Origin of the sequence: Shewanella sp. CG12_big_fil_rev_8_21_14_0_65_47_15, assembly GCF_002783505.1 — a bacterium.
Lineage (GTDB): Bacteria > Pseudomonadota > Gammaproteobacteria > Enterobacterales > Shewanellaceae > Shewanella.
In genome coordinates this window covers 57,672-115,342 of record NZ_PFGL01000042.1, presented here as the reverse complement: position 1 = coordinate 115,342, position 57,671 = coordinate 57,672, and the positions used below count along the sequence as shown (strand labels likewise).

The following is a 57,671-nucleotide window of genomic DNA, read 5'->3' as shown; positions in this document are numbered from 1 at the left end:
CAGCGTCCAGAGTGATTTCGTTAACGGTTTCACCGAGTTCGAACTGCACACCGATCTCTCGGTTGAACCTAACCATATCAGTATCGAATCTGGCTCTATCCAGCTGATGAGCAGGAATGCCATGAAACCAGGTACGCCCCAGCTCACTCATATCCTCAACACTTAAATCTCTGTCTTTACTATCAAAATAGAATCGCAAGCCATGCTTATAAAGATGATTACTATCGAGGTAAAAGCCTAGTTTCAGATCTTTGGCAGCATAATCCCAAAATGACTCCAGCGTTGACTCACCCACCCAGGAATTAAACGTTTTCTTCCTCTCTAGCACTGTCACCGACAGATCAGGATGCGCTAGCTTCAACTGCCGTGCTAGGCACGCTCCTGCCATGGAGCCACCAATTATCACAACGTCGCTGTATTGACTTACCATACTTTCTCCTTATAGGTAGTACATCAATCTAACTTCAATAAAGTCATCATCCCGATACAGATAAAAAGGGTGATTTTCTGCCTGCTTCAAAAAGAGACGAGCTTCTATATCCAAACTCAGTTGATTACTCAGACGAGTCTCATACTCGGCCTTGATAGCCCAAGAATCCCCGTGATTATCGATCAGGGCTCCGGCCAAAAAACTGGTATCATCAATATCGTTCCAAGCTAGACGAGTCCCCACGAAAGAGGCATTGCGATATATCTGGTTACTGCGAGCCGTTGCATCCGTATCACGATGGAGTTCGACTAACAGGCTTAAATCCTTGGCACCTGCGAAAATACCGTAAAAATAATATTCCCCTCCAATGACATAGGCCCAACTTGTACCACCCAGCGCATGCTCCCTGTATACGCCTTCCCCCTTGCCCAACCAACGAGAGGCGGTGTATTGCACATCCAATGCCACTTGATCCAACTGACTATAGTTGGCTGTAAAGCCTTGCTCATCAGTGAGTTCAAACGCCGGGTTTCTATCCAGACCATGGAAAAAATAACTGCCAATATCCCAGTTATCCCAAACCCCGCTGTAACGCAGCACAAAAGATTCCCTGTCCTGTTTGGATTGTCCTACATAGTTTTCCCGTATGACCTCAAGCGGTAGCGACAGTCGCTCATCCGGCTCAGAGTAGTCCTGAGGACGAAAATAGGGCAGATAAAGTAGGGAGAGAGTGCCGTTTTCTATGTAGTAATCATATTGGAATATCAGCTCTCCCAGCTTTTGCTCACCATCGAGATTTCTAACCAACACCCGCTGGTTGACTATGTCCACCAAATGACGTGATTCAGCAACCCCCCAAAACAAGGTGTTAAATCCGACCCTGAGCTGAAAGTGCTCAAACTCCTTAGCTAAGTAAAACTCCCGCATATCAAAATCCGGAATAGCGCTGTTGTCCGCAGCAATCGTCACTACAGGTAAAATACCAGCACTGACACCCGTGCTTTGGTCTGCGTAATCCCACTCGAAAAAGACACTGGGATCGAGTTCGACATTGTCTTCTTGCTGTTCACGGGCAGCATCAGGATTGTATTGTCTGATCCCCAGTTCCACTCCGGGCGTAAAATTCCACTGCCCCCATGCCAATGGCGAGAAGCACAATAGCAGCACAAGAAAAGACTTCCTTGTCATACAACCTCCGTTACTTCAGGGACGACTTATCGAAGTCTCGCTCACTCAGCCCTACGCCAAACAGGTAATCATCGAATTCAAGAATCGTCGTTTTGCCCGTCTGAATATTCTGCATACTCATACGCTGTGGACGCCAATAAGCATTTTGATACTGTCGATAGTCACTCAATGCCAATGTTTTTAAGTGTGCATCCTTACGATCATAAAAATCGATTTGACGTACCTGATAGTGGCTCAAGTCTATCTGCGCTCGTTGACGGCTATAGCCAGAGTTTTCATATTTAGGAAATCTGTCAATAACCGCACATTGGAACTCGCCACAACTCTGCTCACCTACATATTGATAGTCGTATTTGTTGAGTTCCTGTGCGGTAAAGTCCTCAAATGCAAACTCGCTACCAACAAAGGGGCCGGACTTATTCGCCGAAGAGATACGCTTCACCCGTTTGAGGGCTGGCAGGTATAGCCATTGATCGTCCGAGTCCAGAATATGGGCGTGGGATAACAGTTTGGTATCCTGTACATCCGCCGGCGAGTTAAAGATGATAAGACTCTTATCTCCGCTCGCCTCATCGACCACTTCCTGCGTCATCATGGTCAGACTACGGCGAGTCTCTTGACCATTCTTATCTTGCAGACGCATGGTGACATTCGTCTGACTCACATTAAATCCGCGATCGGAACGATCACTCTGCGCGGCAATCAGATACCCCTTATTCTCGTCGGCCGAGACTTCAGACTCTGTCTGGGCGGCCACACCCAAGGTGACACAAACAGATGCGACAAGGGCGACGTTCTTGATCAGGTATGAGTGCTTACGAATGGAAAGTTTCATATTGGTTCACCTCTGGTTATTGCCACTGTTTGCGGCTGGTGTTTTCTGGCCACTAGCACCAAGAGTGCTGGTAATAATAGGAAGTCCACAATGAGCGCCATAACAATGGCCAATGCTGTCAGCATGCCCATCTGTGCGTTAATCATGAAGGTAGAATAAGCCAAGATAGCAAAGCCACCTGCGAGGATCAGCGTGGTGATCAGAATAGCCTCACCCACTGTTTTGAAGGCGTATTCGATAGCCTCTTCCGGGCTGAGACCTCGCTCACGTCGGGCACGCAAATACTTAGAAAGAAAGTGCACGGTGTTATCCACAATGATCCCTAGGGAAGTAGAGGTCACAGTGGCGGCTGCCACTCCTACCTGACCGACCAAAACGGCCCAGATACCAAAAGTCAGCAACATAGGAATAGTGTTTGGTAACAGACTCAACAAACCATACTTGAGGCTGCGAAGTGTCATCACCATGATGAGGCTGATCACAATAATGGCGATGGCGTTACCACTTAACATACTCTGGGCATTACGCTGGAATATATGAGAAAACATCACGGTAGCGCCGGTTGCCTTAGCATGCATCTCTATCGGGGCGTGAGTTACCAGCCAATTTTCGGCACGACTGATGAACTCTTGAATTTCCCCCGTCGATAGGTTATCCAACGTCAGACTCACACGGGAGGAGGCCTTATCCATACTGATGCGGTCGGTGAGATCTAGGCCAAAGGGCAGTGACATTTCATAGAGCAGCAAATATTGAGCGGCTAACTCACGATCTTCAGGTAATTGATACCAAGCCTGCTCATCACTGTGCATATTCTTATTCAGACGCTTGACTATGTCGCTGTAGCTATAGACATGGATCACTTCTGATTGAATCCTCAACCAGGCAGTAAAATCCCCTAACGTCTTCAAGTAATTTGGATTACTCACACCGCCTGACTCACCGCTTGGCACGTCAAATTCGACGACATAAATACCCGTTAAATTATCCATAGTGAAATCGGTATCACGGCGGAATTCGACTCGCTTATCGAAGTAATTAACGAATTCGTCGTTCAGATCTATCATGGGCAGCACATAAGCGCTGGCGGCACAAAAACCTGCAGTGGCGATGATGATCAGCAGATAATGATGTGCCACCCTGACACCAAACCGGCCGAGCCAGGCCGAGATTCTGCTCGGCTTTTGCTCATAGGTGCGCCTCTCCGGCAGCAAGGCTATCATGCTAGGAAGCAATACCAGAGAAAGCACCCAAGCGGCAGCAATGCCCAGCGCCGTAATATTGCCCAAATCGGCAAACGGTGGAGCATCGGACATATTTAACGTTAAAAAACCAACAATGGTGGTAATGCTCGTAATGGAAACGGGCACAAAGTTGACTCTAATACTTTCCCGGATCGCCTGATGTTTGTCTTTACCATCCCGTCGCGCCGCCTTGTAAGACAACAGGATATGGATACTGTCTGCTATTGCCAGCGTCAAAATGATCGTTGGAGCTGTAATTGAAATCGGCGTCAATTGAATACCTAACGAGCCACTGAGCCCCATAGCCACCATAGTCGCCAGTGCAACCACACTTACAGCGGCTATTGTCCCAGGAATACTGCGCAGACTCAGATACATGACCAAAACCAACGCCAGATACATGATAGGAGTGATCACCTGTGCATCCTGCTGCCCCGCCTCACTGAAGGCATTATTCAGCATAGAAATGCCTGTAAGCGCGAACTTCAGATCTGGATTTGCCTCCTGTACCTGAGCCACTATATTTCTCACATAGTTCACCGCCTCAGGCACTTCCGCCAAAGACTTACCCGGATATTGCACGGTAATATTGATCCCAGATGTGCGACCGGCATTGGCAATCAGTCTATGTGCCAACAAGGGCTCTTTCATGGCAATATCAGCCTTCTCCTGTAATTGCTCCGGAGTCAAGGCGGCACCCTCTTTAATCAAATCCTCAACAACCAGATCATCTTCTCTGGCGTAGGTGTGCTGAAAATTGCTAATCGAGTCAACCCGGCTTGCATAGGGCGTTTTCCAAGCTAGATTGGTCAATGCTTCTATTGCCTGCACATGTTGACGAGAGAGCCCATCGGCTCCAGCGTCATGAATCACTATCAAGATATTGTCATTCTTGCTGAACTTATCCTGAAAATTCTCAAATGCTAGCAATTCCGGATTTTCTGGACTGAAGAAAGCCCGGTAATCATTAGAAAACGTGAGATTTTTGGCACCAACGGCAGCCATCAGGCAAATGAAAATTGTCGCTATCAACAGTGGCCATCGGTAGTTGAGAACGAAGCTAGCCCAACGCCTCGCCAACCCCTCAATAACTTGGTTCATATTTACTCCCTTAAAACAGAACAATCATTCTGAAAATCTCAAAAAAATACCACAACCCAATATCAGGTTGGGTATGACATCAAATCAAATATAGTCCCCAGATAATGCTGTAAAGTGTCGCGATGAAAGTCGCTCCTAGCCATGACAGCAACTCCCTGTAAAACCCCAAGCAGGCAAATGCTCAGACTCAGAGGAACCAGCTCGGCACGGATCTGTTTCCTCGCCTGCGCTTTGATGACAAACTTCTCAAACTGTTCGATCAGCTTGGCATAGGCATCACGCACAATCTGATTCACTTCGGGATCTGTCTCGCCTATTTCGGTCGCAGTGTTACAGATCAAACAGCCATTCGCGCCATGCTGGGCGATATTTGCACTGTACATAGTGAAAAAACCGGAGAGATCTGCAAGCTCCCCTTCACTGGCTGCCAAACACGCTAGACCCGGACGTATCTTTCGCAGCGAATACTCTTCCAGACAACGCTTGAAGAGTTCCTTCTTGTTACCAAATTCCTGATAGAAGCCATAACGGCTGACACCTGTCGCCTGAACCAACTGCTCCATGGACGTATCACGATATCCCTGCTGCCAGAACACTATGGTTGCTCGCTCCAGAGCCTGTTCCACATCAAACTCTCTGGTTCTTGCCATATATCACCTCAGCCAAAACAAAGCAGAATATACATTCTGAAAATATACCAGTCAACTTCAAACTGAAAAAATGCTCAACCGTCAGGCTCGAGAGTACAAAGTCTCGCGTCCGACTCGTAACTGAATATCAACCTAAGATCTAGCGTATCGATAAACATGACTCACTATAGTCACATCCCCCCAGTCAGGATGGGTAGTTTCGGGGGATTTGGGATAGAATTAAAAAAACAATATAAAATCAAATATATAACAGAGCACCGTATACTTAAGACCATCCACGGCGCAAACATAGATAAGGTTACTGGGATTATCGTAGGCATCTTGACCACCATGATTTACTACTTGGCGACCCAGACCCAACACTTAGACGGCCCCATAACCCAAACGCAAACGATGTTACAAAGGGCCAAAAACAAACTCGATGCCATGACAGGCACACATAATTAAGACGCCCCCCCTGTCACCCTCTTTTCAGCAAAGATAATCTGCAGTTGACTTGCGATAAATTATGACTTCCATGAGTTAACTCTATGTTTTTCTTCATGGGTTTATGCCTTAACCATTGACCCCTCAAGCCATTCCGCCTAGCACTGTGAACGGTGTTTTACCAGAGACTAGCCTGACAATGATGCAACCAGTTTCAAACATTTTCGATCCTTTGTTGTGGGAACCCGTTCCCGAATTCGGTTTCACCGATATTACTTATCACAGAGCCAGAGAGCAGGACACGGTTCGCATCTCCATCAATAGACCCGAATGCCGTAACGCCTTCAGGCCCAAGACGGTAGATGAACTCTATGTTGCATTGGATCATGCCCGGCAATGGTCCGCTGTCGGTTGTGTGCTGCTTACCAGCAATGGCCCTTCGACGAAAGATGGTGGCTGGGCGGCAGGCGGCCATAGGTGTGCAACTTGACCTTGGCGTCCAAGGAGCATGCCATTTTCAAGCAAACGGATGCCGACGTTGCCAGCTTCGATTTGGGTTATGGCAGCGCTTACTTTGCCTTCCTCGAGAGGCGCGATCAAGATTTCTCCACCTTCCCTTGCATTACTAACTGTTAGAGCGGCTTTAATTTACAGTTAACAACCAAAAGCCCTCCAGAATGAGGGCTTTATATTTTTTACCGCTAATGAATAGATAAAAGCGTTTAAACTAATCTGAAAACACGGCTTTAATTTTTAATGAGAATTGTTATCATTTAAATATTCCCGCTGGGAGCCCATTTAGAGGACAAGCTCATGACCAAGACACTGACTTTTGCCGTATTACACTTTAGCGTCGCTTTCACCGTTACCTATTTATTAACTGGCAGTGTGATCGTCGGTGGTGCAGTAGCCTTAGTTGAACCCGCCATTAACACTGTGGTGTTTTACTTCCACGACAAAGTATGGAAACGCATTGAGACAAAAAAGCCGCACGGGCTAGAGGCCATTCCAGTATAGAAAACTGAGTCAACTCGACACTTTAATGACTAGCTGGTTAAACATCACTCTCATCATGGCTCTCCAATATAGAGTGAGGTGTTACCTCATTCCACTTGCAGAACCGTACATACCACGTATACAGCTTATGAAGTCTATTACCCCTTGCACCTAGACTAGGCAGACTCACGGTAGCGTCACGGCGTAACATGCCCGTGGCGAAATGTGGTAATGCATGTAGAACCACAGCCACCAGCGGTTCATCACCACAACACCATCCGTGCCATCTTATTGGCCAAGGCGGACCTCACCTTGGCGCTGAACGATCTTAAGCCCATGGTCTCCAGGCCATGGGCGAAGGAGAACTCAGCCGAAAAGCAGTGGGGAGATCTCAGGTTCTCGCAAACACGATATTTTCATGCGTACCCTCAGGGGCTGGTTTTGCCGAGAACTGCTGCTAATCTAAGGCTATGATTAAAATAGCGATGGCGGTTCAACATGAAAGAAATTATTCACGCATCCCCAGATTTACTGGCCGCATTGGGATCTATGAGTGATTTTAAAGTGGCGGCGGCCTTCGGTGTTCGCCCTTATCAAGTGCGGGATCTGCGGCTGCTACATCATATCCCAAATGTGCATGCGGCTATTAGCCGTAGTAACTTTGAATGGACGCCGGAAGCGGATGCCCTGCTGGGCACTATGCCGGATACTCAGTTGGCCAGCTTGCTGGGTACGAGCCGTGCCATAGTTAACTCTCGTCGAACTCTGTTGAAAATTCTTGCTTTTGTGCCACCCACATTTGAGTTATTGCGAAAAAGCAGTCAACGCCACCCGTGGTCGCCAGAAGAAGATCTACTCTTAGGGACTGATTTTGATAATATTATCGCGGATAAACTCAATCTTAATCATTTGCAGGTCACCCATAGACGCTATCAATTAGGCGTAGATCCGTTTCGACGCAGCGCCACCATCCAATGGACAGAGCAGATGTTGGATAATTTAGGTGAAATTTCGGATAAAGATTTTGCCGAATATTTTGAGATCTGCGTGGCCTCTGTCTATTTGAAACGTCTGTTGCTGTCCATTCCAGCATTAAATGCCATCGACCCGCCATCGCCACCCAGTATTCCGACAGCCGTCATTGACTTATTGGGTATCAAGGCAGATGTCGAACTGGCAAAGATGTTTGAAATCAGTCGCTGGTCGATAAGAGTCAATAGGTTATTGCGTGGCTTAGCACCGGCACCACAACTCCCCAGAGCCAATCAAATAAAGTGGACTGCAGAGCAGGAAGCCATGTTAGGCACCATGAGCGATCGTAATCTCGGCAACATGATTGGAGTGAGCAGTTCAAGTGTGAAGCTCCGTCGGGAATTGCTGCAGATCAAGCCATATATCCCTATACAAGAGCCTAAGTGGAATGCGTTAACATTAGGAGCTCTGGGGCGCAGTGAAGATAGAGCCTTAGCTCAGATATGGCATTGTGAAGTCGCAGCCGTGAAACACCAACGTGAGTCACTCCAGATCGCCGAGCATCATGGGCCCAGACGCTGGCTGGCAAGTGAATTGGCATTGCTGGGGACATTATCCGATCCCCAGACGGGTAAATTAATCGGCATCAGCCCGGCGGCCGTTCGCAACAAACGCATTGAAATGAAGATCAAGCCGTTGTTAAGCGGCAAGAAGTTTCGCTGGACTAAAAAACGTCTCGCCCTGCTAGGTACCATGGCAGATGAACGCCTGGCCTATCGCCTGAAAGTGACGCCCAATGTGATATCAAAACAACGCATACAGCTCAATATCCCGGTCTGGACCGGTCACAGAGGCTCCTGGGCTAATCCCGAGGCAGTGGCCAAATTAGGCACAATGCCGGATCCCGCTTTAGCCAAATTGTTAGGCATTACGGCCTCAGCAGTGTTTTATAAACGTAAGATGATGGGGATCCCCCCATGTCTCACAACAAGAGTATCAATTGAAACTTAGATCCTAAGTACCAGCGATAATGAAAAAGCCGGCAACTAGGCCGGCTTAAATTTATTGTAGGATGACAAAATAGTTCTTATCCTTGGGGTGACTTGTTCACCCCTTTATTCCTCTTCCACACAACTGTGTGATGACAAAATAGATCTAAAATAAAACTACTATAACCGCCTATTTTTGATTACCACAACCATGAAAATGACAAAATAGTTCTAAATTAGAAAAATCATTAGGAGAACCATCACCATTTAAAGTAACAAAAAAGTTCTAAAATAAAATGTAACCTACTGAAATAAATAATTAACCATCGATTAAATAAAACAAAAACCACTGACATCTGTATTATTCACCAAATGACGATGGTTTTTAGACAAGCTTAGAAGCTTATTTGCGATGAACTAAGCTTTTCCGAAAGTTCAATCTAAACGATAGTATTAAAACTTTCTTTTTGAGTTATGTTTCCAGCTCTTTGCCACAGCATAGACATGTGTAGGATAGTCATCCCAAGGATTTGCTAGCTGCTTCCCACGAGCAGCACGGAGTTTAACTGGATACCCCTTGCATTCAATCAAATGCATAAAGTAAAAGCTTTTTTCTTGTTTAGTACTAAAACGCTTATGAATGCCACTTCGAATACAGGGGTAGAAATTCCACAAATACTGCGAATACTTCTGTTCAACTCTATGTTTATAATGTTGTTTTAGCTTTTTCATATACCCTCCAGGTTTACGTTACCTAGAAGGGGTCCTCTTCAAAATAGTTCATACATTCGCTCTCACTTATATAACGTATTAATCAGACCTAATCCCAATCACAGTCTGGACTACCGAATTCCAAACCGACTGGACCACCTAAAGTACCTTGCAATTTTCTCTTTTTACACCATGCTATCGCAATTTTATCAAACACCTCTGCAGGAATTTCAGCGTCCAGCCTTCCGAAAAATTTTCCTTCAGCATTCGACTCATAAATTATTTTGAAATCAATAGGATTGGTTATCTCAATAACAGCAGGATTGTCATTATCCTTGTTGAAAGTGATTTCTTGATAAAGCCCAAACAGCTCATGATCTTGATAAACCCACTCTTTGGTACTCATATCCATTCTCCAACTTATCAAACACAACTGGCTAATAATCAACAAAAACTTAACCATCTAAAAATATATGTTTAATGGTCTCTGTTTGAGTTTAGAAAATCGGAGTAAATTCTATGTATTTCACTCACTAAAACATCATCCATTTCCGGTGCAACCTCGCGTTGCCTCTCTAATTCAGCAATTCGATGCAACATCCAGCGACCTAGGATATCAACGCTGTTGTGGAGTCCTTCACCCCGCACCAAATTTTTACCAAGACTTCGCTTTTCTCTTTCAATTCTTGTCACATCTCCATTTACATCAACCACATAGATTAACCACTTGGTTCTGTCTGCATCGAATTCTTCATTCTTTAATTGCCGAGAAATCTCCACTTGAAGGATTAAACTTCTGTCTGCCCGTTTTAACAATTCGGAAAGGACGCCTCGATTGACCGTGGCACGCCAGCCATTACCATTAACTGTATCTTCGCTTCCCCATTGTGCAATCTTGAGGATCTCTCCGTGGCGCCGCGACAGCCATGAAGCTTGATCAACATCGAATGTCAGTTCTTCGGCAACAGCTGCAGCAAGCGGCACTACTGGAATTCCGGTGACAGTCCCTCTCCGAACATCGAATTTATCTACTTTAGGATCATGCTCATTTGTTTGTAACCAAGCTTCAAGTTTGAATTCTTGCGAATCAATATCTTGATGATATCTCCCATCAGGGAGCGCAAAATCCATACGATTACGCACATTAGCCAATGCTTGGCCAAGCGCATTAGCCGTAGATGAAGAAACTAGTGCCGAATGAACATACACATCTTGAGTTGCACGGCCCCAGCGAAGTCTAAAATCAGCAGCGACAACAATTCCCTCTGCCGCGTTTATCTCAGCGTCAAAATCTGAAGGTGAAAGTGTTTGGCTCCATGCATGGGCTAGCGCGTCATCATCAACGGAACTATCGGTTTCTGGTATGTCGACAGGTGGAATACCCCAAAAACGGGATTCAAGGGGAGCAAAAGTTCTGAAATCGCTTAACCAATGCGGGCTAAGAGTAACAAGACTGCGTTCCAACCAATCCCTAAAAGCACACTCATTATCGTCGGAAGATACAACAAGAGGTTGCTCTCCAATCAGTTCCCCCACAACGCACATCATTGCCTGCCATTCCAAATAATAGCTCAATCGCTCGATAGTTGGACGAGCTCCATGCCGTCTGGATGCCAAATCGTGCGTACCATTGAGCCGCTCAAGACGTGGTTCTTTATCCCAATTTGTTGTAGTTACATCACAGCCCCATTGGTCACATAGCATGTATTCAAGTCTGCTAAGAAAATCATCCATACTGATATCAAACAATCTTGTTACTGACTTAAACCAATAGGGTACGGCATCAATGCTGTCGAAGTGGTATTTTCTCTGAGTACTTATCTCGGAGTCCAAAAGACGCCTATTTTGCTTGCTACGAGCCACAGGTAAGAGCTGGCTACGATTAATGTGATCAACGAAAGAACTCTCTTCTGCAGTTGGCAACCAGTCTTTGGAAGACTCAAGCGCTTTAAGCACAGAACGTCCTAACTCACGAATTATCAAATGAGGTTCGCGATTAATAGTATCAAGAATAAGAGATGCATAAGGCGCTACCGATTTTGTGTTTTCTGTTGTTGCACGCAACATTACTAAGCACAGTTGTTCTCTTGCTGCGTAGTGATAAAAATGATTGCCGACAAACACAGGTTCTTCTGTTTGTGTTAAACACTTAACCAGCTTATCCCAAGCAGGATCTTGGCCTCTCATCAGAATCAGTGCTGCATGACTGGCGCGCCACCGAACCCGACGATCCATATCTCCCATGGCAGAAAACAAGAAACGAGCCACACTTTCGGCATTATCTTCTGGTGGCATGATGTCAGTAAGACAAACGAGTGACTGATGGGTGGTACGTGTTTCTACTCTAAGCAATAAAGCATCTAGTAAGCTAGAGCGCTTTTCTATGGGAGTTCGTGCAGCAATAAGCCCGATCAGAGTATAAAGAAGGTCGGCCGAGATTCGCCCCTCTTGCCGCTCGATACCTTCAAGGAGAAGGCTAGCTTGTTCAACAAGAGTGAGTCCCGTTGCAGCCAGTGCGGCCTCTATGATATCTGTTTTATCATAGCGCCATTGAAAAAGATGACTTAGCGCTCCAACAATATAGGAAGGAAAACGTTCACGCATCCAAGTAACAACAGGCGGGTAGTTTGACCAATGCTCAAGTATTTGAGGTATAGCCTCACCAAACTCTCCATGTTGCCCACCAATTTCCAGCGCAATTTCGAGAAAAGGGACTCGTAGCTTGAAACTATTCACTCGCTTTGCTACATCACAGAATTGATAGGTGCTAGGCCCATATTTTCCTGCACCTACTTGCAAAGCGGCCTTTATATCCTCAGGCGTAGCAAGAGGAGGCTCTGGTTTTGGCTCAAGTTTATCCTCTAGTTTTTTATCAAACCTCTTTGAAGCGTCCTCAATGCTTTTTTGCCACTCAACGAAAGTGTCGTTAAAAGTCTTAGCAGCAAGAATAGCTGCCTGCGCATCAGGAGCACCCACTCCCTGAAGCATACGGAACAAGGAGGAAAAGGCTTCAGGATCGCCTGAGTTAAGTTGCGCTGCCAACGTAGATTCCACCATCCATTTGGGGAGCTTAGAGCAGCCATCGATCGCTGTGTGTAGCTCAATTGGACCATCAGTTGCCACGGTCGCTAGAGCTACGCGCTGCGGAAACGACAATTCTCGGCCATTCGCAATTACGTTATGCAGAGTTTGATCGATAGCCGCGATTCCTCTGTCATGCCAACGAGCCGCAGTTACTAAACCCATTGGCAGATTGCACGCAGTAATCCACCCCTCGGCCTCACCCCAATCAAAATCGCTATCGAGCCCTAAAGATTCAACAACGGCACCAACAGCATCTGCCAATCTTGCAGCAAACGCAGCTTGTACAGTCCAATTATCTCCAATCCCAGCCTTCACTAAAACACCAACGGCCTGTAGAGCACTATGCGCATCGTAATCAATAGTAGAAGTTGCTTCAGCTGCCTTACCAAAGAGCAACTTCGCAAAATCCATATCCAGTGGAAGTGCAATTCGCGCGCCCTTAACAAATAATTTAACTCGTTCAGATGCAGGCAAAGGTGAAGTTGTAAGTCTATCAACAAGTTCACTCAATAGTGTTAGTGCCGCATCGTGAGCACGGGGCTGCAAGACTAACTCTTTTGATAACTCCAGCATGTTTGTGATGTTATCTGATGACCAACTCTCTAAGACGTTGTGTACAGAAGGGATAATCGATATTACGTCACCACCAGTAATACCTGTATGCATCAAGTGGTTGCGAATGAGCAGTACTGCTTGATCGGAATCTCGGAGAAATGGCCGATTATAGACATTCGAAATACTAAGTACATTAGCTAGCTCTGGCCAACTTTTGAGGGGATTAACGGCTATTGAGCTCAATGTTACACGTGCAGCTTTGACAAATTTAGAGAAAGTCAGCATGGTTTCTGTCAGTGACTTGTTCCAATATTCCTCTGGGGACTCTTCATGCTGCCTTGTAGATCGACTATTAGTTCTTTGAGGCACTTTACGTGGTAATGGCAACCAGTCTTCTACTGAAATAATTGATCCTGAAATCCATTCACGCATAACATAAACGCGCGCATGGCGTGCTGCCCCTGAACGCAACCGATACAAATGATGAGTCTCGGAAAGTTCTGGTTTCGGCAGTGCATGATCGAGAATTTGCACAACCAATGCCCTTAGATCTTCATGAATAACCGATCGCTCGCAAATTAAGAGCACAGATTCATGCCAAGCTAAAACTGGCGAATTAATCACGCTGCTTTCAATTGATGCCGACCATCTAGTCCGCTTGGCCCGTGCCAATCGTGTAAGGCCTTTAAGCATTGCAGGCTCTTTAATATCTGCCCCTGCAAGTAAAGCTGCAGCCATAAGTGGTGCGAGCCCAAGCGGTGGCCAATCGCGTGAACCTATTGTTTCAAGTAATACTTTGCGATTACCTCCTGCCGCGTTTGTAGCTAGAAGCCTGAACACTGGCAGTAAAACCGATTGAGGTCGCCAATTGAGCAGACGTTTGAAGGCAATTTCGTGACCATGCAGTGCGGCATAGGATTGGTATTCAGCTGCGATATCTGCGTACGTCACCTTGACTTTGTTGGGGCTCTCCGTCTCATGCAACTCTCTAAGATATGCGTGCCACCATCTAAGATGTAGTTTGGCAGCTTCAGGATTTGGGTGTGATAACTGATGAGCAAGCTCGATCCTCAGTCTGGCTCGCTTGGCTCTATGTATCTGTCCAACCATAACAAGTCGATTCGCTTCATCGGCAGCAAACCTAACGGATAGATCAAGATTGTCTACCGTCATTTCTTCCAGTAGTTTTGTCCGCCTAATTGCATCCGCTGAGGTAATGAGCAGACTACATGCACTGGTGATGTCGGATAATGTCCTGCTGCAACGTATCGCCAGGCTGAGATTTCTAGACTGTACAAATTGTGCTTCAAGTGGCGTAAGGACTTTAGAGGTTTCTTTCTCATCGGCAACCAGTTTGTACAGATCTTCGAAACGATTGGCGGCCACTAACACTTCTGCAATACTGGTCACAGAGTAACGATCTGTAAGTTTTGTATTAAGGAGCAATTCTGCAGCACGATCGAGTACCGCTTTCCCATCACTCTCAACACGCTCTATAACGAACGCCTCAAAATCTTCATCGTGAAAGGACCACCCCTCTTCACGTTCAATAATTCCGCCAACATCTGCTGCTATATCGATAAGATCTGGTGGGGTAAGCTCTGTTAAAATCGCTAACATGTGTCCAGGGACAGGGCGAGGAAGACGGGATAAGGCATCAAGAACCCGCCAAACTTTGTTGGGGTCACCAAGATGAGTCCCAGCTTCAAGCACCCTCTGCTCAAACAAAGGGTTAATACCCTCAGCTTTAGGCATCAGCCGAGCAATTGCCTGTTTCTCACCGTCGCTTGGCAACCCTTTAATAGCGTAAACAAGACGCCTAGGGTTGCCACCTGTCAGGTTTTCAAATGTTGTCGCTAGCTCCTTACGCCACTCAGGCTGCCATAGGGCTACAAGTTCACGAACTTCATCAACGTCGAAAGGAGAAATCTCGAAATCTTCGAATAAATGCTTTTCACCTAAATTTGTAAGCCTAGCAGTACGACAACTAACCACTATTCGGACATTATCAGGCCAAACGGACGCCTGGCACAAAGTATCGAGGAAACATGGCTCATGCCAATGTCGAGCTCCCGTCTTTGCATTATCAGCGGCATCAAAACATAATACTAACAGAGCGTCTGGATTTCGTAGTTTCAAAAGTTCAGCTGCTAACGCAATGCGGTTCCGTAATGCCTCAAACACGTCAATACTACCCTGGCGACGCATTACTAAGGGCGTTTTTAAACGTACTGCAAGTTCATTTCCAATTTGCGTGAAAGCAGTCTCGGGAAGATGGCGCTTCTGATCAGACGCTAGAAATAGGCCCCCGCCATAGCAATCGTAGATGAAGACTTCCGACCCAGCTGGGAGCATTGAAGGAAGATCATAGATTAAACTTGTTTTGCCGCATCCTCCTCCTGCATGAATGCGCATTGGTTTCAAAGATCGAGCAAGACCCTCACCGAGCCTTCTACAAATGGCTCGTCGCAAATACGGTTGTGCTGGTTTAATATGCGAAGGAGCAGGAAACAACATTCCTTTACTACCAATCCCCAACCAAACTAATAATTGCTCGCGAGTAACCGCTGTATCGTTGCAACTCTCGGGAAGCATTAGTGTAGCGACACGCTTCTGTAAGAGATTGGCGTCGTCACGAGCATCAGCATCAGACAACCTGGCAATACGCTGAATGACTTCACTTTCCATACTAAGTCGTGATGTTGATGAGAAGCCTGTCAGGTCCCAAGCTTCCAGAAACTTTATGACTTGTTTGGCGGTTAACCCTAACCCCTTGGAAATTTTCTTTAGGAGCTCAGCATCATCTGGTACAGGCTTATAACCATTTTTAATTAACCGCCTGATGTCCTCAGCCACTACATGAGACAAAGGCTGATTTGTAACAATAGAGTAGTTACCTTTAAACCCAACAGCTTTAAGTAATTGAGCAAGCTTACCTAATACACTACTTAATGGTTTAGTTTTTGCCCGGGGGGTAAGCAACCGAGACCAGTTCCAACTGTTGTTCGGGTTTGAGGCGGAGTGCTTAAGCTGTAAATAGGTGTACGAAGTTCCATCTGCAGAATCTCTCAACAAAGTAACGTCAACTGCCTGACCGTGCTCGCCTATATCGCTATGCACTTCATCACGAGGAGGACCTTCGACTTTTACACCCGAAACATCGTCATCCATGTCCAAGAGTTTCAACATCTGGCGCGCAGCCCAAAGAATGTGAAAGTCATCGCCAGCATTTGATGCAACGGCACCTAAAAAGTCAGAATTATTTTCCAAATGCAGCACCACTTCATGATTGCGTTAACTGATTTAGATTTAAGAATCTAGATTGTTTTTGTTCGCCAATTAAAATGGCTGTTCTGCTTCAATAACTTGTCTTTGCAATGGTGCTACAGGACCAGCCATCCTCACGGCAACAACATCAAGCTCAGCATCCGTCAACCTGCGCTCAGACCATCCTGCAGCAAACTTAATATTCTCAGACCGTGGAAGCTTCGATTTCGGAAGATCTCTGATTTTAATTCGGCAAGGCATTGCGGCACCTTCACCAACAAATATGGCTTCCTGCTGAACTAAATTCGGTAAAATCTTAGTCATGCCTGACAGACCGTCTGGCAAAAACTTTGAGACTTGCTGCTGATCAGAGGCGTTTGTTAACCTTAACACCACCCATGTACCGCATTGAGAGATCACTGTACCTTCAATATCCGCAGGTCTTTGACTGACTAGCATCAGACTCACCCCGTATTTCCGACCTTCCCGTGCGATGCGTTTTATTGAGTTTTGTGCGGAAGCGTACTCAGCTTCGCCTTTATTGGGCACATATCTATGCGCCTCTTCACAGACAAGAACAACAGGATCTCTCTTGCGCTCATCTTGTGTCTGATAGACCTTATAATTGAACAGTAGCCTCGCCACCATGGATGTCAGCGGACCCGCAACTTCATTCGGCAGACCAGAAATATCAATAATACGAATATCTTGAACCGTTCCATCTTCATGAGTTTTTTGACCTACAAACTGGCTCAAAACTTGTTGCAAAGTAGTCGGCGTCTCTCGCCAATTACTCATCATAAATCGAATTCTAGGGTCTAGTCTAAGTACAGAAAGTTTGTCTAGTACCGATTTAAAGCTTTTGGAAAATTCTGTTGCAGTAATTGGCTGAAGAAGTCCATTTTGAACTCGAGAAGCCTGAACATAAAAAATATGGTTATAAAGCTCGTTCAAACAGAAAGGTCTGGGTTTATCCCTGTCAAACCTGAGGACATCTTCTATCGAAAACCCCTCTAATATTCCTGGCTTTTCATGATCCTCAAGGTCACTCGGAGGAACACCATGTCGATTTGGTGCAGGTGCAACCAGGCCAGCAGCAACCATCCTTGAGTGAGTCAATGCTTTATATATGATGTTGTTTTGGGCAGTTGCTTCGCTTTCCGTCTTTCCTATGACCAGCGTTCTGAATTCATCAGCAGATAACAGCCAATAAGGTAATGAGATGGTCTCTGAAGTATCGTTATCGTTACCTATAGGATCATAAGCTTTGTAGACAACAGCCTTATTGTTGAACGCACTACCGTATTCACCATGTGGGTCAATAATAACGATTCGTGGAGATGAATTCGTATCTTGTTTGGGTTTATGCTCCAGCATGCTGTGTAATAGGGCAGCAACAGCCCCAGATTTGCCCGAGCCTGTTGATCCTAAAACCGCACAATGCAAACCAAACATCTTATCGATATTTGCATGGCATGTAGTGCCTTCAGCCCCAACATAAGAACCAAAAGCGACCATTGGAGAAAAATCGTCCTCGCTATAACTTCCCTCTGCGGCTGTAAAAATAAGTCCTGTTTCTTCTTTAGTTAGCAAATGTACGGTCTGCAAAGGTAAGGGATAGGTTGTGATGCCTCGCGTGAGTTCAAGCTTATTGAACTTTCCATTCCAAATTCCTTCTGCAAAAAGTTCAACTTCCATAAGTCTCTGGTCCGCATCAACAGGGATCGGTTTACCCTGCTCAACATATTCTTCGGATCTCATCCTCAACAAAGTGACAAAACCGAAAATCAGCCGTCTTCCAAAATGGACTTTTACAATGCTGCCAATTTGCCCTACCGAATAAACTCTTCCATCATAGTTCTTCGTGAGTTCACCAACATCTCCGGATAACTCCACTTTTATCGAAGTGCCCGCGACTTCAACTACATGGCCAATCTTGAGCTCTGGGAGTAACATGAAATGGTTCATACTAATTGAGCCTCCGCACCTTCTTTTAACGTCGCAATCAGCCCTTGAAAGGTCCACCAACTTAAAAAATTGCCCTGGTTTGGTTCAACTAACTTGCTATTGCCACGGTAAAGTCCAGACTCACAGACTACATATAACCTGTTGCTCCAAAATGAATTTTGCCATCGACGAAGTGAATCGTTTGGTTCTTTAACAAAAGCGACCAGAGTGCTGCGGCAATCCGGATTCTCGAACGATAACTCGATCTCCTGATTAATATGCTCATCACCGAAGCTGTAGCCACAAGTAATAAACACATGGTCTTTTGTGAAAGTTAAAGCTCTTCTGAGCAATTCAAACTGACTTGCAAAAGGATCTCTTTGCGTTGCGATGTATTTAGTCGATTGAGGATAAATCAAAACTCTTGATTCTTTTTGAGGGTAAAGGTCGCGATCTCTGACTCGCCAAATTTTCCCCTCAGGCCCCGAATACCAATCTATCGATCCGTGCAGTTTGACTAGATGTGCTTGGTATCCTTCAGCAGGCTCTGAATCACCATATTTGAACTGTTTGAAAGCAACAGCACCACCTGAAAACCCATCCCAATAAGGAATACAGTTCAACGCAAGGGCATCTTCAAGCAGGGTATCGTAATTTGTAGTAAACAAACGTAAGGCTCGTCGCCGGTTTGCAACACCTTGCGACGATAAAAATAAGGCATTAATAAAATCGAGGTGTTTGCTGACGTCAACGATTGGACTCTCCAAGCTTCCAATCTCATCTTCCCCGGGGTTAACGCCTTTTTTATAACCATACCTGACAGTATCCGCAATTAGCCTTAGCACTTCCGTATGTGCCTGCTTCATGTCTTCCAATGATACTTGCTCTGCACCAAAAGCTAATCGGCTGTCAGCTTTGCGTTCAGCAAGAGCTATGTAATCCCCTAAGTGACTGAGATAATGCTCAATGTGAGCATCTGGCGAGAGCTCTTCTTTGACATGAGATAATAATGCCTTTAAACAATCAGAGCCTGACTGTTCCGCTAGAGATAACACTCTTTCAGTTAACGGATACATTAGAGGAATATTGGCATCGAAACTGATCCCAGCCCCAAACAACCAAGACTGATTGCTGGCGGCAAGAAGGCTATCAAGTTGCTGCAATGCATCTTTTGCGTCATGTGAACTCATTTACTTCGAGCCATAAAGTTTTACTATCCCTAAAATACAAACTTAAGGAAAATATGTCGATATGCTAGGAGGCATATTTAACCCTCGATACTTTGATAAGTGGACGCATTTCTCTATACCTCCTAGGGTGCAAGCACTTCACCCGCTAGCTCTTCAATTTGGATCTCCGTAACTAACTCTTGATCTGCAGCCCATTCACTGCAATAGCTGAGCATTTTAATGGTATCAGGCCGAGTGGCTTTAAACATTACCTGCCCAGACTTCCCGACTGCTGATACGTAAGGATGTCGATGATCATGTTCTAATACCGCTTTAATAGCTGGTTCATACAGTGCGGAAAGCTTTATATTTGGAAGACTTTTAGCAATTCGTTCGTAAATCGCCATTCCTGCGATATCCAAGTCGCCCCAGAAGGTGATATTCGAATGAGTGAGAAGCTCTCTTGCTGATGTGTTACCTGATGACCCTTCACGAGTCAACGTTACAGCTCTTGAGAAACGCTCTTCGACCATACCAGCAAGCTGATTACCAAAGTCTTCAGATGATTTGTTTAATCCAAAGCCAAAAGTAGAAATAAACGCACAATGCTCAATTGCCTTAGTTGTTACAGCTAGTTCAAAAGCTGCAGGGTTTTCAACAAGCACCACTGTCTCTGGATTTGCAGATCCAGCCGTAACCACATATTGCGGATGGTCAGTAAAATGCAAAAGATTGATGCCAAACGCCTTAATGGCACGAGCACCCAATTTGCCCAAAATTTTTGACGAACCTCTCAGATACCTCGCACTCACAAGGAAAGCTGGACTGCCTATGAGCTCAGATTGCTCCTTTCGCAAGCGGACTAGGCCATCTAATATTTTAGGAAACTCTGACGCATCCATGTCGGACAAGTTGGATCCACATTCGTACAACGTTTCCCGATCAGCTTCAGACAGTTGTTCGCTAGCTGCTAATGCTCGTTTCCAACCATCGGCCCATAATGGAGGAGGTAACGGAGGCAAGCTCACCTTAACGCGTCCCACCGGATTGCCAGTTCCCGACCATGAACTAGCTTCTACCCACCCACGAGCTCTCATCTCTTTGAAACAGTTTCTAATCGTCGCAGCATCCAGCTCCGTTTTGCGTGCAATTCTTTCAATCAGAGCACTTCCCTGCAAAACATTGCTATTCCGAGTTTGCAGCCTCAGCTCGCTCACGACCTTTTCAATACAATCGACGACCATACAAACACCTATTGTGTGAAATGTGAGCCAAAAATGCCTAGTGAACCTGGCTGCTCTTCGTTCGATTCAACAGTAAGCCATGAATGTTTACCGCCCTTAGCATGATATGGTCTACCGACAAAATATGATGGAAAGATCTTCGGATTGTTTATATACCTCGGATGATGAATCATTCCTATTAGCTGGAAATGACCAGCAGAGAGGCGAAGCGACTCCATTGCAGAATCAATCATCGTGTCGTGACTAAGGTTGGAAAAGAGCCCGTCCAGAATCACGAAATAGCGTTCTTTGCGCAAAGCAGCACGATTGTTCTGACGTCTCATTCCACCGGCTAGGTCAATAGCCTGTCGTAGACGGAATTCAGCCAGCTTCGCGATCCACATCAAGCTGATGGCTGTCCGCATGCCCTCGCTTAAGCTTTTAGAGGATAGTTTATGTTGCCCTCCTTCCCAAATTGAAGGATGACGGAATTCTACGCTCACATCAGTGAACAAAGATCGATAGATCTCGCCACGCAACTCGTTAATTACTCGTGTTTTCTGGCGCTTTTCTGTTATGAACGAATTATTAGTATCGCGTCGCATCTGCGCTTCGATATCGTAATAGAGTCGACTCAAAAGGTTGTCAATCTTGTCATCTGTGATGACACTAGCCCTAACATAGAAACGCGCAGAAGGAGTAGTCGCCATCGCGTCATCCAAAATCGACAACGCGCGATCTGCGTCCTTCGCCAGTATTGTCAACATATCTGTGGTTTTGTCACGAGCAAACTCTAGACTTGTGGTAGCTTGGAGTAATAGCGTTTTGTTACTCGCAATACTCACCTCAATCTGGGATTTCAGATCAGCTGGTGCATCAAAGCGCTCTTGGCTTTGCAACCATTCGCTGTTAAGCACTGAGAGTCCTTTTCTATAACCATTGGTTATATCATTGCAAAAGCGGTCCTTGCGTTCCTTATATTCACGAACAACCCGCTCGGCATTGCGTCGCACTTGAGCAATATCTTTAGACTGCTCTGCTAGTCCCAACTCACCGGATAATCGGCCAAGCTTGCGAATATTATCGATTAAGAATGGATCACAGTCTGAATGTTTGAGCCGTTCTCGAATTAACTCAGCATGAAGGAACAGGGCAGAATTATTGAATTGAATATCCTTTATATTCCCTGAGTCTCGAATGTCTTCGAGATCTTTTGCAACGGATCGGAACTCTGCGAGTAGCCGACACGCTGCCTCATGAAGAACATCCCGAAGGCTCTTGATAGTAACTAGCCTCTGATTCTTCTCATCCACTGCATGGGTATCCTTTTCCTGCAGGAGCCTTGCTTTTGCAGTCTTTATCGCTAAATCCGCTTTGTGTTTTAGCAAGTCCTGTTCGCTAGTCTGACCATCTCTGCTTTCATCTATATAACGTTGAGCGTGTGGAAACTGGCTTTCATAACCTTTACGGGTCTCAGCCTTACGCTTGTCAAACTCCAGAGATTGACGTGAACTCTCGTGGGTCTCCATGAACAACAAACCCTCACCTTCTGAAAAGTCAGCTAGGTCAAGTAAATTCTGATAGTTCTGGTGATATGCCTCTACCGCGCTTGATTCAGCATTTTGGGCTGTAGTGTGATGCGCTTCATACTGAGCAACAGCTTGCATCATCTCATCTATCTTTTTTGTCAGAGCTTTCAGTTCCGCCATGCAAGTTTCAGAAATACCTTGCCGCTTGGCAAGCTCAGCCTCGCCCCCTTCCAACAAGTATCTGCGCATAGCGGTGATTGCAGTATGGATGTCTTCTCGATCCCGTTCCTCAAACCACTCACGTGAGCGCTGTAAGTCACTGCCTTGATCTCTTATTAGTTCCAGCTCTGCCTGTATATTTTGAAGTACATCAACTCCATGCTTTGATATCAAAACCTGATAACGACGCATATCCAGGATAACCTGACGTACTGCGTCGGAGTTACGCTCCTCGTACCATTCCCTCTTCTGACGCCAGAACTCGATCTGCTCTACAATTTGGCGAAGTTCCTCAACCACCTTTTCGCCAATGTTATCGCCATGCTCCTTGGTCAATTCGAGGTATTCTCGCATCTTTTGAATGCTGTCGAGCGCTTCTGGGGAGCTTTGTAACAAAATGTCTGGCAACTGCTTGCGTAATTTTGTCAGTTGTTGAGAAGTCGCTAACAATTCAGCTTCTGCGTTAGAACTCTCCGCTCGCTCAGCATCGCGAGCTAGTTGCGTAGGAATCGATCTCTCTGAGAGTTTATTAAGCTCCTCTTCTTTTTGTAATAGCACCTCTTTGAGCAAAGCCAACCGTTTATGTGCCAAAGATCTCTCTTCTTTAACCGCTTCTGGATTTAGAAGGCAATGCACCATACGTGTCTTTATACCGGCTAGCCATGTATATGCACACTCCTCTTCCAAAACCAGCATCGGTGTGCCACTCTCCATCATAGCCTTTAACGGGCTTGCAATTAGCACCGGCATCGTTGTTTGTTCGTTATAGAGCAAACGGGAAGCCTTGGCCGCTTCCCCAATAGTTTCAACAACTGGAGCAAACAGCAATGATGAGAAGTGCGTCAGCCAATGTTGTTTCACATCAGATGGACAATTGTTCTCTATAAAAATGTGCAGAGGAACAAATGTAATTGTTCCTCTGAGCAGGTCATGCATACACGCTACGTCTTCTGGCCGGGCTACAGGATCGGACATCAACTCGGCAAGCTGACGCTGGGCAGTAATAACTTTCTGATTCTGTTGAGCGAATTCTTGAGTTAGCGCCATTCGCCGTGATTCAAGTTCAGCAAGCCATGCAGTCGGGCTCCAACCAGGGTTCGTCTCCCGGAACAGATTGAGTCTAGAAACTTGAGTATCTAACGATTTACAGCTCGTTTCGGCCTGAATAATGGCCTGCTGCAATTCTGCACGCTCCTTGCTAGGATTCAACATTAGCGGATTGATATCACCGAAAATTCGATGATATGCTCCAACAAATGGCTGTAAATTTTGAATACGGACATACAGCGCATCCGCAACTATCCGCGATTTCTCGAGCGCTTTCTCTTGAATCGCTATGTGTTGGAGCTCACTAGAAATATTGATTCTATCGGCATCTCTCTCATCGAACAATTCACGGAAACGTGATACTGAGGGCAACAACGCAGTAATACTCTCTTGTAGCTCTTCACACTCCTTGCGTCGATGAGCGAGCTCTTTCTCGTCATAATCAATTTGCCTAAGATTACCCCGAATATCGATAGTTTCAGGCGATGTTTCACCAAACCATTCCGCGTAAAGTGGATGATGAGATTGCAACTCTTGCAGAGTCTCAAGCTGCTGTTGGTTCTTTTTGTGCAAATCTTCTTGATCTAACTTCAGAGTTTTTAGTCGGATTACTTCATCATTTGAATTATGAAGGTTTTGTTTAGCGACTTGCAGAGCTTCCTTCGCGCTGTCCATACGCACTGACAGTGTATCCAAGCAGTTTCGCACCGATTGGCCGCGATTATTCTGACAGAATGTCAAGTAACGAGTGAACAGTTGCTCGAGACTACCTACACGAATATCATGCTCCCTCAACGCACAATCAGAGGCATGAAGCTCATCGGCCACTATGCTCGCGAGCAATATTGGGGTTTCGAGTTCTTTAGCAGAAAAATCCCCGCTTCCAATTAAATCCTCGAAGGCCCCTTTCGCTTGGTCATACTTAGAGATTCGATCCCCGAGTTCGTTAACTTCGAACTCCCACTGAGCTATCTCAACCATTCGCCGTTTGATATCTTCTTGGTGTTTGTCTATTTCCACTAAAAGCTGCCGAGCTGCTTTTCGGTAGCTGTTGGTGTCAGCTTTGTTTTCGACCCAGCAAAATACTTGCTGTAGCATATCAGCAGCTCCAGCTAGTTTTGCAGTACCGATGTCTCGAAGTTGTGCGAGAAGTTGTATCGCGGCATCTAGGGCGTAAGCTTTTCGAGTGTACCCTCCACCACGATTACCAGACTTGAAATTTACAAGATTCCAACTAATATCAACAACTTGAAATTCATCTACTTCTTGCCGCGCAATCTTTGAGCGTTCGGCAGATCTATTTAGAATTCCGGTCTCGACACTGGTAAGTTTTTCCAGTCCTGCATCCAAAATCATTAGACCGTGGATCTTGTCTATTACTACGTATGGTACAATTTCACCAACTCGGCCAGACGGCAAATAACGCGCATCCAGCAATCCTGGAAATGGATCTGTGCGCACAAGGTGTTGGATTAAAGCGCCGTCGTGAGCAATATTCCCAAGCATCAGACGATACTTGTCGCTTTCTTCCTGGGCTTTCGAGCCAGTGGCTGCTAGGCCGTCAAGATCACGCACAACATCTTCTTGCTCTTTAATCAGCTTTTGCTCCTGCTCCGCTTTTATAGTCGCTGAAGCCATCTTGCTAAAGTGGGCATAAAGTAGTTCTTCGAAGTTTTCGCGTGGGTCTTCAGGGTCCTCCTCTAACTCACTATTCGATGCAAGTAGCTCTGGAGCAATGACCATTCGGAAAAATGCCTGATCGAAGCTCTCGTCGTTTTCTGTCTCGACCTGATGAAGTTGAGCTGATTTGTCACCGCCACCATCAAGATGAAACTTTACTTGTTGCGCCAGTACTCGACTAGGAATGTGGCTGGTAATAAGAGAGCGCCATTCATGAACAGATGAGATGTTCCAAGTCCCACCCACAGCCCTCACAGCTTGTTGGACTGCTGTTTCTTGACTATACAAATAACCCTTATCGGTACGTTCGAATACAGGACAATCCTCTAACACCCCCCTATAGTAGTAAAACTTTGGTTCCTCTCCTTGATAGGCACACAAGCCAAAAACATAGTGATCATTATTGTTAGGCAGATCTCTGGGATCCAATAAACCATCTTCAAGACCTAAGTCGGTTTGCATCAGATCATCTTGTAGATCCCATAATTGAACTCGGATGTGTGAAGGTGTTCCACATCTGCGTGGCGTGAACAGAGGCAGAGCTTGCAGCCTCAGTTTTCTGTCTCGGCTAATAAGGTAAAGCAGGGCTGAGATCATGTTAGTTTTGCCATGACCGTTCGGGATATTGATAGCTGTAGAATATTTGAGCGGAGAAAACTCTACGACCCGTAGAGCAGGCTTTCTATCTCTGCTTTCTGGGTGACTGTAGGTAAGGAAATTAACATACTGAATCCTTGCAATCAGCGACATACAGCCTCTCTGTTAATATCTGTTGTGTAATCCGTTCCAGTAAGAATCGACGTCGCAAGCCTATATTTCTTTGCGTTGGAGTCCTCTACGAACTGCTGTAAACCCAGTTCGTAATTCCTTTTGATCTCGTATGCAGAGAGCAGTGTTTGCTGATACACATCCTTCGCAATAGTCGTTAGAAGACCTGCGTTAATCATTAGATTGACGAAACGCCGACATCGACGCTCTACTTCTGTATGGCTTGCTTTCTCGAACGTTTTGAACACAGCATCGGCCGGAACTTCATTCCGATCCAAACCCTGCCGTAAATCCTCAAAATGATTACGGACTAGTGTCAAGAAGACATCAAAGTCGAACATTCCCTTTGGATATGTTTGTAATTGAGATGGTGACCGGCCTTGGTTTGTATAGATCAGGTCTAGGTGGACCAACCAAAGATGCACGAACCATGCTGCAGCCTCGCTCTTGGATTCATTACCTTTCTCCCGCATCGCGTCTAAAATAACTTCTGGGGCAAGGACAGCCGAAGGTTCACCCTTTCCAATATCACGAGCCAATAGATATACTCGTCCACCTTTGGGTAAGGCTGGGATGACATGCCAGTCAAAATCGACAAATATAAGGCGCATACCAGCAAATATTTTGTCCAGCGAACGTCGTTCTTCAGTATTCATTGAAAATAACAGTTTCCCCACGATCCTTGCCTCATCTGTGTTGCGTCCATTGGCAGGATGTGTTTCAACTATCCGATGTCGAAGCAGATGCGCAACGATCAGCCCCATATCCTCCATATCCATTATTTGCTCTCCAAGACCATTACTAATTCATCGAACGACAGTCGTCCGACTCCTTCAGCTGCATAAGTGGCTCGACCATCTCCAAAACGAACGACTATATTCAAGTCCTCCCCAAGCATTGTCGGATCACAATAGGTTCCGACCAACTCACTGAGATTGCTAGTGTCTGTTTCGAGGCCAATCCACTCGCGCTCTAACGCATCGGTAAGAGTAAGAGGACCTTTACGAAGCTCTGCGAGAATAGCTGAGCCGTGCTCCGCGATGAAACCGATACCCTTAATGCCTGTATCTTCGATCCCTTCACTGTCCTCGTCTTCTTCACGGTTATCTATACCTCGTTGCGGTTCGACTACTCCAAAAAAGTCAAAGGGGCAAGGCATGATTTGCCTCAGTCGGGTAGGGCCAAAGGAGCTAATCAGTGAAAAATAGAAACTATCTTGGAATGATTTGGCGGCCAACGAAGCTGACAGGTCAATGAAAGAAACCGGACTCAGTGCACTTTCGTCCATGGTAAGACTCTCGTTTACCAGTTGTGTAAATGATTCAAGTAGCTTAAGCGTTTGCCCGGTGACGTTCTTCAAATGCTCTTTAGCATAACCGTGGCCGAAAGACGGTTTACCAGCCCGATCCATAGCAGCTATCCAGATTTGGAATTCTGCACGAGTTGATTGAAGAGAAAGGAACTCGTTCGCTTCGACAAGAATCTTGGCCGCATCTTCGATTTGCTCCTTAATCACATCACCACGCTCCTTGAAAAATCCTTGAATACCAGCCTTCTGACTACCCTCCCTATGTGATTCAATCTCTAACCTGAATGTCCGTAGAACATCAATTATCGCTGCTGCTAGTTCGGTTATCTTCCAAAAATCACGCGCTTTAATCGCGGTAAGTAGATTCTTTGCAGACCCAGCAATATAAGCGATGTCACGCACATTGGCGGCAAGCCCAGCTGCGGTTCGACCGGTAGAAGCAAGTCGATAGGCGTCCGCAGTGCGGGAGCGCTCAATTAGATTGGTTTCCTTGGTTGAGTTAATAGGTCTGGTTCCATTATCCATCCTCTCTACAAACCATATTTCTGCGGGTGTGGTTAACGCTGATAGAACAAATTTCACATCTTCGTCGGATAGATTAGTAATACGTTTTTGTAAACTTTCCCGAACCTCGGTGCCAGAAACAAATCCACCTACGACTTCGCTCTCACGTTCTCGTAGATATTCGATCACTGTCAGTGCAACATCCAACCAAAGTCCATCGTGATTTCCCCCTCGGGCCTCACGGTAAAGGTCATACTGGCTAGTTGAACGTCCACTTTCTCGATGACTATCGTGAAGATCAATCAAGCGAGCAGTCGAGGCAATTAAAGGAATCCAGTCCATCGTATTTCCTTCATGGTCATACTGAGCACCAATCAATTTGGGTTGCATAACACTACATATCGACAAAACTAACACATCGTGTAAGACTATGCAAACTACACATCTAACATGAGCCTCATCATATTCATATGTCGAAAACTGATTTGTTGAAATCTTTGCCCCATCTTTCATTTACAGTCCAACAACGAATGGAACACATTGAGCGATGTTTGTTTTGGAAAGGCGAACTTCAACGTGCTGATCTTGTGGACCAATTCGGTGTCAATCCTACTCAGGCAGCTACCGATTTCAGCACGTATATGGCTATTGCACCTGGAAACATGAGCTATAACAAATCCCGCAAGCGGTACTTACCTAATTCAGGCTTCATCCCACTCTTTATGAACCCCCGCGGGCTTGATGAATTCGTCAATATGGTCCCCTCTCAAGTACCTGTGGAGGCTTGGCCTCTGCCTAAGCGCCAGGCAACCTCAGAAACTCTGTTTGCAATAGTAAAGGCAATTCAAAAACGTGAAGCATTGGAAGTTTGTTATCAATCTATGACTGACCCAAATTCGTCTTGGCGTTGGCTATCACCCCATGCTTTCGCTTCTGACGGTGAACGCTGGCATGTAAGAGCGTATTGTCACAAGCGTGACGAGTTTCGTGATTTTGTTCTTGGCCGCGTTATCGCAACTAGAAGTACGAAACCAACAGATATGAGTGCAGAGCAAGATGTAGATTGGCAAACCTTCGTAACAGTTATTGTGAAGCCAAACCCTGATCTGTCTGCAGAACAACGTTTAGCTATTGCCAATGAGTACAATATGCCCGATAACCAAGAAATTCAGTTGAGACTAAGGCGCTCAATGCTCTTCTACTTGGAAACACAATACAACTCTAAACAGGTGTCGATGCCTGCAGCACATCAATTGATCGTTTCAGTGAGAAAGTTGGAGAGTTAATTTCATATAGATTTTGCCTTTGTCACTAATGTTGTCGGCTTGTAATTAGCGACAACAGCCCCTTGGCTCCAAATTTGATTAGATAGCAGATAAGAACCTCAGAGCCCAGCTCTCCAGTGACTCCCGGGGAATATTCCCAGCCTCAGCGCCCTGATGTTTTGGGTGATTAATACCTCTGTGTCCATGTTCGCCGTAAAGTGTGTCGAGTAATTCGTTTGGCCAGGACAAGGACTTAGACACAACTCCTTTCCGAATCTGCAGATACTGCTCATCCCATTTGGTTGGGTCGGCGTTGAAAAGTATTTTGGTTGATAACATTTTGATGCCATCAGAGGTATCAATCTCCAGTAACACAACTTGCTGACCACCATGTCTAAGCCACACCGACTTAATCACCCGCGGAGTTCCGTTCTCCAACATTTGTTGCTGGCTACGACCAACTTTCGGCAACGCCAAGGTGTCCTGATGCAAAATAGTACAGCCATGTACGAATTTTAAAATTTTAAGCATATGGTCGAAGCTGATAAAACGACCTGCGTAGTAACGCTCTCTGTCTGTAAGATCATGCTTTCCACCTACATCAGCCGAAGGAAGCTTACCGGCTTGATTTGGTTCATCAGTGCTGACCTGTTTTCCGCCTTCCCGCTCCGACTCCTCATCAATAATCAGCTTATGACTTGGCGTGAATTGTTCTTGCTTAACAACAGAACAAGGTCTTTTAAAACGAACAAAAGACGCACCACCATCAATAACTGTGGTTTGATTCTGATCGGATGCTGATTCTTCATCATCAATTTCATACTCTTCTTCCTGGTCCCGCCAGTCAACAGACCCAGAACCATGACGGACAGAGCCATCTTTATTTTCCTTTTTGACAAAATCAGGGTGAATAAAAGCAACCAGTACAGGCATTTCGGCATCGATATCAATACCTATGATTTCCTCAACCAGGTAGCTCGATTTGTCGTCGCTAAAACGTCCACGGACATGAAGGGTCCAATTGTCCATTGGTGGGGGATCAAAGCTGAAACACCACGACTCCCATATTCCTTTGAATTGTCGGTCTCGTATATAGTGCGAATAAATGCTCTGAAAAGAGTTCATGGCATCGCTGTTTGTCAGCAGCCAAGCCAGAATCATGGTGGTGCCACTTTGATCAAATGCACTGAGGGGAAAGGTAGTGGTCTTTAAAACATGAATATCGACATGCTTGTGGAAGTAAGGCCGTTGAACGTCAAATTCGAGTTGTAATGTTGTGCTAGATAAACAAGCGCGGCATAGATAAGAGTTGATTAAAAAGATGGCTCTGGCCAGTTCAAGCTGTGGTATGACGTACTTAACGGTTCTTCCGGGCTTTTTCTCAGTGTAGATGAAAGCATTCTGCCGGCTTTCTGCTTTTCTGACTGAATCGAAATTACTTAAGTCAGGAAAATCGGCCAGTTTTGCCGGAAACAATTGATACCGCGAAGGAAGTTCGATCACCCTGTCAGCAGAGTTTTCTCCACGCTTACTACTGTTGATGCGCTTGCTGCGACTCAATAAAGCTAGGTTGGATATCCGGGTCGACTTTTTATCCTGTAAAGGGCGACACCAGACATTGATATACCAGTCTCGCTTGCTACGAGCTCTGAACAATTCACCTATATGTACAATTTGAACATCGTCATCAAAACCGGCAATCCTTGGCATCCCATCTCCTTTACAACATCCGCAGTATTGCAGCGGCCTGTGGAGTAATACGTTCTTTACTCAAACCTGACATACGAAGAACGAGCCACATTTTAGGAGGTATGTGTTCATCCCTTAATCGCGTAAAGATGCAACAAATACGACGCAGCTGGTACTCCGTGATTGACTCAGCATATCTTTGTAGCACTTTGTTAACCAGAGGTAATTTGCGAATATTTTTTGAAATGGATGCTTTGTTGGGTAACTGCTGAAGTAACCAGTTAGCGGATAACCTGGGCAGGTCTAGCCGTAAGTCGGACTGATAAATCAGCCGCAATAGATGACGACTAGCTGTCATATCACGCTTATGCCAGTCGACTTTAAGACCCGGCAAATCTCTTGGCTGTTTATGTTGCTTGTTAAACTCCATGAGCCAGATTCTATCATTCCGGTATAGCCAAGCGTACAAGGCTCCACCGGATTCGACCTTTCGGGCTGCTTTAGCGCCATGAACTAGAACCAATCTCTGCCATGCTTCACGTTTTTGCGTATCGACAACTGTTGGGTTCGCAAGGGCACCTGTAAGCTCTGATTCGGGCCACACCTTGCCACCCAATTTCCGCACTTGGTTAAGAATTTCAGCAGGCGTCATTCCTGGTAACAGGACTGCCCATACAATTAAATGCTCCAGATAACTAAAGGCCTTACGGTGCTTCCGAAACATCGATCTCAGCCAAAAGCTTTCACTAATAGGTCCGTGCAGATGCAGTTCAGACAAGGTCCGAACAGAGAACTTTTGCCTGATATGGTCGTAGACCTGATCGTGCAAAACTTGTTTCCCTCTTGAGAAACCGAAATCAACAGCCAGACCATGATAAAACTCTGTCCACTGTTCAAATGATGGTGATGCCCCCGGGGACAACTGCATTAACTCACGAGCTAAACATGCAAGTGCCATCTGCTCAGAACTTACGTCGGTACAGCTTTGTGTTTTACCAATAGCTTGTTGCAAGGGTAAAAATAAATGCCGATGGTCGCCTATGTTTTCAGATAGCAAAGTTAATGAAGCATGCTCAGGACAGACTCCAAGACCAGGAAAATACCACTCACGCAACCAGAAGCACTCCCCATGCGCCTTTAGTTGCTGCTGTACACAAGCAGCACAATAGCGGAACCCATGTACTGATTTAACTCGGGAAGCAGCAACACCAAGCATTAAGTGAACAGCACCCTGAGAGCTTGCGGCCATCATCTTCAGAGCCCTAAGCCTGTGTTCTTCAGAAACAAAAGGGGCATACAGCGGGAACAGAGTGTGCTGATAAACCAGCTCAACAACAGAATACCGGCCTGTTCTTTTCAGCTGGTTAGAAATAGCCTGCAGATGACAAGGCAAATCCATGGTGGCAATTACCTTGCGGTCACCATACACCTCATCCAGTAGCTGTTTGGCGCTAGAAATGCCGAGATAAGTACCAGTACGAGCTACCGCACTGTAAATAAGTTCATTTTGATAGGGTATAGGGAAGTTGAGCATGGTCGTTAACTGATCAAGCGAATGTAAGTTTTTAAATATAAGTGCCGTTAATCGGATTGAACTCAACTTGCTCAAACAATCCTGGGTAAAATAGCCTAAACATTATACTTCACAACTGTTTGCAAGTAGTGTGTTGTAGAGTAATGCCGTGTGAAACCACATAAACTACCCAGCACACAATTGGCTTGTTGAAGCATCTTGAAAACGGTTACCGCAGGTTTAAAACCTGCGGCCTTAACAATTATTCTCACATTTTAAAGGTTGGTCGAGGCGGCTCTGGACGATAGTTTTTTATAAACTCTTCCGCATCCCCGATAGAACTAAATTCTCCCAATACATTTCCGTTTGCATCGCATACTTCGTAGCTAACTCGGATTACGTCACCATTTCCATCCAAGTGATCAACTTGAACTAAAGATAACCCATTTTTGGAACTCAAGGCTTTTCTATTCTTCATTACAACTCCAGTCTGATTGGTGAAATAAAGCAAAACTCGATTGCGGAAAAATGCTGTAGTAGCCGGCCGCGATTGATGAACTCAGTTAAATTTATTGCGTAGATAAAGGACGATTTTTTATATAAGCCCAACCTTCTCTCCCATCCGAAAGGGCAAGACCTCTCGCGCCAATTTCTATTAGGAGTCTACGACCCCCTTCAGGTTGAGAGCCAGTAACCGTAGACAAAGTATCTAAGGACCTTCCCTCTTCAAATCTTGTATCGCTTAGCATTTTGCTTAGCAGTTCTTTTCTCGCAGTATCAATATTTTTTTGCTGCTTATTCTGCATTTTGAAAATGATAATATTACCAATGATCGCAATTACAGCACCTAAAGTGACTCCACCCAATCCAATAAGGGCAGTCCAGAAGCTAACGTCACTGACAACCTTTCCAGCAATTATGGAAACCGTCTGTTCATCCATTCACAAATGCCTCTAACCTAATTTTTCCTACCGTTTGTTCTAATTCAGCAACAAATAACTAAGTCATATCTGCTTGCAAACATGCACTTAACCCTATGAAAAATAAATAGCACCTTTACACCATCAAGATACTTAAAATGCCATAAACCTCGTAAAAGTACTCTGTCGTAAATCTCAGAACAACGAGCACGATCTCCGTATCTGCCTACAAAAATAGACAGCCTTTCCTACCGAAAATTGATTTAGAGCTAATGCGACCAATCACCCGCCACTAACACACTTATTTAAATCATATAATATGCCTTTGGCTCTCAAAGCCGAGTGCATAGCTGCTGCGGATTGTTGCTGAGAGCTGATGTAGCGCAAATCATCCCAATCCAAAGTATCCCATTGATCAGGTTTGGCATTCTTAGCACGTATTTTCGATTGTTCTGGTTTCACTAGATTGTCACCATCTGACAGCCAATTCAAAATTACTGGTAACAGTTGAGGGCGAGTCAGCTTAGGATTCTCAGCGAATGCTTTGCGCACCGTTGCGACAAGCAGGCTTGAGTCATAATCGTCTTTGAGCATTAGGTAGATTCTGCGTTCGTCGTCTGTTGCCAGCTGTTTTAGCGCTAATTCCTCTGGGGTTTCGACTTTCATGCCAGCAATATCCCTTTGCAGCTGAATAAGCCTCTTGTCCATTTCCGGCAGCATCAAATCAGAATACTGCGCAATTTTTTCCGGAACGCCAGATCGAAGAGCCTCCAGCATAGGATGAACAGGTTTTAGCTCGTCTTTATAAACCTGCCGCATTAAGCCTTGAGTGATACGCTCTTTACCCAAAGCCAAGGCTCGTAACTGAGACAACACAAAGAGCTTAACGACTATATCCATAACGCCCTGACTCAGGTCATACCAAAGGTCCCGTAACTCGTCGGTTAACACCAGATCCTTGCTCTGCAATAACTGCAGCTTCCAGAGGTTGTCGGTAAAGGCAACCCACTCAGGGTTACGCTTACCATTGGGTTCTTGTTTCATCGGTTCCCAAAAAATCGCACCTAAACCTGAGCCACGTCGGGCTGACCTGAGATCAATTTCAAAAATTTCCTTGGCTTTAGGCGTTCCAATCAGCATGACTGGCACACCAATGGTGTTCACCATAGTCACGAAAAAATTCAGCATCGCTTCTGGGCCACCTGATTTCGTACGGCTTAAATGCTGGATCTCATCAATAACGAGCAAACCTACCGCATGGGCGTTGGCTATCTGAGCCATCAGTGCCAACATGGTCTCAATACCATTACGTTTGAGGCCATATTTTTTCTCATAATTCGAGCCCAACGCTTTATCCAGCGCCCGGAAAAAGTTCAGGCAGATTTCTTTAAGCGAGCCATTGTGTGAACAGTCCACTTTCAGATAAACCACTTGCTCAAAATTCATAGTCGGGTGATAAATGACTTGAGGATAGGTGTCAAGGATGCGTGCTAAAGACGTTGTTTTTCCACTACCTGAGCAACCAATCAGCAACATACTTTGAGCAGTAGATTTCGCCTCTTCAAATCTGAAGCTAGACAAATCACCACTTTGAACTCTTTCGTAGCCATTTTGTAAGTGCCGCTGCAGGTCGCCTGTTTTAGGATTACGGCCAACATAGCCACCACGAATCATTAGCGAAACTCGCTCACTCAGGAGCATGTGAGAGCCCAGCGGCTGGAAAAATTCATTGGTGATACGGCAAATACTGTGGGCACGAACAACTCTTGGTTTCTGCAGATCTGACGCATCGAAAAGTGATGTTGAACGAAGAGCTGCAGCACTGTTTACAGATTCCTGCAGTGGCGGCAAAGCTTCGATAAACGGATTGCCTTTGTAAGCTGTGACATCGGCGTCTCGATAAACGGCATCAATTTTTGTTGCGCTCATTCAGGTTCTCCATCTTGGTCACCAAACAAGTCCGGAACATAGCTGGGCAAACTGTAATCCTCTTCGGCTTCTCGCAGAGGAATGACTGGTGCAAGCACTTTGTCTTTTACTTCATTTGCAGGCCTGACTCGCTGTAATTGTTCAGCTTCACGGGCCTCTTTTTTATTACCCCTGATCTGTGCAATACGCTTTTGGCCTGACTCTTTAATGGCTGGAGTTGCGCGGATAGCACTGGTAGTTTTTTCTTTTATAAAAGCATCCAGTTCTCGCCGTTTCGCATCTTCATCCAACCTGGCATTTGCCATATTATGTTTCTGCTGGGCCTGCAGCTCCCAAGCTTGCCAGAATGTAAGTCCTCTAAATTGGCGACTGCGATCAGTAAGAGTACAAGTCCAGTAGGTCCGGCTACCTGGTTGTGGAAACAGATAAATGGTATCTGCAGATCCCGGGTTGTAAGCAGCCTCCAGTTTCTGAGAACGCTGAATATCAGGGCTTCGCAGTAGCCATCCTTCTCTAAGAAATTCTGGACAGCTGTAGTAGGTACCCCACATATTTGCGCCGTATTGAGAAATACTGACCTTTTGCCGTGGCAACAAAGCAATCCTTAACTGCTCAGAATCAACCTGCCTTAAATTACCAACCCTGTGCTGCATGCCCCAGTTCCATACATGAATTGGAATTGAAGGGATATCAGCTGGCAGGTCTGCATCACGATCGTACTTATCCATCACATGGTAGTTGTTTCGAAAAAGAATAGTCTTCAGCATTATTTGGGCAAAGTCAGTGATCGTCATTACAGCATCAAGACGATAATCCCGCTCTCCGTGTTTTTTCACTCTGTTACCAGTAACAACACCAGGCACATAGGGTTTAAATTCAGCCTGAAGAGTACGGAAGCAACTTTCAACAATCCCCTTGGCGTCACCACGTCTCGGTGGTGCACTTTCGATCCGAAGATTAAACCCCTTAATCAGCGCGTCCACCTGATGGCTCATCATTTCACCGCGGTCAGCCAGAATGGCATCAGGTAAACCAACACATGGCCATTCGTCCGGAGTGATATCTATACCAAGAGACTTACAGGAAGTGACCTTCTCAGTACAGGCAATTGCCACAGCCTGCATAGCCACCACATAGGAAGGGTTGTCAAAACCAATATAAAAGCCAGCTATCATTCGGCTGAACACATCAATCACTATGTAAAGGGTAGGCCTGCCGATAATTTTACTGCGGTCGTCATCTGCAACCAGGTAGATATCAGCAATAGTTGCATCAATCTCATATCGGCTGCCAGGGCCCAGCACATGTGCAGTTGCAGTGCTGGTTAAAGGGCGAATATCCTTTTTGTAGATGCCGGGATTCGTGCTTTCAAGTAACCGCTGTGGCTTCTTATACTCCCGGTTATAGAAATACCGGAACTGCCGTAACGTGGGGAAATCTTCAGGCAAGACTTCAGGGTGGTACTGTGCAAACAAATCCCTGAAACGACGATACGCGACCGTTGTTTGAAGCTTTTTCTGAGTTAATAAGTGCTTTTCTATACTGACCCGAAATATTCGTTCAACATCGACGGTGACTTTAATACCTGAACCATCGCCGTATAACCGGCTACGGCCAACTTTTGTTGTGCCTGATGCCGCTCTGGATTTCCCCGGGGCTCCACTGTTCTTGAAGTCAGGCAATAACGCATTGGGCTTCTGGCCTCGCTGCCAAAACCTGCGAAGTAGCTTATAAATAGTCGCTTTGGTTGCTATACCACCCATCTCAACTTCAGTAACCCGTCGCGCTCTGGCTTTAGTTTCAAAACACAGTTCGTCAACAATAATGGGCTGAATAATGGCCAGTGCTTTTTCACGTCGATTAAATGCAACAGACCCAACTTCTGGCTCTTCATTATGCAGAAATGCGTAAGGGTCAGTGCTTCTGAGCAACCGGCCTTCATCCAAGTAGGAAATAAGCTTCAGTTCCAGGATAAATTCGGGTAATCCCTTATCGCTGTCGATTTGGATCCAGACGAGCTCTCCCGGATGCACAGCTAAGATACGATAGGGCTGTTCGTCAAATCGCAGAACCTCATTGATTTGCCACATGCAGCAAGGCCTCCATATCTTCAAACTGACAGAACCTGAGCTCTGATGCCTTAACAGAACGAAACACCTTATTGATATTAAATTTAATAAAGCCATTGGCTACCAAAGTCCGAACATCTCGTAAGCTGTGGCCAAGATCAAGCTCATAAGCGGTATCAAGGTGTTTACAAATATCAATGACCTTCGAGTCCTGAGCTTTGCTAAATGCCTTAGATAAAAAAGGCAGCTGAGCTAACAAAGCCGGATCAACAGCAGCATCACTTTTTGTTGGATATAACCATTCGATGTTCTGTTTTATCACCAGATCAATTTCTTCTTCGGTGACCAGAAACCATGGGATTTGCTTTAAATGCCAGTAGCGCCTTTCCAGCTCAAGCTTCTCGATGATCTCTGGCTTGGCTAACTCAGTCACTGGTTTCACCTGAATAGCGAACTGTCTGTCAGGACCAGTAGTAGCATCTATAAGGAAATCTGACGACATCACCTGGTCAACACCACGGACAGAAGGATGTCTCAGTTGATGCTTAGCAGCGAGAGCCCGGGTTTCATCTCGCTTTAAAGGGAATTGCTCCCTGATATCTGTAATGTCTGACGACCATTCAAGCACAAGAAAAACTGCTAATTCCAGATCGGAAAGCAGATGATGAACCCGCCGCGTTTTATGAGAGTAAATACGATGAGAACGCCCATCTGATGGGACATCCTGAACATGAAACCAGGGCTTATAACATTGTCCATGACCCTGGCCGCGCCCATCCTTGATGTGACGGGCAATTTCAGTTTCTGAAAGCGATTGCTGCGCTCTAGCCATAAAAAAAGTCCAGTATGTTTTTTAAACAGCATAACTGGACTTTAATGGTTTACAACTATTTTGTTTTGTTTAGTTCTTTACCGTCACGCTTTAAGACTATTTTGTTTTGTTTAGAACTATTATGTCAGACCACAAAACGGTTTTCATTTAAATATCTATTTATTCTACTGTTACAGATTTTGCTAGGTTGCGTGGTTGATCCACGTCGGTACCTTTGATCAACGCAACATGGTACGACAATAGCTGTAGCGGAATAGTGTAAATCAGCGGCGCCATAAAGATGTCGCAGTGTGGCACAGGGATCACTTTCATCGTGTCATCCGACTCGAACTCGGCATCCACATCGGCAAACACATACATTAATCCACCACGGGCACGCACTTCTTCGACGTTCGATTTGAGTTTTTCGAGCAATTCATTGTTTGGCGCCACCACGATCACTGGCATATCGGCATCGATAAGTGCCAGTGGGCCGTGTTTTAATTCACCAGAGGCATAGGCTTCAGCATGAATATAAGAAATCTCTTTCAGCTTTAATGCACCTTCCATCGCAATCGGATATTGATCGCCACGGCCAAGGAATAAGGCATGATGTTTGTCGGCAAAATCTTCGGCCAGTTCGGCAATCGCAGCATCTAGCCCTAAAGCTTGTTCCACTTTGGCAGGCATAGATTGTAGGCTTTGAGTGATTTGGGCCTGCATTTGCTCAGACATACCATTGTGGCGACCGATCACCGCAGTCAACATTAATAAGCCCGCAAGCTGTACTGTGAAGGCTTTAGTCGATGCCACGCCAATCTCGGCGCCCGCTTTCATCATATAAGCCATGTCAGACTCGCGAACCAGTGATGAACCTGGCGCATTACAAATCGTCAATGTGGCTTTGTAACCCATTTCTTTCGCTAAGCGCATGGCCGCTAAGGTATCGGCGGTTTCACCAGATTGTGAAATCGTTACCAACAGGCTATTTGGGAATAAGTGCGACTTGCGATAACGGAATTCGGAGGCAATTTCGACGTTACAAGACACGCCTGCCCAATCTTCTAACCAATAACGCGCTGCCATGCCCGCATGGTAACTAGTGCCGCAGGCGATGATTTGTACGTGTTTGATATCTTTTAAGAACTCAGCAGCTTTTTCACCAAAGGCTGTATCTAATACTTGCTTGTTGGCGATACGGCCTTCGATGGTGCGCGTCAGCGCCAATGGCTGCTCGTAAATCTCTTTCAGCATATAGTGGCGATACTCACCCTTATCTCCGGCATCGTGGGTGATTTCTGATTCTTTAATTTCACGCTCAACGGGATTGCCGTTTAAATCGAAAATGCTGACGCTGCGGCGAGTCACTTCGGCTACATCACCTTCTTCTAAGAAGGCGAATGAGCGAGTCACAGGTAAGAGTGCCAGCTGATCCGAGGCGACAAAGTTTTCACCTAGACCAAAACCAATCACTAAGGGACTACCAGAGCGAGCCACCACCATACGCTCGCTATCACGACGGTCGATAACGACTGTGCCATAGGCGCCTTCGAGTTGTTTCACAGTGGCTTGCACGGCAGAAAGTAAAGTGCTGTTAGTTTTCAGCTCATGGTGTACTAAGTGGCAAATCACTTCGGTGTCAGTATCAGAATTAAACTGATAGCCCAAACCTTTAAGCATCTCGCGCAATTTATTGTGGTTTTCAATAATGCCGTTGTGCACCACGGCAATATCACCTTCCGATAAATGCGGGTGAGCATTACGCTCACTCGGTTCACCGTGTGTCGCCCAGCGAGTGTGCGCGATACCGGTTCCGCCCGCTAATGGATCGGTTTCAAGCGCAGTAGACAGCTCTTGTACTTTACCAACGCGGCGCGTGCGACTCAGTTCACCATTGTGAATAACGGCAACGCCTGCAGAGTCATATCCGCGATATTCTAAGCGGCGTAAGCCTTCTACTAGAATTTCAGCCACATCCCTTTGCGCCACGGCGCCTACGATTCCACACATAGTCTTTACCTATAAATTAAAAATGAAGTTATTAAGCTATTTTGCACTCACTATTGAGCGTAGGGCGCTAGCATGACTCGCACACCCTGATCTGAAATTTGTTTTAGCGCACTCTCGTCGATACGGGAGTCGGTGACCAACACACTGACTTTGGCCCACGGCAACTCTAAGTTAGGGATCCGCTTGCCGATTTTGTCTGAATCCACCATCACAATCACTTCGCGGGACACTTCGGCCATCACTTTGCTTAGGCCAGTTAACTCGTTAAAGGTGGTAGTGCCGCGTTCAAGATCGATACCATCGGCACCGATAAACAGTTGGTCGAAATTATATGAGCGCAACACTTGCTCGGCGACTTGACCTTGAAAGGATTCAGAATGCGGATCCCAAGTGCCACCGGTCATCAATAGGGTTGGCTCGTTTTCAAGCTCATGGATAGCATTGGCAAGGTGCAGCGCATTCGTCATCACCACCAGCCCACGCTTATCGTTCAGTTGTTCAATCAAACCAGAAGTTGTAGTGCCGCTATCGATGATGATGCGATTGTGATCTTTAATCAGCTGCGCCGCGGTTTTCGCAATAGACAGCTTATTAGGCGCGATTTTGGCAGAAAACTGCTGGGTCACTTCATCGGGAATCGCCACGGCGCCACCGTAACGGCGCAATAATAAACCCGTTTTCTCAAGCGCGGCGAGATCTTTGCGAATCGTCACTTCTGAGGTTTCAAAACGTAACGACAGTTCATCAACACTCACTTCACCCTGTTCGTTCAATATGGTGATTATGCTGTGGCGACGCTGCTGTGTGTTTCGTTTGTTCATAAAACCTTTCACATAAGTTTCGATTCGAAAGCAGTATTATAATGAAACGAAACTTTTTTGCTAGTATTCGAAACACGCTTTCGCATGATCCTGCGTAATTTTTTATCCTTCTGTAATAGTGATTTTATAAATCAGCTAATAAAAAAAGCAGCTTACCCCTAGGGATAAACTGCTTTATTAAAGATAAAACTTGAGGAAATATTAGAACTTAGCTTCGACAGCAACACTAAAGTTACGGTCTTGGCCAATAGTGACCATATTGTACTGACCACCATCGATATAATCGGTATCGAAGAGGTTTCTCACGTTGGCGCGAAGGCTCACATCTTTACCCATGATAGCCATAGTGTAGGCCGCGCCTATATCGAAACGCACATAACCATCTTTAGTGATAGTGTTATCGAGATCGGCAAAACGCTCACCCACATAGATAGCACCGAAGTTCATCGCAAAGTTGTCAGTCACTTCATAACGAGTCCAGATATTCGCCGACCATTCAGGCGCATCGACAGGTGTTTTACCATCTAAGATTTTCCCATCGATCTTGCCAGCACCCGTTTTATATTCAGCATCTAAATACATCATAGAAGAAGTCACAAACCAGCTATCACCTAACTGACCTTGGGCACCCACTTCAAAACCGCGGTGATGCTGCTCGCCACCTTGAGTAGTAATAGTTTTCTTGCCATCACTCGTTTCGGGAATATCTTGCTCTATGGTGACATTAGAAACCGTAATATCAAAAAGTGCTGCTGTTAACAGTAGGCTGTCATCAAACAACTCCCACTTAGTCCCTAGTTCATATTGAGTACCGTATTCAGGTTTCAGGTTATCTCCATGATTGACATCTTCAGGACTGGTTACAGAGCCTTGAGGGGTAAAACTCTTTGAATAGTTAACATAAATACTGCCATTGGCCATTGGCGAATAGATCACCCCAAACTTAGGCGATACGGCATAACTGTTTCCACCTACACTATCTTTCTTCTGTTCGTCGTAACGCACACCAGCGAGTAATTTCCATTGCTCGTTTAAGGTCATCAAATCCTGCAAGTAGAAACCGTAATACTTGTATTCACTCGGGGTACCTTTTTTACCATTGTGGTAATCAAGGTCTGGCTGAATGACCGCTTGCCCAGGAATCACAGTTTGAGTCGCCCCGCGCTGAATTTGCTGTTGGTAGAAGTAATCTAAGTAGTTAGCCCCAATAAGGAATTTATGCTCCATACCCGCTAAGGCAAACTCGCCGGTAAAATCCATATAGGCGGTTTTATGCTGCCAATCGTCGTAACGATCGAAGGGTTTGATCTTATAACCATTGATAAACGGATCTTCAGTGTATTGTGGAGCCGAATCGAAACGTTGGCGATTAAATTGTTGGTCGTTATAGCCGACTTTGGCTTTCCAGTCGTCACTCATTTGCCACGTCAGATCGGCACCTAAGTTAGAGACTGTATTATCGGTAAAGGCCCAAGGTGCATCCCAGACAGTTTTTCGTTCACCGATAACATTGCCTTGCTTATCTAACCAACCGCCGGCATCGATACCCGCTTTATCTTGAGTGTGATCATATTTAACCGATAACAACAGATCATCACTTAGGTCAAATTCTAGGTTTAAGTAACCTAACCAGCGATCACGCTCTTGGTTTTCCTCTGTGGTCGAATATTCACGCCAGTATTTAGTATCTTGCTTAACTAAAACCCCGCGATAACGAATGCTCTGTGCGTCGTTTAAACTGCCGCCCGCATCGAGCTGAGCACGGGTAGAGCCGTAGCCATCGGTATCAAAACCTAAGTTAAGCATTGAGTCATAGGTCGGTTTCTTAGTGACCATATTCACTAAACCACCTGGGCCAGATTGACCGTACAACATGCTCGAAGGACCTTTTAACACTTCGACCTGCTGCAGGGTTTCGATAGGTTGGACGTAGTGGGACCATTGCTGGTGGCCATTGATAAGATAACCATTACCCGAATCGAGTTCGAAACCGCGGATGCTAAAGACTTGGCGGTTCCAGCGTGTGGTACCAGCGGTAACACTCGAGTCGTTAACTAAGACTTCGGCTAGGTTTGTCGCTAATTGCTCATCGGTGACAAAATCGGGGATCACATTAACTGATTGTGGGGTATCCATTAAGTCAATATCACCGCGCATAGCGCCCGATGCACTACCCACTTTATAATCGTTAAAAGTACGGCCAGTGACATTAATGCGCTCGATATTTGCATCGTTTGGCACCTCTGCCAACACAGGCATAGCCATCAATGCCGCACCTACGGCCAAACCCACAACTGAATATTTAAATACCATTGCCAACACCTCAAATAGACCTTTAGTCTTAGAATTGCAGGCAATATAAATGAGAAGTGTTTTTATTTAAATTTCTTTACATGAATTTACAATCTAGCGTGACCAAGATCAAATTTAAATAAAACAACAAATTAGCCATAACATATCTATCTTAAGTCAATATTAATGTGGCAATTTTTTATTAAGCAGAGGACTTTTACCTTTGACAAAAAAGCATAAAGCGGCCAATTGCCGCTTTACGTGTACAGAGTATTAAGCTGTTATTTCTTAATTTTAACCGGACGCAGCCAACCTGTGAGGTGCTTTTGTTTAACGCGAGTAATCACTAATTCATCTTCACCCACATCACGGGTAATGGTTGAGCCTGCGCCTAAGGTTGCGCCTTTACCAATAGTCACAGGTGCCACCAGCTGGGTATCTGAACCGACAAAGACATTATCTTCAATCACAGTAAGATGCTTATTCGCACCATCATAATTACAGGTAATAGTGCCAGCGCCGATGTTAACGCCATCACCTATAATGGCATCGCCTAAATAGGCTAAGTGTCCAGCCTTAGAACCCACCCCAATCACCGCTTTTTTCACTTCAACAAAATTGCCTATATGCGCATCTTGCTTAAGCTCAGCCCCAGGACGTAAACGGGCAAAGGGACCAGCACTGGCAGCAACGCCAAGCTTAGCGCCTTCGATAATTGAATAAGGCTTGATCTCAGCGTTATCGGCAATCTCACAATCGATTAGAATCGCGCCTGCGCCAATAGTGACATTATTACCTAAGGTTACTTTGCCTTCGAATATCACGTTGATATCGATCATCACATCCATACCGACTGTGACTTCACCACGGATATCGATGCGGCTTGGATCGCGAAGGTTAGCTCCCGCTAACATCAGTTTTTCGGCTTCACGGGCTTGGTAAGCGCGTTCAAGTTGTGCGAGTTGCACGCGGTTATTAGCGCCTTCCACCTCAATGGCCGATTGTGGCTGGGCAGTATCAATAGCAACACCATCTGCGTGCGCCATCGCAATAATATCCGTTAGATAATATTCGCCTTGGGCATTGTTGTTCGATAAACGGCTCAGCCAAGTTTTAAGTTGCTTGCCCGGAACCGCCATGATGCCGGTATTGATTTCGTTAATCAGTAGCTGCTCAGCTGTGGCATCTTTCTGCTCAACAATACCGACGACTTTCCCTTGTTCTTGACCTTCGCAAGGAGTACGGACGATTCGGCCATAACCCATAGGATTGGCTAAATTCACCGTTAAAATAGCCACGCCATTTTCAGGGCGGGCGGCAAGTAAAGCTTTGAGCGTCGATGTTTGGATCAACGGCACATCACCGTACAGAATCAGCACAGTATCACTATCAGCGATATTTGGAATGGCCTGTGCGACCGCATGGCCCGTGCCTAATTGTTCGGCTTGCAATACCCAATTAAGCTGTTGCTCACCTAAACTGGTTTGTAGCTTGTCGGCACCGTAACCGTAGACTAATTGAATCGCATCACTGCCAATACTATGAGCAGTATCAATTACATGCTGCACCATGCTCTTATGGGCGATGGGATGTAACACCTTAGGAAGATCCGAGCGCATCCTTGTTCCCTTGCCTGCCGCTAAGATCACTACATTTAATGCCATTGCCATATCCTTGAACAAATCCCAAGAGGGTTAAAAACTGAGGTCGTATTAGTGGCGCAATTTTAACGGAAAGCTCATCGAAAAGCGAAGCGGATAGTCATAAGAAGAAACCAAATACGCACGACAGCACACGTTTATCCAAATTTCAGCCACAAAAAAGGCGACCTTATGGTCGCCTTTTTTCACAAACAATAACCTTATCTGGCAATGTTTTTCTTGATGGTTTCAACAACACGCAATTGAGCCATTGCTTTCGCTAACTCAACCATAGCCGCGTCATAATTGAAGTCAGCACCTGCAGTTGCCATATGGGCTTCTGCACGGCGCTTAGCTTCTAATGCCGCTTGCTCATCAATATCTTTGGCACGCATAACCACATCAGCCAATACGGAAACTGAAGAAGGTTGCACTTCCAGTAGACCACCTGAAAGGTAGAACACTTCTTCACTGCCGTCTTGCTTGACGATGCGCGCCATGCCAGGTTTGATATAACTTAACAGTGGAGCGTGGCCATACATGATGCCCAACTCACCTTCAGAACCAGTCACTTGTAGGCTAGCTACCCGACCAGAGAAGATGTTGCTCTCTGCACTGACTATATCAAGCTGTACTGTCATGGCTGCCATCCCGTTCTCCTTAAAAAACTAAGTATTACTACTTAGTTATTTCTTTTTGTTAGCTTTTTCGATAACTTCATCGATTGAGCCAACCATGTAGAACGCTTGTTCTGGTAGGTGATCGAACTCACCACTCAGAATACCCTTAAAGCCACGGATAGTGTCTTTCAGAGAAACGTACTTACCAGGAGATCCAGTAAAGACTTCTGCTACGAAGAAAGGCTGAGATAAGAAACGCTCAATCTTACGAGCACGGAATACAGTTGTTTTGTCATCATCTGACAATTCATCCATACCCAGAATCGCAATAATGTCTTTCAGCTCTTTGTAACGTTGCAGTACAGTTTGCACGCCGTTAGCGACGTCATAATGCTCTTGGCCAACAACCAATGGATCTAATTGACGTGAAGTCGAATCCAATGGGTCAACCGCTGGGTAAATACCCAGAGAAGCAATTTGACGTGACAGTACCACAGTCGCATCTAAGTGAGCGAAGGTTGTTGCTGGTGACGGGTCAGTCAAGTCATCCGCAGGGACGTATACCGCTTGTACAGAGGTAATAGAACCTGTCTTAGTTGAAGTAATACGCTCTTGCAGAACGCCCATTTCTTCAGCCAGAGTCGGTTGGTAACCTACCGCAGAAGGCATACGACCTAACAGTGCAGATACTTCTGTACCGGCTAAGGTATAACGGTAAATGTTGTCAACGAACAACAGTACGTCACGACCTTCGTCACGAAACTTCTCAGCCATTGTCAGACCAGACAGTGCTACGCGCAGACGGTTTCCTGGTGGCTCGTTCATCTGACCATAAACCATGGCCACTTTGTCGAGAACGCCAGAATCTTTCATCTCGTAGTAGAAGTCGTTACCTTCACGAGTACGTTCACCAACACCGGCGAATACAGAAAGACCCGAGTGAGCTTTAGCGATGTTGTTAATCAGTTCCATCATGTTAACTGTCTTACCAACACCAGCACCACCGAACAAACCGACTTTACCACCCTTAGCGAATGGACAAACAAGGTCAATAACCTTGATGCCAGTCTCTAACAGTTCAGTAGTGTTCGATTGATCTTCATATGAAGGGGCACTACGGTGAATAACATAACGTTCTTCTTCACCGATTGGACCCGCTTCATCAATAGGATCGCCTAAAACGTTCATGATACGGCCAAGAGTGGCGGTACCAACAGGAACAGAAATAGGTGAACCTGAGTTTACTACCTCAAGACCACGACGCAGACCATCAGAAGAACCCATAGCGATGGTACGAACTACACCACCACCTAGTTGTTGCTGAACTTCCAGCACCAAACCATTACAGGCGCCTTCACCTGTGATCTTCAGAGCGTCATATACCTGAGGTACGGCATCTTGTGGAAACTCTACGTCCACAACCGCGCCAATCACTTGGACAACAGTACCTGTGCTCATGATTAATCCTCTAAAACTTGTATTCGTTACCTAACCTAAACCGCAGAGGCACCAGAAACAATTTCCGACAGTTCCTGCGTAATCGCAGCCTGACGGGCCTTGTTATAGACCAGTTGCAAGTCGTTGATAAGCTCACCCGCGTTGTCCGTTGCCGCCTTCATCGCCACCATACGGGCAGCTTGTTCAGAGGCAATGTTTTCAACAACACCTTGGTAAACTTGAGATTCTACATAACGAACCAATAAGGTATCCAAAAGTTCTTTTGGATCAGGTTCGTAGATATAGTCCCAACGATGAGCAACCTCATCATCTTCCGATTTAGGCAAAGGTAGCAGCTGCTCGATCACAGGAGTCTGCGTCATAGTGTTCACAAACTTGTTAAACACTACATACAGACGATCCAGCTTGCCTTCGTTGTAAGCTTCTAGCATGACCTGTACAGTACCAATCAAGTCATTCAATTTAGGTGCATCACCTAAACCCGATGCTTGTGCCGATACTTGTCCGCCGAAGCTTTTGAAAAACTGCACACTACGGGCACCAATTGGGCAAAATTCAAATTCTGCACCTTGGGCTTTCCAGCTTTTCACGTCTGCGACAACCTTCTTGAAAAGGTTAACGTTCAGACCACCACAAAGGCCACGGTCGGTTGCTACAACTATGTAACCAACCCGCTTAGCCTCTCTCACCTCTAAATAGGGGTGTTTGTATTCGAGAGAACCTTGCGCTACGTGACCGATCACCTTACGCATGCTTTCCGCATATGGACGGCTCGCAGCCATGCGTTCCTGCGCTCTGCGCATTTTGCTGGCTGCCACCATTTCCATGGCGGACGTGATCTTCTGAGTGTTTTTCACACTCGCGATCTTGGTTTTAATCTCTTTAGCGCCGGCCATCTCTACTCTCCAATCTGGACCTGAGGTGTCTTAAGACACCTCTATCATTGTTACCAGGTTTGGGTTGCTACGAACTTGTCGAGGCCAGCTTTTAATTCAGCTTCGATCTCAGCGTTATAATCGCCAGTTTCGTTAATAAGCTTCATTAAAGCAGCATGCTCGCTGTTCATGAACGAGAGCAGAGCGGCTTCAAAATCACCGATCTTCTTCAGCTCAACACTCTTCAGGTAACCTTTCTCAGCTGCAAAAATAGACACAGACTGAGCCGCTACGCTCATAGGAGCATATTGCTTTTGCTTCATCAGTTCGGTAACACGCACACCATGCTCTAGCTGAGCACGAGTTGCATCGTCAAGATCAGATGCAAACTGTGAGAACGCAGCAAGTTCACGATACTGTGCTAGTGCGGTACGAATACCACCAGACAGTTTCTTGATGATCTTAGTCTGAGCCGCACCACCAACACGAGAAACAGAAATACCTGGGTTAACCGCAGGACGTAGGCCTGAGTTAAACAGATCGGTCTCAAGGAAGATCTGACCGTCAGTAATAGAAATTACGTTGGTCGGTACGAATGCAGATACGTCACCCGCTTGAGTTTCAATAATAGGCAATGCGGTTAAAGAACCGGTTTGACCTGTTACTGCACCCTTAGTGAACTTTTCTACATAGATTTCGTTTACGCGTGAAGCACGCTCAAGTAAACGAGAGTGTAGATAGAATACATCACCTGGGTAAGCTTCACGGCCTGGTGGACGCTTCAGCAGTAACGAAATCTGACGGTAAGCAACTGCTTGCTTAGACAGGTCATCGTATACAATCAAAGAGTCTTCACCGCGGTCGCGGAAGTATTCACCCATAGAACAACCAGAGTATGGCGCTAAGAATTGCAGAGCAGCAGCTTCAGAAGCGGTTGCAACTACAACGATAGTGTTAGCTAAAGCACCATGTTCTTCTAGCTTGCGTACTACGTTAGCGATAGTAGAAGCCTTTTGGCCAACCGCTACATACACACATTTAATGCCAGAATCTTTCTGGTTGATAATTGCGTCGATCGCCATGGCTGTTTTACCAGTTTGACGGTCGCCAATGATCAATTCACGCTGACCACGACCGATTGGGATCATAGAGTCAACGGCTTTGTAACCAGTTTGTACTGGTTGTGATACTGATTGGCGTTCAATAACACCAGGAGCAATCACTTCAACAGGAGAGAAACCATCGTTATCGATAGGTCCTTTACCGTCAATAGGTTCACCCAGAGTGTTAACTACGCGGCCCAGTAGACCACGACCGACTGGCACTTCCAGAATACGGCCTGTAGTTTTAACTTTTACGCCCTCTGCTAAATCAGCATAAGGACCCATTACTACGGCACCGACAGAATCACGTTCAAGGTTCAACGCGATTGCAAAACGGTTACCAGGCAGTTCGATCATTTCACCTTGCATCACGTCGGCTAGGCCGTGGATGCGGATGATGCCGTCACTTACCGCAACGATAGTACCTTCGTTACGAGATTCGCTAACGACTTCGAACTGCTCGATCCGCTGCTTAATCAGATCGCTGATTTCAGTGGAATTCAGTTGCATGCTCAAACTCCCAATTACGACTGCAGCTTATCAGACAGACGCGATAATTTACCGCGGACCGAGCCATCAATGACTAGATCACCTGCCTTAATAATTACACCGGCGATGAGCGCGGCGTCAGTGCTGCAATTCAGCTTAACTTTGCGTGCGAGACGTTTCTCTAAAGAAATACCAATCTGCTGTTGTTGTTCAGAGCTCAGCTCAGTTGCAGAAACCACGTCGGCTTCCACTTCTTTTGCCCACTCATTACGGTATTCAGTAAATAACTGAGATACAGCAGGTAGTACCTTTAAGCGACCGTTTTCAGCCATTACCTTTATCAAGTTTTGACCTTGCTCATTGATTTGCTCACCACAGACACTAATAAAGAGTGCGGCGAGTTTTGTACTGGCTAAAGAGCCAGTCAGCAGCGGCTGCATGGTTTCGTTTTCACTTACCAAGGCGGCAAACGTGAGCATTTCGGCCCAGTTATCCACTGCATTATGTTCAACAGCAACGTCAAAAGCTGCCTTTGCGTAAGGGCGAGCGATGGTGGTTAATTCAGCCATAACTCAACTCCCTTATCAAATTTCAGCGACTAGTTTATTAACTATGTCACTGTGGGCGGCTGGATCAATAGAACGCTCAAGGATCTTCTCAGCACCCATGATGGCAAGAGTAGCAACCTGCTTACGCAGATCCTCTTTCACGCGATTACGTTCAGCTTCAATTTCTGCTTTACCCTGAGCGATGATTTTTGCACGCTCAGCGTCTGCTTCGGCTTTTGCTTCTTCAACTATTTGCGCTTTGCGTTTGTTCGCTTGCTCAATAATTTCGTTAGCAGTTACCTTGGCTTCTTTTAGTTGGTCAGTCGCTTTCGCTTGTGCCAACTCCAGGTCTTTTACCGCACGATCAGCATCAGCTAGACCGTCAGCAATCCTTTTTTGGCGCTCTTCGATGGCATTCATCAAAGGGGGCCATACAAACTTCATGCAAAACCACACGAAGATGATAAAGGCGACCGTCTGACCGATTAGGGTAGCGTTGAAATTCACAACAGCCTCCTATTTAGAGTTAAGACAGAAGCGTTTTTTTAGTTTGCTACTAACATTCCACCTAATGGGTTGGTAAATAGCATAAATAATGCGATACCAACACCGATCATAGTTACGGCGTCAAGAAGACCCGCTACGATGAACATTTTAACTTGTAGCATAGGAGCCATTTCTGGTTGACGCGCAGCGCCTTCCAGGAACTTGCCGCCTAATAAGCCAAAACCGATTGCAGTACCAAGAGCACCCATACCAATCAGCAGAGCAACAGCGATAGCTGTCATGCCTAAAATCGTTTCCATCTGTATCTCCAGTATCTAAATCTAATTAGTTGATGATTTAGTTTAAAATTTCTTCAGCAATCCTTAATGATCTTCATGGGCCATGCTTAAATAAACAATGGTCAACATCATGAAGATAAACGCCTGCAGCGTGATAACCAAAATGTGGAAAATTAACCAACCTAGCTGCAGAGTCACACCTAGGGAAGATAATAACAAGTTGGTACCATACATCAGCGCAATAAGGATGAAGATCAACTCACCTGCGTACAAGTTACCAAAGAGTCGCAATGCCAATGAAATTGGCTTAGCAATTAAAGTAACAGTCTCTAATAGGAGGTTGACGGGTATCATTGCCTTATGGTTAAAGGGCTGTAGCGTCAGTTCTTTAACAAACCCAGACACGCCTTTGACCTTAATGCTGTAAAAAATAATCAGCACAAACACACCAATAGCTAAGCTGAAGGTGATGTTTACGTCAGTTGTCGGAACCGCTTTAAGATAAGGGATACCTGCTAAAGCAGCTGCGTGAGGCAGCCAATCCACAGGGATCATATCCATGAAGTTCATCATGAATACCCATACAAAAATGGTCAGAGCTAAAGGCGCGATCAGGGCATTGCGACCATGAAAACTTTCTTTCACGCTGTTATTTACGAACTCAACGATCATCTCGATAAAGCACTGAAGCTTACCAGGAACACCGGAAGTCGCTTTTTTACCAACGCTGCGGAAAATCCACAGGAACAGAACACCAAGACCAACCGAAAAGAACAACGAATCAATGTGCCATGTCCAAAAACCTGCCTTTTCACATGCATGATTAACTGCTAACCCATTATCGGTAGCACAAACCTGCAGGTTCGTAAGGTGATGTTGGATATAGCCCTGCGGTGTTAACGCTTCACCAGTTGCAGCCATGATTCATCCCACTTAACTTTGCTTGAAGTATAAAGGAGCTGTCCAATGCACAATTAACGTTAATACGTAACAAACAAAAAGCGGCATAAATGCGACCTTAAGATTGATAAACACCAACGAAAACATTGCGATGGTTAACAGCAACTTTACCGCTTCCCCCCAGTAAAAAGTCTTAATGACTTTTGCAGCTGAACTTGCTCCCGTATGGGAAAAAGCGAGGGTCGCGAATACAAAATTAGGGAGCACAGCGATTGAACCACCTGCTAATGCAGAATAGCCAAACTGAACTCCCCACACGGCGAAAAAGAGAATTGAAGCACCCCCAGCGACCGCCGCCTGCATCAACACCAATTTATAGGCTGACCACCGGCCACGACGCGCTAAAACCTTACTCAATTCATCCTCTCCGCATTCATACTTTTTGTTTCGATGACCGGATGACAAATATCCGTATTTTTGTCGATGCACAAAAAGCTTGCGAAAGTATACCTTTTCACGCCTTCATTGCAACTTTGAGATAAGGAAAAACAACACTTTTAACCTGATATAGCGTTAAAACAGTCAAAATGTAAAATTAACATCTGTCACAAATTTACATTAAAAACTGTTAATCTACAGACATTAATGAATTTTGCTAAGAATTCCGTCTAATTCAGCCAGATTCTGATAGTTAATTACAATTTTACCTTTACCCTTACTGCTATGGGCGATAGAAACCTTAGCACCTAATCTTTCAATTAACTGCTGCTCTAAACGACAAACATCTTGATCTTTAGTCGTAGTTTCGGCTGGTTTGGGTGGATTTAAGGTTTGGTTAATCAATCGTTCAGTTTCACGAACGGTTAATTCCTTGGCCGCCACTAATCTCGCGAGATTTGTCTGTTCTTCGCCCTCAATTGCTAACAAAGCACGAGCATGGCCCATATCGATATCGCCATACTCGAGTAAACGCTTAACCGGCTCATTCAAGCCGTTTAATCGTAGCAAGTTAGATACACTCGCTCGGGATTTTCCCACAACATCGGCGACCTGTTGGTGAGTCAGCTCAAATTCTTGCATTAAACGTTGCAATGCTATGGCTTCTTCCATGGCATTTAAATCTTCACGCTGAATGTTTTCAATCAAGGCGATAGCAACGGCGGCTTCATCGGGGACTTGTTTAACAATACAAGGAATTTTACTGATACCCGCCAGTTGTGAGGCACGCCAACGGCGCTCACCAGCAATGATCTCATACATATCGTTTGCGACTTGTCTTACAACGATAGGCTGAATAATGCCTTGATTGCGGATAGAGTGCGCCAGTTCTTCCAATGCCTCGGGGGACATGTCTTTACGCGGTTGATACTTCCCCGGTTGCAGAAGATCCAGATCAAGATGGATAAGTTCTTCTTTTTTATCGACAACAGTCACTTCCTCAGAGTGCTTTTTACTGGCAGCGTGACTGTTACTCAGCAAGGCATCTAACCCTTTGCCTAATCCTCTTTTTTTTAACGTCATGGTGATCCTTTACGCTTGCTTAGCCTGAGTTTTCTGTTCTGAACGGCGGATCATTTCCCCTGCGAGCGCCAAGTATGCCTTAGCACCCGCGCTCGACTTGTCGTAATACATAGCAGGTGCGCCAAAACTGGGCGCCTCAGCCAGCCTGACATTACGCGGGATCACAGTGCGATAGACCTTATCGCCAAAATGTTGTTTTAGCTGATCGGACACATCATTTGAGAGGCGATTACGGGGATCGTACATAGTGCGTAGAATCCCTTCGATCCCAAGTCCTGGATTAACAAAAGCCGCTAACTTGGTAATGGTATCGATAAGCGCCGTTAAGCCTTCCAGGGCAAAATACTCACATTGCATTGGTACCAATACAGAATCAGCGGCGGACATCGCATTAACCGTCAGCATATTGAGCGAAGGAGGGCAGTCGATAAAGATATAATCGTATTGATCTTTTATCGGTGCGAGCGCATTACGTAGACGGATCTCACGGGCAAAAAACTCCATCAGCTTGATTTCAGCAGCTGTCACATCGCCATTACTGGCGATCAGATCATATTTACCCGCGGTGTTTTTAACGACGATCTCATCGAAGGGTTTATCTTCAACCAGCAATTCGTAAGCCGTATTATCGACGTCGTATTTATCGACACCACTGCCCATAGTGGCATTACCCTGTGGATCGAGATCGATCAGTAGCACTTTGCGTTTTGTTGCGGCTAACGAAGCAGCTAAGTTAACGCAAGTAGTTGTTTTTCCTACGCCACCTTTCTGGTTAGCCACGGCAATTACTTTACCCACAATATCACCCTGTATGTAAATTCTGGTTTATTGCCTACTTAAAAATCCACACTCTAGAAGGAGCTTTAAGCCTGTTATTCTTTGATTATTTTTAATAAATGTCTTTGTTCATCGAGCTTTGGCACTTTGAGTTCTATGATACTTTTAACCACAAATCCTGCGGGGATCTGTTGCATCTCTTCATCATTTAACTGGCCTTTAAGGGCATAATACTGCCCATTTTCTGCGGGTAAATGATGGCACCAAGTCAGCATATCTTGAATCGATGCGAAGGCACGGCTAAGTACTCCATCGAATTTTTGCTCGGGTTGATAGGCTTCGACGCGACTTTCCACCGAACTGATATTGTGAATACCTAACTCGAAGGCCACTTGTTTTTGAAAACGGATGCGTTTGCCTAAGCTATCGAGCAGTACAAAGGTTTTATCTGGGTTCATTATCGCCAGTGGAATGCCGGGTAAACCAGGGCCAGTGCCTACATCGATAAAGCGCTCACCCTGTAAATGCTCTGATACGACTAAGCTATCCATAATATGGCGGATCAACATGGCCTCAGGATCTCTCACCGAAGTCAGGTTATAGGCTTTATTCCACTTGTTGAGCATGCCAACAAAATCAAGCAGTTGTTTTTTCTGCTCCGCTGTTGCGGGCAAATTAATTGCGGCTAAATAAGCCTCTAACTGGGCTGATAACACTGAGCAACCTCAACAAAGATACGTTTATAAACTCGAAGGCTATTATGAAGCCCTGAAACGTCGAAGGGAAGCATGAATGCTTCCCTTCTGCGACCAAACCGTCGATTAAGCTAGCATTTACGCACTCTTGCGTAATAAGCCACGCTTTTTAAGGTGGACCAGTAAAATTGAAATCGCCGCAGGGGTTATGCCAGAGATCCGTGATGCTTGTCCTATGGTTTCCGGCTTATGGTTATTCAGTTTTGCGATCACCTCATTTGATAGGCCAGGAACCTCTTTATAATCGAGGTTTAAGGGTAAGCCTGTGTTTTCATTGCGAACAGCTTTGTTGATCTCTTCTTGCTGACGTTGGATATAGCCAGAGTATTTTACTTGGATCTGCACTTGCTCGGCGGCTTGCGGATCTTCAAGTCCGGGACCAAAACCGTCGATCTGCATCAGCTTACTGTAATCCATCTCTGGACGACGCAGTAATTCTTCAAATGACGCCTCGCGGGAGATCGGCGTATTCAAATGCGGGTTCAACGCATGGATTAGAGGTGAATTTGGATGCACCCACTGAGCGCGTAAGCGTTGTAACTCAAGTTCAATGGATTCTAATTTTTCACTGAATGCCGCCCAACGAGCATCATCCACTAACCCGAGTTCACGGCCCTTGGCGGTTAAACGTAAATCGGCATTGTCTTCACGGAGTAATAAGCGGTATTCCGCGCGGCTAGTGAACATGCGGTAGGGTTCTTTTGTCCCTAAGGTTGATAAATCGTCAACCAGTACACCTAAGTAAGCTTCGTCACGACGTGGGCACCAAGCCTCTTTGCCCTGCACTTGCAGTGCCGCATTCATACCCGCGAGTAAGCCTTGGGCGCCCGCTTCTTCATAACCTGTTGTACCGTTGATTTGGCCAGCGAAGAATAAACCATTGATCGTTTTGGTTTCTAATGAGTTTTTAAGATCCCGCGGATCAAAATAATCGTATTCGATCGCATAACCAGGACGAACTATTTCCGCGTTCTCCATGCCTTTGATCGAACGCACGAGATTTAACTGCACATCGAAGGGCAAGCTGGTGGAGATCCCATTTGGATAAATTTCAGTGGTATTTAATCCTTCGGGTTCAATAAAGATCTGGTGCGAGGATTTGTCTGAGAAACGATGAATTTTATCTTCAATCGAAGGGCAGTAGCGTGGGCCAATCCCTTCAATAACCCCTGAATACATAGGACTTCTATCTAAACCACCACGAATAATGTCATGGGTTTTTTCATTAGTGTGGGTGATATAGCATGAAATCTGTTTAGGGTGATGGCTTACATCCCCCATAAATGACATGACGGGCAATGGAGAATCGCCTTTTTGTTCAGCCATTTGAGAAAAATCGATTGTGTTTGCATCGATACGTGGTGGCGTACCCGTTTTTAAACGACCAACACGTATTGGTAACTCACGTAAACGATGTGCAAGTGCAATGGCTGGTGGATCGCCTGCACGGCCACCACTGTAGTTTTCTAAACCTATGTGGATCTTTCCGCTTAAAAATGTTCCAGTCGTTAACACGATCGCTGGCGATTCAAAGGCTAATCCCATTTGAGTAACCACACCGATCACTCGATCATTCTCAACAATAAGATCGTCTACAGCCTGTTGGAATATCCGTAAATTAGCCTGATTTTGCAGAATATTTTGGATTTTGTGACGGTATAAAGCGCGGTCAGCTTGAGCACGTGTTGCACGAACGGCTGGGCCTTTACTCGAGTTTAAAGTACGAAATTGGATCCCGGCATAATCGGTTGCGATAGCCATAGCACCACCTAGGGCGTCTATTTCTTTCACTAAATGCCCTTTACCAATCCCGCCAATTGCTGGGTTGCATGACATTTGTCCTAACGTATCAATATTGTGCGTTAGTAATAACGTTTTAGAACCCATTCTTGCAGCTGCCAATGCGGCTTCAGTTCCGGCATGACCACCACCAACAACAATAACATCAAACCGTTCATGAAAATGCATGACACTACCTTTAATAACCTAAGAGACTCAACACGAGCCGATCATTTTAGCATTTGCTTTGCGCTAGGTGAATGATCATTTTACCTTGTTCGATCGGGTTGATCCGGACTAATAGATCTTAAGATCTTTATATAGATCTTCTTATTATGTTTACTATTAGGATCGCAGTTTTCTGTGTATAAGGTTATTTATGTATAAAAATCATATATTAATGAATATTTGAACCTGTGATCTGATCGCGATCTAATCGGATATAAGGTGGGGATAGATCCGCTACTTATCCACAAGGTGGATCATTGAGCGGATCTGAGTGTGAATAGCACAGAGGTTGATCAGATCTAAATAATAGCTTATCCACATATTTATACCTAAAATAAGTAAATTGTGGATAAATAGGATCTAAACTGTGTGTCGTCCCTTAGTTAAACCCAATTGCGATCTTAAATATTATCTTGCCATTGTGCTAACCATGCGAGGGCTGGGTCTTCTGGCACAGGATCTTGTTGTACATCGATCTGGATCTTATCCACACACACTTTTACACCGCAGTATTTAAGGGCATCGATTAACTTTTCTGGGCCTTGGCAGAAAGTGTCGTAACTGGAATCTCCTATGGCACACAGGGCTAAATTTACATGGGAGAGATCTGGATTTTTTAAGGTGATTTCATTACAGAAAGGTTGAATATTGTCGGGAAGATCGCCAGCGCCGTGGGTTGAGCAAACAACAATCCAATATGTGTACGGGGCTAATTCGCTAATGGTAGGACTAAGATAACAACTCACTTCATGCCCTAAGCTCTTCAATTGATCCATCATTTCATCGGCTATATATTCACTACTGCCTAAGGTTGTTCCTACTAAAATAGCGATCTTTGTCATTATTACTGCTCTCTGTGGTCGTTAAATTTTTGCTATTTGATGGTGTTTACATCGGATTTGCCACGTTTTTTGTATAAATTTTGGCAAATATGCTCCGCAGTCTGTTAGTGTCTTTGGCTATCCATACGTGCTTTATACATCATGACCGCAAGGTTTTAATAAAAATTATAATAGGATAATCGATGACAG

Annotated in this window: 43 protein-coding genes and 1 pseudogene (2 of these 44 cut by a window edge); 5 read left to right on the top strand and 39 right to left on the bottom strand. The window is 45.4% G+C overall.

Annotation, left to right across the window (positions count from 1 at the left end; genetic code table 11):
* From COW15_RS11210 to COW15_RS11190, 5 genes are all read right to left on the bottom strand, one after another.
* On the bottom strand, positions 1 to 430 hold the 5' end (the start) of the coding sequence (locus COW15_RS11210; protein ID WP_293632645.1) for an NAD(P)/FAD-dependent oxidoreductase. Its footprint begins 1,184 nt before the window's first position; 430 of the gene's 1,614 nt are visible here — the first part of the coding sequence; the start codon lies at positions 428 to 430; its stop codon lies beyond the left edge, outside the window.
* A gap of 9 nt (positions 431 to 439) precedes the next feature.
* Positions 440 to 1,618: a hypothetical protein gene (locus COW15_RS11205; protein WP_293632644.1), complete on the bottom strand. Its 1,179-nt coding sequence runs from the start codon at positions 1,616 to 1,618 to the stop codon at positions 440 to 442.
* Positions 1,619 to 1,628: 10 nt separating this feature from the next.
* Positions 1,629 to 2,453: an outer membrane lipoprotein-sorting protein gene (locus COW15_RS11200; RefSeq protein ID WP_293632643.1), complete on the bottom strand. Its 825-nt coding sequence runs from the start codon at positions 2,451 to 2,453 to the stop codon at positions 1,629 to 1,631.
* Entirely contained in the window at positions 2,450 to 4,798 is a 2,349-nt protein-coding gene (locus tag COW15_RS11195) for an MMPL family transporter (protein ID WP_293632642.1), read from the bottom strand. Before COW15_RS11195 ends, COW15_RS11200 begins: the two co-directional genes overlap by 4 nt.
* Positions 4,799 to 4,860: 62 nt before the next feature.
* Positions 4,861 to 5,448 carry a TetR/AcrR family transcriptional regulator gene (locus COW15_RS11190; protein WP_293632641.1) on the bottom strand — a complete coding sequence of 196 codons (588 nt, stop codon included), beginning with the start codon at positions 5,446 to 5,448 and terminating at the stop codon, positions 4,861 to 4,863.
* 625 nt (positions 5,449 to 6,073) lie between these two features.
* On the opposite strand from COW15_RS11190, the pseudogene COW15_RS11185 reads away from it, so the two are divergent.
* From COW15_RS11185 to COW15_RS11175, 3 genes and pseudogenes are all read left to right on the top strand, one after another.
* Positions 6,074 to 6,453: pseudogene (locus COW15_RS11185) on the top strand (enoyl-CoA hydratase-related protein); the annotation flags it as partial.
* A gap of 234 nt (positions 6,454 to 6,687) precedes the next feature.
* Positions 6,688 to 6,891: a DUF2061 domain-containing protein gene (locus COW15_RS11180; protein WP_293632640.1), complete on the top strand. Its 204-nt coding sequence runs from the start codon at positions 6,688 to 6,690 to the stop codon at positions 6,889 to 6,891.
* Positions 6,892 to 7,368: 477 nt separating this feature from the next.
* A complete protein-coding gene (locus tag COW15_RS11175) occupies positions 7,369 to 8,853 on the top strand; it encodes a hypothetical protein (RefSeq protein WP_293632639.1) in 1,485 nt (494 codons plus the stop codon).
* A 431-nt stretch (positions 8,854 to 9,284) separates the two neighbouring features.
* On the opposite strand, the gene COW15_RS11170 is transcribed toward COW15_RS11175, so the two are convergent.
* The 9 genes from COW15_RS11170 to COW15_RS11130 form a co-directional block, all read right to left on the bottom strand.
* Positions 9,285 to 9,563 carry a hypothetical protein gene (locus COW15_RS11170; protein WP_293632638.1) on the bottom strand — a complete coding sequence of 93 codons (279 nt, stop codon included), beginning with the start codon at positions 9,561 to 9,563 and terminating at the stop codon, positions 9,285 to 9,287.
* Between the two features lie 88 nt (positions 9,564 to 9,651).
* The gene (locus COW15_RS11165) at positions 9,652 to 9,948 is read right to left on the bottom strand and encodes a hypothetical protein (RefSeq protein WP_293632637.1); all 297 of its coding nucleotides are present in this window, start codon (positions 9,946 to 9,948) and stop codon (positions 9,652 to 9,654) included.
* A gap of 71 nt (positions 9,949 to 10,019) precedes the next feature.
* On the bottom strand, positions 10,020 to 16,451 hold the full coding sequence (locus tag COW15_RS11160) for a dsDNA nuclease domain-containing protein (RefSeq protein WP_293632636.1): 6,432 nt from the start codon (positions 16,449 to 16,451) through the stop codon (positions 10,020 to 10,022).
* 69 nt (positions 16,452 to 16,520) lie between these two features.
* On the bottom strand, positions 16,521 to 18,416 hold the full coding sequence (locus COW15_RS11155) for an ATP-binding protein (RefSeq protein WP_293632635.1): 1,896 nt from the start codon (positions 18,414 to 18,416) through the stop codon (positions 16,521 to 16,523).
* Entirely contained in the window at positions 18,413 to 19,585 is a 1,173-nt protein-coding gene (locus COW15_RS11150; protein WP_293632634.1) for an SIR2 family protein, read from the bottom strand. Before COW15_RS11150 ends, COW15_RS11155 begins: the two co-directional genes overlap by 4 nt.
* Before the next feature lie 122 nt (positions 19,586 to 19,707).
* Positions 19,708 to 20,808 (bottom strand): Wadjet anti-phage system protein JetD domain-containing protein, encoded by a 1,101-nt coding sequence (locus COW15_RS11145; protein WP_293632633.1) that lies wholly within the window; start codon positions 20,806 to 20,808, stop codon positions 19,708 to 19,710.
* 8 nt (positions 20,809 to 20,816) lie between these two features.
* The gene (locus tag COW15_RS11140) at positions 20,817 to 26,012 is read right to left on the bottom strand and encodes a hypothetical protein (protein ID WP_293632632.1); all 5,196 of its coding nucleotides are present in this window, start codon (positions 26,010 to 26,012) and stop codon (positions 20,817 to 20,819) included.
* On the bottom strand, positions 26,003 to 26,809 hold the full coding sequence (locus COW15_RS11135) for a hypothetical protein (protein WP_293632631.1): 807 nt from the start codon (positions 26,807 to 26,809) through the stop codon (positions 26,003 to 26,005). Before COW15_RS11135 ends, COW15_RS11140 begins: the two co-directional genes overlap by 10 nt.
* Positions 26,809 to 28,356, bottom strand: a complete 1,548-nt coding sequence (locus tag COW15_RS11130) for a hypothetical protein (RefSeq protein ID WP_293632630.1) — start codon at positions 28,354 to 28,356, stop codon at positions 26,809 to 26,811. Before COW15_RS11130 ends, COW15_RS11135 begins: the two co-directional genes overlap by 1 nt.
* 38 nt (positions 28,357 to 28,394) lie before the next feature.
* Between COW15_RS11130 and COW15_RS11125 the strand changes: the two genes are divergently transcribed.
* Positions 28,395 to 29,129, top strand: coding sequence for a WYL domain-containing protein (locus COW15_RS11125; RefSeq protein ID WP_293632629.1), 735 nt, complete (start codon positions 28,395 to 28,397; stop codon positions 29,127 to 29,129).
* 78 nt (positions 29,130 to 29,207) lie between these two features.
* Here COW15_RS11125 and COW15_RS11120 read toward each other — a convergent pair whose 3' ends face one another.
* The 25 genes from COW15_RS11120 to mioC form a co-directional block, all read right to left on the bottom strand.
* Positions 29,208 to 30,818, bottom strand: a complete 1,611-nt coding sequence (locus tag COW15_RS11120; RefSeq protein ID WP_293632628.1) for a Tn7-like element transposition protein TnsE — start codon at positions 30,816 to 30,818, stop codon at positions 29,208 to 29,210.
* Between the two features lie 10 nt (positions 30,819 to 30,828).
* Entirely contained in the window at positions 30,829 to 32,406 is a 1,578-nt protein-coding gene (locus tag COW15_RS11115) for a TnsD family Tn7-like transposition protein (RefSeq protein ID WP_293632627.1), read from the bottom strand.
* A gap of 172 nt (positions 32,407 to 32,578) precedes the next feature.
* Positions 32,579 to 32,788 carry a hypothetical protein gene (locus COW15_RS11110; protein WP_293632626.1) on the bottom strand — a complete coding sequence of 70 codons (210 nt, stop codon included), beginning with the start codon at positions 32,786 to 32,788 and terminating at the stop codon, positions 32,579 to 32,581.
* Between the two features lie 91 nt (positions 32,789 to 32,879).
* Positions 32,880 to 33,251 carry a hypothetical protein gene (locus COW15_RS11105; RefSeq protein WP_293632625.1) on the bottom strand — a complete coding sequence of 124 codons (372 nt, stop codon included), beginning with the start codon at positions 33,249 to 33,251 and terminating at the stop codon, positions 32,880 to 32,882.
* 261 nt (positions 33,252 to 33,512) lie between these two features.
* On the bottom strand, positions 33,513 to 35,159 hold the full coding sequence (locus COW15_RS11100; protein ID WP_293632624.1) for an AAA family ATPase: 1,647 nt from the start codon (positions 35,157 to 35,159) through the stop codon (positions 33,513 to 33,515).
* Positions 35,156 to 37,249 carry a DDE-type integrase/transposase/recombinase gene (locus COW15_RS11095; protein WP_293632623.1) on the bottom strand — a complete coding sequence of 698 codons (2,094 nt, stop codon included), beginning with the start codon at positions 37,247 to 37,249 and terminating at the stop codon, positions 35,156 to 35,158. Before COW15_RS11095 ends, COW15_RS11100 begins: the two co-directional genes overlap by 4 nt.
* On the bottom strand, positions 37,233 to 38,060 hold the full coding sequence (locus tag COW15_RS11090) for a TnsA endonuclease N-terminal domain-containing protein (protein ID WP_293632622.1): 828 nt from the start codon (positions 38,058 to 38,060) through the stop codon (positions 37,233 to 37,235). The genes COW15_RS11095 and COW15_RS11090 overlap by 17 nt, the downstream gene beginning before the upstream one ends.
* 159 nt (positions 38,061 to 38,219) lie before the next feature.
* On the bottom strand, positions 38,220 to 40,049 hold the full coding sequence (gene glmS / locus COW15_RS11085) for a glutamine--fructose-6-phosphate transaminase (isomerizing) (protein ID WP_293632621.1): 1,830 nt from the start codon (positions 40,047 to 40,049) through the stop codon (positions 38,220 to 38,222).
* 50 nt (positions 40,050 to 40,099) lie between these two features.
* A complete protein-coding gene (locus COW15_RS11080) occupies positions 40,100 to 40,870 on the bottom strand; it encodes a DeoR family transcriptional regulator (protein ID WP_011791272.1) in 771 nt (256 codons plus the stop codon).
* A gap of 201 nt (positions 40,871 to 41,071) precedes the next feature.
* Positions 41,072 to 43,183: a TonB-dependent receptor gene (locus COW15_RS11075; RefSeq protein ID WP_293632620.1), complete on the bottom strand. Its 2,112-nt coding sequence runs from the start codon at positions 43,181 to 43,183 to the stop codon at positions 41,072 to 41,074.
* A 260-nt stretch (positions 43,184 to 43,443) separates the two neighbouring features.
* A complete protein-coding gene (gene glmU, locus COW15_RS11070; RefSeq protein ID WP_293632619.1) occupies positions 43,444 to 44,826 on the bottom strand; it encodes a bifunctional UDP-N-acetylglucosamine diphosphorylase/glucosamine-1-phosphate N-acetyltransferase GlmU in 1,383 nt (460 codons plus the stop codon).
* Positions 44,827 to 45,023: 197 nt separating this feature from the next.
* Positions 45,024 to 45,452: a F0F1 ATP synthase subunit epsilon gene (locus tag COW15_RS11065; RefSeq protein WP_293632618.1), complete on the bottom strand. Its 429-nt coding sequence runs from the start codon at positions 45,450 to 45,452 to the stop codon at positions 45,024 to 45,026.
* Between the two features lie 36 nt (positions 45,453 to 45,488).
* Positions 45,489 to 46,880 carry a F0F1 ATP synthase subunit beta gene (gene atpD, locus COW15_RS11060; RefSeq protein ID WP_293632617.1) on the bottom strand — a complete coding sequence of 464 codons (1,392 nt, stop codon included), beginning with the start codon at positions 46,878 to 46,880 and terminating at the stop codon, positions 45,489 to 45,491.
* Positions 46,881 to 46,915: 35 nt separating this feature from the next.
* Complete coding sequence (atpG, locus tag COW15_RS11055; RefSeq protein ID WP_198781692.1) at positions 46,916 to 47,776, bottom strand: F0F1 ATP synthase subunit gamma; 861 nt, start codon at positions 47,774 to 47,776, stop codon at positions 46,916 to 46,918.
* A gap of 50 nt (positions 47,777 to 47,826) precedes the next feature.
* The gene (gene atpA, locus COW15_RS11050) at positions 47,827 to 49,368 is read right to left on the bottom strand and encodes a F0F1 ATP synthase subunit alpha (protein ID WP_293632616.1); all 1,542 of its coding nucleotides are present in this window, start codon (positions 49,366 to 49,368) and stop codon (positions 47,827 to 47,829) included.
* Between the two features lie 14 nt (positions 49,369 to 49,382).
* Positions 49,383 to 49,916 carry a F0F1 ATP synthase subunit delta gene (gene atpH / locus COW15_RS11045; RefSeq protein ID WP_253989615.1) on the bottom strand — a complete coding sequence of 178 codons (534 nt, stop codon included), beginning with the start codon at positions 49,914 to 49,916 and terminating at the stop codon, positions 49,383 to 49,385.
* 15 nt (positions 49,917 to 49,931) lie between these two features.
* Entirely contained in the window at positions 49,932 to 50,402 is a 471-nt protein-coding gene (gene atpF / locus COW15_RS11040) for a F0F1 ATP synthase subunit B (protein WP_037459755.1), read from the bottom strand.
* Between the two features lie 38 nt (positions 50,403 to 50,440).
* Positions 50,441 to 50,701 carry a F0F1 ATP synthase subunit C gene (atpE, locus tag COW15_RS11035; RefSeq protein WP_293632615.1) on the bottom strand — a complete coding sequence of 87 codons (261 nt, stop codon included), beginning with the start codon at positions 50,699 to 50,701 and terminating at the stop codon, positions 50,441 to 50,443.
* Between the two features lie 63 nt (positions 50,702 to 50,764).
* A complete protein-coding gene (gene atpB / locus COW15_RS11030) occupies positions 50,765 to 51,601 on the bottom strand; it encodes a F0F1 ATP synthase subunit A (protein ID WP_293632614.1) in 837 nt (278 codons plus the stop codon).
* Between the two features lie 12 nt (positions 51,602 to 51,613).
* Positions 51,614 to 51,997: an ATP synthase subunit I gene (locus COW15_RS11025; RefSeq protein ID WP_037459758.1), complete on the bottom strand. Its 384-nt coding sequence runs from the start codon at positions 51,995 to 51,997 to the stop codon at positions 51,614 to 51,616.
* 225 nt (positions 51,998 to 52,222) lie between these two features.
* The gene (locus tag COW15_RS11020; RefSeq protein WP_293632613.1) at positions 52,223 to 53,101 is read right to left on the bottom strand and encodes a ParB/RepB/Spo0J family partition protein; all 879 of its coding nucleotides are present in this window, start codon (positions 53,099 to 53,101) and stop codon (positions 52,223 to 52,225) included.
* 9 nt (positions 53,102 to 53,110) lie between these two features.
* Positions 53,111 to 53,899: a ParA family protein gene (locus COW15_RS11015; RefSeq protein ID WP_007652328.1), complete on the bottom strand. Its 789-nt coding sequence runs from the start codon at positions 53,897 to 53,899 to the stop codon at positions 53,111 to 53,113.
* Between the two features lie 74 nt (positions 53,900 to 53,973).
* The gene (gene rsmG, locus COW15_RS11010) at positions 53,974 to 54,594 is read right to left on the bottom strand and encodes a 16S rRNA (guanine(527)-N(7))-methyltransferase RsmG (RefSeq protein WP_293632612.1); all 621 of its coding nucleotides are present in this window, start codon (positions 54,592 to 54,594) and stop codon (positions 53,974 to 53,976) included.
* 117 nt (positions 54,595 to 54,711) lie between these two features.
* A complete protein-coding gene (gene mnmG / locus COW15_RS11005; protein ID WP_293632611.1) occupies positions 54,712 to 56,601 on the bottom strand; it encodes a tRNA uridine-5-carboxymethylaminomethyl(34) synthesis enzyme MnmG in 1,890 nt (629 codons plus the stop codon).
* A 440-nt stretch (positions 56,602 to 57,041) separates the two neighbouring features.
* Positions 57,042 to 57,482: an FMN-binding protein MioC gene (mioC, locus tag COW15_RS11000; protein ID WP_293632610.1), complete on the bottom strand. Its 441-nt coding sequence runs from the start codon at positions 57,480 to 57,482 to the stop codon at positions 57,042 to 57,044.
* Positions 57,483 to 57,664: 182 nt separating this feature from the next.
* On the opposite strand from mioC, the gene COW15_RS10995 reads away from it, so the two are divergent.
* Positions 57,665 to 57,671: the 5' end (the start) of an oligopeptide:H+ symporter gene (locus tag COW15_RS10995; RefSeq protein WP_293632609.1), read on the top strand. It continues 1,544 nt past the right edge of the window; 7 of the gene's 1,551 nt are visible here — the first part of the coding sequence; the start codon lies at positions 57,665 to 57,667; its stop codon lies beyond the right edge, outside the window.

What these genes read in the sequence shown, in the direction of transcription:
- COW15_RS11205 (WP_293632644.1), bottom strand. Translation starts at nt 1,618, where the DNA reads ATGACAAGGAAGTCTTTTCTTGTGCTGCTATTGTGCTTCTCGCCATTG.
- COW15_RS11200 (WP_293632643.1), bottom strand. Translation starts at nt 2,453, where the DNA reads ATGAAACTTTCCATTCGTAAGCACTCATACCTGATCAAGAACGTCGCC.
- COW15_RS11195 (WP_293632642.1), bottom strand. Translation starts at nt 4,798, where the DNA reads ATGAACCAAGTTATTGAGGGGTTGGCGAGGCGTTGGGCTAGCTTCGTT.
- COW15_RS11190 (WP_293632641.1), bottom strand. Translation starts at nt 5,448, where the DNA reads ATGGCAAGAACCAGAGAGTTTGATGTGGAACAGGCTCTGGAGCGAGCA.
- COW15_RS11180 (WP_293632640.1), top strand. Translation starts at nt 6,688, where the DNA reads ATGACCAAGACACTGACTTTTGCCGTATTACACTTTAGCGTCGCTTTC.
- COW15_RS11175 (WP_293632639.1), top strand. Translation starts at nt 7,369, where the DNA reads ATGAAAGAAATTATTCACGCATCCCCAGATTTACTGGCCGCATTGGGA.
- COW15_RS11170 (WP_293632638.1), bottom strand. Translation starts at nt 9,563, where the DNA reads ATGAAAAAGCTAAAACAACATTATAAACATAGAGTTGAACAGAAGTAT.
- COW15_RS11165 (WP_293632637.1), bottom strand. Translation starts at nt 9,948, where the DNA reads ATGAGTACCAAAGAGTGGGTTTATCAAGATCATGAGCTGTTTGGGCTT.
- COW15_RS11155 (WP_293632635.1), bottom strand. Translation starts at nt 18,416, where the DNA reads ATGAACCATTTCATGTTACTCCCAGAGCTCAAGATTGGCCATGTAGTT.
- COW15_RS11150 (WP_293632634.1), bottom strand. Translation starts at nt 19,585, where the DNA reads ATGAGTTCACATGACGCAAAAGATGCATTGCAGCAACTTGATAGCCTT.
- COW15_RS11145 (WP_293632633.1), bottom strand. Translation starts at nt 20,808, where the DNA reads ATGGTCGTCGATTGTATTGAAAAGGTCGTGAGCGAGCTGAGGCTGCAA.
- COW15_RS11140 (WP_293632632.1), bottom strand. Translation starts at nt 26,012, where the DNA reads ATGTCGCTGATTGCAAGGATTCAGTATGTTAATTTCCTTACCTACAGT.
- COW15_RS11135 (WP_293632631.1), bottom strand. Translation starts at nt 26,809, where the DNA reads ATGGATATGGAGGATATGGGGCTGATCGTTGCGCATCTGCTTCGACAT.
- COW15_RS11130 (WP_293632630.1), bottom strand. Translation starts at nt 28,356, where the DNA reads ATGAAAGATGGGGCAAAGATTTCAACAAATCAGTTTTCGACATATGAA.
- COW15_RS11120 (WP_293632628.1), bottom strand. Translation starts at nt 30,818, where the DNA reads ATGCCAAGGATTGCCGGTTTTGATGACGATGTTCAAATTGTACATATA.
- COW15_RS11110 (WP_293632626.1), bottom strand. Translation starts at nt 32,788, where the DNA reads ATGAAGAATAGAAAAGCCTTGAGTTCCAAAAATGGGTTATCTTTAGTT.
- COW15_RS11105 (WP_293632625.1), bottom strand. Translation starts at nt 33,251, where the DNA reads ATGGATGAACAGACGGTTTCCATAATTGCTGGAAAGGTTGTCAGTGAC.
- COW15_RS11100 (WP_293632624.1), bottom strand. Translation starts at nt 35,159, where the DNA reads ATGAGCGCAACAAAAATTGATGCCGTTTATCGAGACGCCGATGTCACA.
- COW15_RS11095 (WP_293632623.1), bottom strand. Translation starts at nt 37,249, where the DNA reads ATGTGGCAAATCAATGAGGTTCTGCGATTTGACGAACAGCCCTATCGT.
- COW15_RS11090 (WP_293632622.1), bottom strand. Translation starts at nt 38,060, where the DNA reads ATGGCTAGAGCGCAGCAATCGCTTTCAGAAACTGAAATTGCCCGTCAC.
- glmS (WP_293632621.1), bottom strand. Translation starts at nt 40,049, where the DNA reads ATGTGTGGAATCGTAGGCGCCGTGGCGCAAAGGGATGTGGCTGAAATT.
- COW15_RS11080 (WP_011791272.1), bottom strand. Translation starts at nt 40,870, where the DNA reads ATGAACAAACGAAACACACAGCAGCGTCGCCACAGCATAATCACCATA.
- COW15_RS11075 (WP_293632620.1), bottom strand. Translation starts at nt 43,183, where the DNA reads ATGGTATTTAAATATTCAGTTGTGGGTTTGGCCGTAGGTGCGGCATTG.
- glmU (WP_293632619.1), bottom strand. Translation starts at nt 44,826, where the DNA reads ATGGCATTAAATGTAGTGATCTTAGCGGCAGGCAAGGGAACAAGGATG.
- COW15_RS11065 (WP_293632618.1), bottom strand. Translation starts at nt 45,452, where the DNA reads ATGGCAGCCATGACAGTACAGCTTGATATAGTCAGTGCAGAGAGCAAC.
- atpD (WP_293632617.1), bottom strand. Translation starts at nt 46,880, where the DNA reads ATGAGCACAGGTACTGTTGTCCAAGTGATTGGCGCGGTTGTGGACGTA.
- atpG (WP_198781692.1), bottom strand. Translation starts at nt 47,776, where the DNA reads ATGGCCGGCGCTAAAGAGATTAAAACCAAGATCGCGAGTGTGAAAAAC.
- atpA (WP_293632616.1), bottom strand. Translation starts at nt 49,368, where the DNA reads ATGCAACTGAATTCCACTGAAATCAGCGATCTGATTAAGCAGCGGATC.
- atpH (WP_253989615.1), bottom strand. Translation starts at nt 49,916, where the DNA reads ATGGCTGAATTAACCACCATCGCTCGCCCTTACGCAAAGGCAGCTTTT.
- atpE (WP_293632615.1), bottom strand. Translation starts at nt 50,701, where the DNA reads ATGGAAACGATTTTAGGCATGACAGCTATCGCTGTTGCTCTGCTGATT.
- atpB (WP_293632614.1), bottom strand. Translation starts at nt 51,601, where the DNA reads ATGGCTGCAACTGGTGAAGCGTTAACACCGCAGGGCTATATCCAACAT.
- COW15_RS11020 (WP_293632613.1), bottom strand. Translation starts at nt 53,101, where the DNA reads ATGACGTTAAAAAAAAGAGGATTAGGCAAAGGGTTAGATGCCTTGCTG.
- mnmG (WP_293632611.1), bottom strand. Translation starts at nt 56,601, where the DNA reads ATGCATTTTCATGAACGGTTTGATGTTATTGTTGTTGGTGGTGGTCAT.
- mioC (WP_293632610.1), bottom strand. Translation starts at nt 57,482, where the DNA reads ATGACAAAGATCGCTATTTTAGTAGGAACAACCTTAGGCAGTAGTGAA.